The organism is Azospirillum sp. INR13, from assembly GCF_015390205.1.
Classification (GTDB): domain Bacteria; phylum Pseudomonadota; class Alphaproteobacteria; order Azospirillales; family Azospirillaceae; genus Azospirillum.
The window spans coordinates 57,462-112,345 of sequence record NZ_VUOI01000013.1; the positions used below are offsets into that span (position 1 = coordinate 57,462).

The window sequence follows — 54,884 nt, forward strand, 5'->3', positions numbered from 1 at the left end:
CCGGCACCGCGCTGGAGGTGGAGTCGGTGACGCTGGAGGCGGTCGGCCTGACGGATGTTCTGGAGGATCCGGAGCTTCCCGCCACCACCGCGGTGCTGCCGCGCCGTCTCGCCACCGTCGCCATCCATATCGGTGGCCAGCGCCGCGAGGCACCGCTCTACGACCGCCGCCAGCTTCAGCCCGGCAACCGGGTGGTCGGCCCGGCGATCCTGGCCGAAGCCGTCTCCACCACCGTGGTCGAGCCCGGCTGGATGGCGGAGGTCACCCGCAAGAACCATCTGGTGCTGACCCGGCTGGAGCCTGCGACCCAGCGTCAGGCCGCCGGCATCAAGGGCGGGGCGAAGGTCGACCCGGTGATGCTGGAGGTCTTCAACAACCTGTTCATGTCCATCGCCGAACGCATGGGCGTGACGCTGGAGAAGACCGCCCGCTCGGTGAACATCAAGGAACGGCTGGATTTCTCCTGCGCCCTGTTCGACCGCGACGGCGGGCTGATCGCCAACGCCCCGCACATGCCGGTGCATCTGGGATCGATGGGCGAGAGCGTGCGCGCCGTCATCCAGCGCCGCGGCGGCACCTTCACCGCGGGCGAGTGCTTCGCGCTGAACGATCCCTATCACGGCGGCACGCATCTGCCGGACATCACCGTCGTCTCGCCGGTGTTCGACGAGGCGGGCAAGGAGTTGCTGTTCTTCGTCGCCTCACGCGGGCATCACGCCGATGTCGGCGGCATTACCCCCGGCTCCATGCCGCCCGACAGCAAGACCATCGCCGACGAAGGCGTGCTGATGGACTGCGTGCCGCTGGTGGAGAACGGCCAGTTCCGCGAGGAGGCCCTGTTGGAGCTTCTGCGCTCCGGCCCGCACCCCGCGCGCAACCCGGCGCAGAACATCGGCGACCTCAAGGCGCAGGTCGCGGCCAACGAGCAGGGCACCCGCGAACTGCACCGCGTCGTCCGCCTGCACGGCCTGTCCACCGTCATCGCCTATATGCGCCACGTCCAGGACAACGCCGAGGAGCAGGTCCGCCGCGCCATCGGCGTGCTGAGCGACGGCGATTTCGCGGTGACGCTGGACAACGGGGCGGTGATCAAGCTGCGGGTGTCGATCGACCATGCCGCGCGTTCGGCGATCGTCGACTTCTCCGGGACCAGCACGCAGCTGACCAACAACTTCAACGCCCCCTCGGCGGTCTGCCGGGCGGCGGTGCTCTATGTCTTCCGCTGTCTGGTGGATGACGAGATCCCGATGAACGAGGGCTGCCTGCGCCCCATCGAGATCATCATTCCGCCCGGCTCCATGCTGTCGCCCAACCCGCCGGCCGCGGTGGTCGCCGGCAATGTGGAGACCAGCCAGTGCATCGTCGACGCGCTGTTCGGCGCGCTGGGGGTGATGGCGTCGGCCCAGGGCACGATGAACAACACCACCTTCGGCAACGAGTGGCACCAGTATTACGAGACGGTCTGCGGCGGGTCGGGTGCCGGCAACGGTTTCGACGGCACGGACGCGGTGCAGACCCACATGACCAATTCGCGCCTGACCGATCCGGAGGTGCTGGAATGGCGCTTCCCGGTGCTGGTGGAGGGCTTCCGCATCCGCCGCGGCTCCGGCGGGGCAGGGCGCTGGCGTGGCGGAGACGGCGTGATCCGCCGCCTGCGTTTCCTGGAGCCGATGACCGCCGCCATCCTCGCCAACCACCGCAAGATCGCCCCCTTCGGCCTGAAGGGCGGCGCGGACGGTGCGCTCGGCCGCAGCTGGGTCCAGCGCACCGACGGCAGCGTGCAGGAACTGGCCTCCCAGGACAGCACCGCGATGCGGCCGGGCGACGCCCTGGTGGTGGAGACGCCGGGCGGCGGCGGGTTCGGGGCTGTGGTGTAGGGGGAAGTTCTGGGGCGATTGCCCCCACCCCAACCCTCCGCCGCTCTCAGCGGACCTATGGTCCGCCTGTCGCGTCAGCACAAAGCTCTGCTTTGTGCGAGAGCTGGGCGGGGGAGGGGGATTAGGCGCTTTTTCAGGAGAGTGGCGGCAGTCCCTCCCCCGCCCAGCGGGGGAGGTTAGGTGGGGGCAATCATTGCAGCACCCCCCTCACTCCGCCCGATGCGGCGCCACAATGCCGAAGCGGTGCATCTGCCGGTGGATGGTCGAACGGTCGACCCCCATCGCCCGCGCCGTCGCCGACACGTTCCAGTGATGCCGCCGCAGCGTCTCGCGCAGCCGGGCCGCGGGATCCTCCTCTGCCACCACCGTTTCCGCCGCCTCCGCCGGCCAGGCCTGGAACAGGCCGCTGTGCTGCACCGGCTCCGGAATGTCGGCGAGGTCGATCAGCCCGCCGTCGCTGACCGCGCAGGCATAATCCAGCGCATTCACCAGTTCCCGCACATTGCCCGGCCAACCATGGCCGCGCAGGGCTGCCAGCGCCGCCGGGGTCAGGCGGTAAGCGACGCCGTCACGCTCCGCCCGCTCGGCCAGCAGCCGTTCGATCAACCACTCCAGGTCGCCGCGCTGGCGCAGCGGCGGCACGGTGAACACCGCGCCGTTGAGACGAAAGTACAAGTCGTCGCGGAAGCGGCCGGCCTTGACCAGTTCCACAAGATCACGGTGGGTGGCGCCGATGACGCGGACATCCACCGAAACCGCCTTGGTACGGCCGATCGGCGTCACCTCCCGCTCGGCAAGCACGCGCAGCAGGCGGGTCTGTGACGACAGCGGCATGTCGCCGATCTCGTCCAGGAACAGGGTTCCGCCATCGGCCTCCAGGATCAGCCCCTTCTTGCCGCGCGCCGTCGCCCCGGTGAAGGAGCCGGGCTCGTAGCCGAACAGCTCGCTCTCGATCAGGTTTTCCGGCAAGGCGGCGCAGTTGACGGCGACGAAGGGCTTGTTGCGGCGGATGCTGGACTTGTGCAGCGCCTTCGCCAGATGCTCCTTGCCCGTGCCGGTCTCGCCATGGATCAGCAGGCTCATGCGGGTGTTGACCAGCTTCGCCGCCCGCGTCAGCACCGCCTTCAGCGCCGGGTCGCCGCCGGACACCACGCGCAGCGGCTCCGGCAGCGGGTCGTGCCCCTGGTCGTGGGGGTGGTTGCGGGGCAGGGACACCGCAGGCGGCGGCATCGCCTGGGCGAACAGCGGCAGGCCGGTGCGGCGCAGGCGCAGCGTGCGCTGTTCGGTCGGGAGCGCGCGGACGAAGCGGACCAGATCGTCCACCTCGCAGTCGAACAGTTCGGCGAAGGTGCGGCCGAGCGGCGACACACCGTCCTCTGCCAGCAGGTCATGGGCCTTGTGGTTGAAGCCGACCACCCGCCCGCCGCCGTCGAGAGCGAGGACAAAGTCGGGATCGACCTCCGCGAACTCCTGCGACGCCGACAGCTTCACCACCCAGTCGCGGCGGAAGTTGTTGTAGAGGTTGGCGGTTTCGATCTTGTGGACATAGGCCTTCACCATCTGCAGCGCCAGATACTGGCTGATCTTCGGTTCCGGCGAATGCAGGGCGGAGATGTCGAGGACCGCCGCCAGTTCTCCCCCGCTTTCGAAGACGGGGGCGGCGGTGCAGGTCAGCGGAATGTGGGTGGTGTCGAAATGGTCGGTCTGGTGCACGGTCAGCGCCTGGGCCGTGGCGATGCAGGTGCCGACGGCGCAGGTGCCGGCATGCCCCTCGTTCCAGTCGGACCCCAGATACAGCCCGGCCCGGCGTAGATGGTTGTCGAAGGTCGGGTCGCCGATGAAGTCCACCGTGACGCCGTTGCTGTCGGTCAACAGCAGGACATAGCCCATGCCGGCGACCTGACGGTACAGCGCCTCCAGCCCGAAGCGGGCCATGCGCAGGAATTCGTCCATCGCGTCGCGGTGCTCGCGCAGCCGTTCCTGCGGCAGGATGTGGGCCTCGCGCCCGATGGTGGGGTCCAGCTTGTGGTCGGCGACGCAGCGGCGCCAGGAGCTTTCGATGATCGCATCGCGGGCTGACGGCACACCGGCGGAGACACGGACGAGTTCATCGATGTGGGCCGCGCGCGCGCTGTCCATGGTCGTGCCTCCCGCAATATCGTCCGCTTGTCCTGCGAACAAATTTGAATGAAACATTAGCAACCTGACGCCCCGCTAGGCAACATGTGCAAAAGCATCAGACAGCCCCACCGGCCGATCGCGGACAGGCCCGCCGCCATACCTGCGTATGACCCCCCGCTTTTCGTTATCGTTCTGCGACATGACGTTAAGGACATTTGCACAAGTCGGGTCTCATGCTCCATAAACGGGCAGGGATCGCCGGGAGCTTTCGATTTGCGGATTCTGATCGTCGACGATTCACCGCGTCACCTCACCATGATGGTGTATGAGCTGACGAAGCTGGGCTACGCGACCAGCGTGGTCGAGACCGGCGCCGCCGCCATCGAGGCGGTGGCGAACGAACGCTTCGACGTGGTGATGGCCGACATCCGTCTTGCCGACATGACGGGGATCGAGCTGTGCTGGCATCTGCGCACCGCCCAGGGGCTGCGCCACCTCTACCTGATCCTGATGATCCCCGGCAGCATGACCGACCAGTTCCACGAGTTGGTGGAGGCTGGCGCCGACGAGTTCCTGCGCAAGCCGCTGGATTGGAAATGGACGGCGGCACGCCTGCTGGCCGCTTCGCGCGTCGTGGCGATGCAGCGCGACCTGGAGCGGCTGGCGACCACCGACGCCCTGACCGGTGCCCTGAACCGCCGCCGTTTCCTGGAACGAGGGGACGAGGAGTTCAACCGCTCGCGACGCTACGGGCGTCCGCTGTCGGTGGTGATGCTGGACATCGACCATTTCAAGCGGGTCAACGACACCTATGGCCATGCCACCGGCGACGAGGCGATCCGCAGCACCGTGCGCGCCTGCAAGGAGAGCTTGCGAACCAGTGACGTCATCGGCCCGCCTGGGTGGCGAGGAATTCGCCGTCGTGATGCCGGAAACCCCGCCGGTCAACGCCTTCGCCGTCGCCCAGCGCCTGCGCCAGGCCGTCGCCGCCATGCCGGTCCGGCTGGAGACCGGAGGCGAGATGTCGGTGACCGTCAGCCTGGGGCTGAGCTGGCTGAACGCGACCGACGCCGGCATCGAACCCCTGCTGGCCCGCGCTGACGCCGCCCTCTACCGCGCCAAGCACGCCGGCCGAAACCGGTCGAGGTGGAGCCGCGGATCGCGCTGCCGAAGTCGATGATGGGGTAGGGGAGACCGGCATTCCGCATTGGTCGAACTGCAATCGACGCCGCGTCAACCCGATGATGCGCAAAGAAAAACCCCCTGACTTCCGTCTGGAAATCAGGGGGTTCTCTATGATGGTAGCAGCGGAGGGGATTTGAACCCCCGACCAAGGGATTATGATTCCCCTGCTCTACCACTGAGCTACGCTGCCATCGTGAGCGCCTTTGTTGGCGTTTCCGCCGCCGTTGGCTACCATCGTGTCCCGTCGTTGCCGCCGGGAGCCGCTATATAGGATAGGGCGGCTTGGCCTGTCAACGCGGAATTTTCGGGGGGTGCGATTTTTTTCGGCCGGTCGGCGGAAAACCGCTTAACCCCCTGATTCAAGCCGCCGTTTCACTCACCGCCGCCCCGCGTCCACAGCCCCGGCGGTACCGGAAATCCAGCCGCCGCCGAGCACGCGGTCGCCCTGGTAGACGACGCAGGCCTGACCGGGGGCGATGCCGTGCTGGGCCTCAATCAACTCCACCCGCGCGCTGCCGTCCGGCCCGGCGCGCCAGATCGCGGGGGCGGCGGGCTGGGCGGAACGGAGCTTCACCGACACCTCGATGCCGGCGCCATCCGCCAGATCGGGACCCAGCCAGTTCACGTCGCGCACCATCACCAGCGAGCGGGCGAGGTCGCGGCGCGGGCCGACGACGACGCGGCGGCGAGCGGGCTCCAGGCGGACGACGTAGAGCGCCTCCTCCTCCTGGCCGCGGATGCCGCCGATGCCCAGCCCCTTGCGCTGGCCCACCGTGTAGTGGACGACGCCCTTGTGGCGGCCCAGCACCCGGCCATCGACATGGACGATGTCGCCGGGCTCGACCGAACCGGGGCGCAGCTTCGCCACCACCTCGGCATAATTGCCGTTGGGGACGAAGCAGATGTCCTGGCTGTCCGGCTTGGCAGCGACCTCCAACCCATGGCGCTCGGCCAGCGCACGGGTTTCCGGCTTGGTAAGGCCGCCCAGCGGGAAGCGCAGGAACTCCAGCTGTTCGCGCGTGGTGGCGAACAGGAAATAGCTCTGGTCCTTGGCGGGATCGACGGCGCGGTGCAGCTCGGCGCCCTGCGGGCCGGCGATGCGGCGGACGTAATGGCCGGTGGCGAGCGCGTCGGCGCCGAGGTCACGCGCGGTGTTCAGCAGGTCGCGGAACTTGACGCGCTGGTTGCAGCGCACGCAGGGGATCGGCGTCTCGCCGCGCAGATAGCTGTCGGCGAAATCGTCCATCACGTCCTGGCTGAAGCGGCCCTCGTAATCCAGGACGTAATGCGGGATGCCGATGCGGTCGGCGACCTGACGGGCGTCGTAGATGTCCTGGCCGGCGCAGCAGGCGCCCGGCTTCTGCAAGGCAAGGCCGTGGTCGTAAAGCTGCAGCGTGATGCCGACGACGTCATACCCCTCCTCCCGCAGCACGGCGGCGGTGACGGAGGAATCCACCCCGCCGGACATCGCGACGACGACGCGGGTGTCCTGGGGGCGCTTTGAAAGACCGAGGGAGTTCATGGCGCCCTATATGGTACGGGCAGGCGCCCGGGAAAGTAGGAAATCGGAACAGGGGAAGGTGAGGGGGAAAGAGGCCGCCGGGTTTTGCGTCGCGTGACGCTCGTCCGGCGGCCGGAACAGGTTCCCCGCGCCGTTACTTCATCGCGTTGTTGCTGCCGCCCGGCAGGCGGACGACCAGACCGTCCAGCTCTTCGGTCATGATGATCTGGCAGCCGAGGCGCGAGGTCTTGGTCAGGCCGAAGGCGAGGTCCAGCATGTCCTCCTCGTCCTCCTGCGCGTCCGGCAGTACGTCGAACCATTCCGGCTCGATCACGACATGGCAGGTGGAGCAGGCCAGCGAGCCCTCGCAGGCGCCTTCCAGGTCCAGGCTGTTCTTGTGCGCGATCTCCAGCACGGACAGGCCGAGCGGGGCGTCCACCTCGCGGCGGCTGCCATCGGGCTCGATGAAGGTCATCTTGGGCATGGGGTCCTCGTTCTTGTAAGGTTGCCTAGCGATTGAAAGGGCGGGTTTTGGTAACGGGTTGGCCGGATCAGGGCCGCGGCGGCGTCCGGGCGGCGCGGCGGTCACGGACGTCGGCGGCCAGCGCCTCCAGCCGTTCCAGCCGGGCCAGGATGCGCGCTGCACCGTCCGTGGCCGGCGGGCTGTCCGGGCCGGAGGCCGTCTGCGCCTTGCGGAAGGCGGGGGCGAGATACTTGATGCAGGCCTCGATCCGCTGGCCGAGGTCCAGGCCGATGCGGTCCAACTCCAGCGCGTTGTCGGCACGGGTCAGCCGGGAGGCGAGATCGGCGATCTCCTCGTCTCCATTCTCGGGCCCATTTTCAGCCCCATCGCTCGCGGTCGGCGCGCCGCCCAGCAGGGACAGCAGCGCCCGGGCGCGGCGGATGGGGTCGCGCAGCACCTCGTACGCCTCGCGCAGGGCGTCGACCTGGGCCTTGGCGTTGGCCTGCTGGCGCGGGCCGCGGGCGGCGAAGCGTTCCGGGTCCATGGCGCGGGTGAAGCCGGCATGCTGCTTCGACAATTGCTCAAGATCGATGTCGAAGCGCCGTTCCAGCCCCAGCCGGGTGAAGGGGTCGAGGGCGCGCGGGGGCTGCGCCGCACCGCAGGCGTGGCAAAACAGGGCACGCGGCGCTACCGAGCGGCCACAGGCGCCGCAGGGCTCCAGATCGCCGGCGATGGCGCCGGAAATTCCGCCGCTGTTGTTGCCGGGCGGGCCGGATTTGGAACGGGTCATGCGCGCTGTCCGTCAAAACGCCGAAAGGCTCGGCCGATAGGATGGTGTACCCGACATCATGCCTCCGCCGCCATCCGGCCCGACATCATAGGGGCCTTCCGCGGCGTCATACCCAGAAGCCGCATCCGGCGCAATGCGCGAATGCAGGCTTTCCGGATGGGAGACAGATGGTCGCGCAGCCATGCCGGCTGTAGGAGGGCACTCAGCCATCCGCAGGCGCGCTTCGCCGCGCCATCGCGGTCCAGGCCGTCAGGAAGCGGTCCACCGCCTCGTCGTCGCTGGTCCAGCCCAGGCTGACACGGATGGCGCTGGCGGCGGCTTGGTCGTCCTCGCCCATTGCCGCCAGCACATGGGACGGCTTCACCTTGCCGCTGGAACAGGCCGAACCGGCGCTGACCGCCACCCCGGCGAGGTCGAGCGTCATCACCTGGGTCTCTCCGGGCAGGCCGGGCAGCATCAGGCAGCAGGTGTTGGCAACGCGCGCCGCACCGGCGCCCATCACGCGAGCGCGCGGCATGGCGGCCAGCGCCTCGCGTTCCAGCCGGTCGCGCAGAGCCGCGAGGTCGGCGGCCTCCGCCAGCCCGTCCAGCGCCAGACGCGCCGCGGCGCCGAAGCCGACGATGCCCAGCAGGTTCTCGGTGCCGGCGCGCTTGCGCCGCTCCTGTCCGCCGCCGCGGATCAGCGCGTCGGGTTCCAGACCCTCGGCCAGGATCAGGGCGCCGACGCCGGTCGGACCACCCAGCTTGTGGGCCGACAGCGTCATCAGGTCGGCGCCGAGGGCGGACAGCGACAGGGGCAGCCGCCCGGCCGCCTGCACCGCATCGCAATGGACCAGCGCACCATGGGCGTGCGCGATCCGGGCGGACTCCGCCACCGGCTGGATCACCCCGGTCTCGTTGTTGACGAGCATCAGCGAGACCAGCGCCGGTTCGTCCCCACAGGCCAGACGGCGCGCCAGATCCTCCAGGTCGGCGACGCCGTCGCGGGTCACGCCGAAGCGCTCCGCGTCGGGCCGGGCGGCCAGCACCGACTCATGCTCGATGGCCGAGGTCACCACCCGGCGGCCGGCGAAGCCGCGCAGCGCGAAGTTGTTGGCCTCCGTCCCGCTGCCGGTGAACAGCACCTGGGCCGGCTTGACCCCGGCGAGCGCGGCCACGGCGGCGCGCGCCTCCTCGACCGCGCGCCGGGCGCTGCGGCCGAAGGCATGCACGGAGGACGGGTTGCCGACCAGATCCATCGCCTGACCCATCGCCGCCTTCACCTCCGGCTTCAGCGGGGCGGTGGCGTTGTGGTCGAGATAGACTCCGGTCCGCCGGAACGGGCTGACGGGCAGAATGGTCACTTTTCAGGCGTGCTCGCGTCCGGAAAGGGTCGTCTTCACTCGGCGGCGGCGACCGCGGTGCTGTCGGCGGCCGGAGCCGGGCGCAGCAGATTCAGGCCGCTGGTGCCGATGATCCGCCGCTCCACCACGTCGGCCACGGTGACCGAGCTGAGATACATGTGGATCTGGTTGCCCAGCTCCTCCCACAGGTCGTGGGTCAGGCAGCGCGAGCGGTTGGTGCGGCAACCCTGCGGCGTGCCGTTGGCGCAGCGGGTGGTGCGGATCGGCTCGTCCACCGCCAGGATGATGTCGGACACCCGGGTCGCGTCGGCCGGGTGGGCGAGCAGATAGCCGCCGCCGGGACCGCGCACGCTCTTGACCAGCCCGCCCTTGCGCAGCTTGGCGAACAGCTGCTCCAGGTAGGACAGCGAGATCTCCTGCCGTTCCGCGATGTCCGCCAGCGCGACCGGGCTGCCTTGGCTGGTGGCGGCCAGATCGACCATCGCCATCACGGCATAGCGTCCCTTGGTGCTGAGTCTCATCGCGGATCTCCTTGGGCTTCGTGCATCCCGACATGGTGGGACGCCACCGCTTCCAGCGGTGTGGGTGTTGAACGGGGAAGTACGGTTGCAGCCGATGGCGGGTTCGCCGCCTCCAGCTCGCCGACGCGGGCCTGCAGCGCCGTAACCTGATCGAGCAGGCCGGACAGCGCGCGGGCCACCGGATCCGGGATCTCGCCGCAGGGAGTGCCGTAGGGCATGAATTTGCGCGTTTCCGCCCGGTCGCGCGGGGCGACGGGCTTGGCCGGAATGCCGACGACCGCGGTGTCGGCCGGCACATCGGCCACCACGACGGCGTTGGCGCCGATGCGCGCGCCGCGCCCGATGGTGATGGCGCCCAGGATCTTGGCGCCGGCGCCGACGATCACGCCGTCGCCCAGCGTCGGATGGCGCTTGCCGGGATCGAGCGAGGTGCCGCCCAGCGTCACCCCATGATAGAGCATGACGTCGTCGCCGATCTCCGCCGTTTCGCCGATCACGACGCCCATGCCGTGGTCGATGAAGAAGCGGCGGCCGATGGTGGCGCCGGGATGGATTTCGATGCCCGTCAGCGAGCGGGCGATCTGCGAGACGAGGCGGGCGGTCAGGTGCCAGCCGGCGTCGCGGGCACGCCGGGCAAGGCGGTGGAGCACGATCGCATGAAACCCGGGGTAGCAGATCGCCACCTCCAGCCGGGACCGCGCCGCCGGGTCGCGCGCCATGATCCCGTCGATCTCTTCGCGAAGATGCTTGAACACGCCATCACCCGCCGTGGTATTAGGTCCGCCGCTCTCATCGGCCGCCCGCGCCCGGCTTAGGCCTGTCGGAACCTTGCGGTTCAGGACCTTCCGGTCCGGAACCCTGCGGATCCGGCCGGCATGGACCCGGTCTTTCGGCCGGTCCCGCTAGCGCTGGGCCGATCGGGCGGGTCAGGCGGGTTGCCCCGGAGGACGTTACGACGCATATATGATGACCAAGCAAAACGGTCAAGAATTGTGTGCGAAAAACCCCACTCCAATGCGGGAAAATCCGTGACGGGCTCGTAAGGCCCCGTGTGTCGGGGCGGCAGGCCGGATCATCTCCGGCCGGTCGCCTTGGCGGTCCCAACAACCCTTTGTCCGCGTCAGGAACGTCGTTCCCATGCCTGAAGTGCTCTTCAACGGTCCCGCCGGTCGCCTGGAAGGCCGTTACAACCCACGGCAAGCAGCCGAACGCCCCGGTCGCGCTGCTGTTGCACCCGCACCCGCAGCACAATGGGACGATGAACAACAAGGTGGTCTTCACCCTGTTCCAGTCCTTCACCAAGCGCGGCTATTCGGCGCTCCGCTTCAATTTCCGCGGTGTCGGGCGCAGCCAGGGCACCTACGACAAGGGGGAGGGGGAACTGGCCGACGCCGCGGCGGCGCTGGATTGGCTGCAGACCTACAACCCGAATGCCGCCGGTCTGCTGGATCGGTGGCGTGTCCTTCGGTGCCTGGATCGGCATGCAGCTGCTGATGCGCCGACCGGAGATCGACGGCTTCGTCTCGGTCTCGCCGCCGCCAACCTGTTCGACTTCTCCTTCCTGGCGCCGTGCCCGTCCTCGGGCCTGATCATTCATGGCGACAAGGACGAGGTGGTGCCCCAGGCCGCGGTGACCAAGCTGGTGACCAAGCTGTCGCACCAGAAGGACATCCGCATCGACCACCGCGTGGTGCCCGGCGCCAGCCACTTCTTCGTCAACCGCACCGACGATCTGGCGACGCAGGTCGACGACTATCTGGACAAGGCGCTGGGCAATCCCATCGCGGCGGTGGCGGAGTAGGTTAACCCCCCACCTAACCTCCCCCGCTGGGCGGGGGAGGGACTGCCGCCATTCTTGAAACAGCACTGATCTCCTCCCCCGCCCAGCTCTCGCACAAAGCTCCGCTTTGTGCTGACGCGGCAGGCGGACCATAGGTCCGCTGAGAGCGGGGGAGGATTAAGGCGGGGGCAAAACTTCCCCAAACGCCCTCACTGCTCGCAGCCCAGAACCCACACGTCGTAGATCGGGTTCTCCATCGCCGACAGGGCGGGGCTGGAGGCGAACATCCAGCCGCTGAAGACCTGTTCCGCCTGCTCGCCGGGCTTGATCTCCGTTACCTCAAGGAAGGCAGCGGACTCCGGTGTTTCGATCGGCGGGTTCTCGCGGCAGGCGCGCAGGGTGATGCGCAGGCTGCTCATCGCCTTGGTCTCTCCCACCTTCATGGTGAAGGTGGAGGTGCGGGCAGTCACCTTGTCCAGCCATTGAAGCTTTGCCGCCGGCCGCTCCATCATCTGGCTCGGGACCGGGGCGGCCTGGATGGCCAGCGGGACCAGCACCGCAGCGGCACCCATCAGCCGGGCGGCCGGCCGGAAACATCTTGAGAGTCGCGTCACGTCGGATCGCTTCCGTTATTGCGGACGGCGCCCTTGCGGCCGGGACCTGCCTGTCGGTATGGGCTCTGCCGGGGGCGCTTTGCCTTCTAGCCCGGAAGCGGGGGCAGCGTCCAGTGGCGGGGACGCCGGGATGGGTTGTCCGTGACGGATGGTTCAGCGCCGGATGGTTCAGCGCGTGACGCTGCTGCGCGACGCAGGGGCGCTGTAGGTGGAGCCGCTGCCAGTCTGCGCTTCGCTTCGGTCTTCGATCTTCTGGGTCGCCGCCCCTGCTCCGGCGCCGACCCCGGCGCCGACGACCGCACCCACCGGTCCGCCGACCACGGCACCCGCGGCAGCACCGCCAAGTCCGCCGCTGGCAGACTTCTCTTCCATGTTGGCGCCGCAGGCTGCGGTCGCCAGGGCCAGACCCAACACGGCCAAGTGGGAGAGACGCATCGCACTTCCTCCTGCTTCGTGATCCGGCAGCGCCTGTCTGATGGCCGCCATCCGGATACGGGAGGAACGCTTGAGCGTGGCCGCTGGTTCCGGCCGGGTCTCTGCTTCCAGAGCCTGATATCAGAGCTTCGGCGGCTGGGCCGGCGCCTGTGAGGACTGTCCGTTCGACGAATCGCCCGGCTTGTTCATGCTCTGAAGCGAGAAGATGACCTGACCCAGCAATTGCTCCAGGCCCGGCGTGCTCTGCGTGAACTCGATCTTGCCGTTCGGCTTGATCATGTCGGGATCGCCGCCTGGCTCCAGCGACAGGAACTTGCCGCCCAGCAGGCTTTCCGACGCGATGACCGCCGCGGTGTCCTTCGGCAGCTTCACCGAATTGTCGACCGACAGGTGGACCACCGCCTGATAGCTGGTGGGGTCGAGAGACAGCCCGGTGACCGTGCCGACCTTCACGCCGCTGATGCGGACGTCGGCGCCGCCCTGCAGGCCGGTGATGCTGGTGAAATTGGCGGTGATGTCATAGCCCTGCACCTTGCGCAGATCGGCGCTTTTGTAGGCGAAGGCAAGGAACACGGCGGCCACGGCGAGCACGACGCCGCCCAGCACGGTTTCGATCACATTCCGGCGCATAGAGCTATCCTGCTGCGAGTTCCAGAAACGAAACCCGGCCCGAAAGGGGCCGGGCTTTCCGCTCTGACGTGAGGGTCAGTCCTTGGCAGGGATCAGCTCGGAGTCCAGGGCTCGTAGTCGCCGGTGGCCGGCACGCGCTTGCCGCCGGCCAGCGCATGGCCGGGCGGACGATAGGCCTGGACCGAACCCGACATGTTGGGCAGATGTTCCTTCTGCCAGGGCTTGTGGAAGGCGCTCGACCCTTCGGGCAGCGGCTCCTTGGTGGTGTAGTGCAGCCAGCCGTGCCATTCCGGCGGGATTTTGGACGCGTCGGGCTCACCGGCATACAGGACCCAGCGGCGCTCGCGCGTGCCGGCCTTGGTGTCCTTGCTGCGGTAATAGACGTTGCCGAAGCGGTCGCTGCCGACCTTGGCGCCCCGACGCCACGTGACGTAACGGATGTGGATGTTCGCCAGTTTGGTGAACAGGGAGATCGGCTCGCTCATCGTCGCTCACGAATTCCGGAGTCTGGCCCCGCGGACACGGGGCTGGTCGAATGCGGGCCGCACTATGACACCCCAAGGGACGCGCGTCCACCGTTGGTGAGGCCCAAGCTGCTCCGCAGGGTGGAAAGAGGCGCCTATTGCAGGCGGGTCGCGGCGATCTTGGCGGTATCGACCGGGGTTGCGGTGCAGCCGCCCAGCGTCGGCCCGACCGGAAGCTCCCCGAAGGCGCCGAGCGCGCCCTCCGCCTTCAGCCGGCCGACGAATCCGGGCTCCGTCCCGCGGGCGACCCAGGCGAATCCAAGCCAGGTGGAGCGCACCGGCTCGCCCCCCGCCCGCACCATCGCCGCCATGGCCTCGGCGTCGCTGGTGCCGGGGGAGAAGACCGCCAGCATCATGCCGTCGGTCGCATCCGGCAAGGCGGCGCGTTGCAGCGACAGCCCCATCAGCGCCGCCCACACCAGCAGAACGCCGCCGAACAGCGCCGCGGCAAGGCCGTGGCCGATCGGGAGTCCGGAAGTGGAGGGGGTGGGGCTGTCGCTCATGGTGCTCACCTTACGCCTTCGCCTCGGCCGCCGCCAGCGACGGGGCGGGCTTCTCGGCGATCGGCCAGTGGACGATGGTCGCGAACATGGCCAGTGCCACGCCCAGCCACCAGACGACGTCGTAGGACCCCGTGCGCTCGTACAGAACGCCGCCCAGCCAGACGCCCAGGAAGCCGCCGACCTGATGGCTGAAGAAGGCGAAGCCGTACAGCGTGCCCATGTAGCGGGTGCCGAACATCAGCGCGACGAGGCCGGAGGTCGGCGGCACGGTGGACAGCCACAGCAGGCCCATCACCGCGGCGTAGACGATCACCGTCACCGACGAGATCGGCAGCAGGATGAAGATCGCCGTGGCGATGCCGCGCGAGAAATAGTTGGCGCACAGCAGGTAGCGCTTGCTGACCTTGCCCGCCAGCACGCCGGACGCGTAGGAGCCGATGACGTTGAACAGGCCGATCAGCGCCAGCGCCCAGGCGGCGAGCGACGCGCTGATGCCGGCCTCGGTCAGGTAGGGCGGCAGGTGGGTGGTGATGAAGGCCAGCTGGAAGCCGCAGACGAAGAAGCCGGCGACCAGCAGCACATAGCTGCGGTGCTGGAAGGCCTGCCGCACCGCGGCGATGTAGCCGATGTTGGCGCCGGTCACCGCCGGGGTACCGCTCGCCGTCATGCCCTTCGGGCCGGGGAAGACGCCGGCCAGCAGCGGCACCGCGATCATCGATGCCGCCAGCAGGAGCAGGGCGGTCTGCCAGCCGAAGCCGGCGATGAAGGCCTGACCCAGCGGCGCGAACAGGAACTGGCCCATCGATCCGGCGGCGGTGGCGATGCCGACCGACCAGCTGCGCTGTTCCGGCGGCAGCAGCCGGGTGAAGCCGGCGATGATGATTCCGAAGGAGGCGCCGGACAGCCCCAGCCCGATCAGCACGCCGGCCGTCAGGTACAGCTCGACGCTGGTCGTCGCATAAGGCATCAGTGCCAGCCCGGCGGCATAGAGCAGCCCGCCGCCGGCCAGCACCGGAGCGGGGCCGTAGCGGTCGGTCAACGCCCCGGCGAAGGGGCCGCCGGCCCCCCACAGGATGTTCTGGATCGCCATCGCCAGCGCGAAGACGTCGCGGCCCCAGCCGCGGGTTTCCGAAAGCGGCCCGATGAACAGGCCCATGCTGGACCGCGGTCCGAAGGCCAGCATCGAGATCAGGCAGCCGCAGACGACGACGAGTGCTGGCGTCCTCCAGGAGGGCGCCGGTGCGGGGGTGGGGGTGGTCAAGGCGTCCTCCCGGAAGGGGCCGGCGTCGCGCGCCGGTGTTGCGGAACCGCGTGCCGCGGGATTGCGCATCGTGGTGTCGAGTTGTCACCGACGATAGGCAGGCATCAACAGTTCGGCAAATTCATAATCGGCAACCGGGTCATTCCGCGGCGGAATGCAGAATCGCGAATCGTTCTGCTGCCGGACTCACCTGCCGGCCGGCGGCCAACTCGCGCCGCAGCGCCTCCTCCAGCCGGTCGAACACCGGGGCGATGCGTCCGGTCGTCCGCGATTGGATCAGCCAGATGGTCACCGACATCCGGAAACCGGGCAGATCGACCGGCCGCACCATGGCGGCACCGGGGATCGGTGCGATCAGACCCATCGGCGCCAGCCCGAATCCGACACCGCGCGCCACCAGCGACACCAGCAGGCTCTGGTCGTAGGCCTCCACCGTCACATTGGGCTGCAGTCCCAGCGGCGCCAGCGCCTGGTGGAGCGCCTCGCGGTACCGGCAGCCGTTGGGCTGCAGCACCCATCCATGTTCGTTCATCGATGCCAGATCGGCGCCGACCGACCGGTCGGGGGAGGCGACGATGCTGACATCCTCGGTCCCGATCCGGCGGGCGGGCAGGTCGTCGGGCGGCGTCTGCTCCTCGCACATCAGGATCAGCCCGCCGTCGAGCGTACCGGCGCGGACCTGCTCGATCAGCGGGTTGCTCCAGTCGGAATGCAGCCGCAGCGTCAGCCCCGCAAAGCCGGCGCGCAGGTCGTCCAGCGGCCGTCCGGCGGCGAGCGCGGTCAGCACATGCGCCACGCCCAGCCGCAGCAGCCCGCGCGGTTCGGCGGACCCGGCGAACGCGTCGGCGAAGTCGCTGGCCGCTGCCAGGATGCGCCGCGCATGGGCAAGCGCCAGCTCCCCGTCGCGGGTCAGCGCCAACGGCTTGGTCTGGCGGTCGAACAGCACGACGCCCAGTTCCGCCTCCAGCCGCTGGATCAGCCGCGACACCGCCGACTGCGTCAGCCCCAGCCGGTTGCCGGCCTCCTGCACCGACTGCGCATCGGCCACGGCGATGAAGGTGCGGATTTCGTTGAGCTTCATGGGGCCTCGAACGGGTTCAGCAGCGGAATGCCGAAGGCTTGGAAATCGCGTGTGTTGCGTGTGGCGACTGTCAGCCCGTGCGCCTGGGCGGTGGCTGCGATCAGGGCGTCCACCGGATCGCAGTTCCGATGTGCATCGCGAAGATGTCCCCAGATGGTCGCCACCGTCAGCGAAACCGGCAGTATGCGGTCCGACCAGGCTTCCACACCCATTATCCAGGTTTCAAGCTGCTCCGCCTTGGCGGCATCGCTGCGGCGGATGTTGGCGATCCCGCGATGGATCTCTCCGATGCTGACGACGCTGACAAAGGCCTCTGATGGCGGAAGCTGCTCCAGCCAGCCGATCACCTGCGGACTGGGCCTTGGCCGACGTGGTTCGGACAGGATGTTGGTGTCCAGCAGGTATGCCATCAGATCGCATCTGCACCGAAATCCACCGGCTTGCGGGTTTCCGGCCCATGGCGTCCGCCGATCGCATCATCGAGGTCGATATCCGCCGCGTCGACAGGGCGCAGCAATGCCTCGATCAAATTTCTGGGCGTTGGCGAGGACGGTACGGCAAGCTCCCCGCGCAGCCGTTCGTAGTCGGCGGCGGACAGCATCACCATCGACGGCTTGCCGGGGCGCACAATGGTCAAAGGCCCTTCGGCAAGGGCACGCTCGATGGCTGCATCCAGACCGGGATCGTCGGCCTTCGAGTATAGAACGCCCATCGCCTGCCCTCCGCACTCCGTCACCATATCGGTGATTCTCGGGACGGGGTGACATGCTGTCAAGCGGTGCGCTAGGCTGTGGCTCATGACCGCATCATCTGATCCGACCGCCACCCAGCCCGACCGTTCCAGCCGCGAATATCCCGACCGTCCCTGGGTGGGGGTGGGGGTCGTCGTCTGGCGTGGGGACCGGGTCCTGCTGATCCGGCGGGGCAAGGCGCCGCGGTTGGGGCAATGGAGCCTGCCGGGCGGGGCGCAGTCGGTGGGCGAGACCGTGTTCGAGACGGCGATCCGCGAGGTGCGGGAGGAAACCGGACTGGAGGTGGTGCCGACCGGCATCGTCACCGTGGTGGACGCCATCACCCCCGATGCCGAGGGCCGCGTCCATTACCACTACACGCTGGTGGAGGTGGCGGCGGACAGTGCGGAGGGCGATCCGATCTGCGCCGACGATGCGCTGGAAGCCTGCTGGGCCACCGCCGATGAGGCCGGCGACCTCACGGAGTGGGACGAGACCCGGCGGGTCATCCTGATGTCGGCGGAACAGCGGAAGGCCCGCCCGGCTTCAGGCCGATGACGACGCTGCGTTCGGCCAGGAATTCCGCCACGCCATCGGCGGTCAGCGGGCGCGACAGCCAATAGCCCTGCAGGGTGTCGCAGCGGTAGGCCTGGAGGTACAGGCGCTGTTCGGCCGTCTCCACCCCCTCCGCCACCACGCCGAGGTCGAGGGCATGGGCGAGCGCCACCACCGCCTGGACGATGGCGGCGGCGTCGCGGTCCTCCACCATCGCCTGGACGAACTGCTTGTCGATCTTCAGCGCTTCCACCGGCACCCGCCGCAGGGTGGCGAGCGACGACCAGCCCGTGCCGAAGTCGTCCAGCACCATCCGGATTCCGGCGCCGCGCAGCTGCAGCAGGGCCTCCCGCGCGTCGGCGGTCTGGCTGAACATCGCGGTTTCGGTCAATTCCAGCTTCAGGTTTGCGGCGGGCAGGCCGGTTTCGCCCAGGATCCCCAGCACCTTCAGCACCAGACCCGGATCGTCGAGCTGACGGGCCGACAGGTTCACCGACACCGGAACGTCGACGATGCCGGCGCGAAGCCAGCCGGCCGCCGCGGTGCAGGCGGCACGCAGGGTCCATTCGCCCAGCAGGTGGATCGCCTCGCCCTGTTCGGCCATCGGCACGAAGACATCGGGGGGCAGCATGGTGCCGTCGGACAGGCGCCAGCGTGACAGTGCCTCGAACCCGGTCAGGCGGTTGGTGAAGACGTCGGCCTGCGGCTGGAAGACCAGCGACAGCTCCTGCCGGTCGATGGCGTCGCGGACCCGCTCGACGAATCCGGCGTCGGATGTCCCCGGCGTTTCGGGCCCGTTCGACGTCGCGTGCGTGTTCGCCACCGTCCGCTCCATTCCGCCAACCTTTGCCGGTCGCTGCCCGGCTCTCCCTGGCATAACAACCACAGCAATGGTTTGTTAACCATGTCGCGAAAGAGCTTGACGAATTTTATATGGTTACGAAAGAGTTAACGTGGCTGGGCTGGTGACAAGAAAAGGGCGAAGCGTAGGCATTGCCGCACCCCATCCTTGGGTCGGTACCTCACCCACGGGTTGCCCCATGCTTGAGCCGGCTGGGCAGCAGCTCCCCCGATTGATCGAGCACCGGGTAGGCGGCGGCGACCAGATGGGCGTTGATGCGGCGCAGGTCGCGCAGGATGTCCAGATGCAGGGCGCTTGTCTCGACGCTTTCGGTCCGTCCGGCACGCAGGCGGGCGAAATGCGCTTCGGTGGCACTGGTCTCCAGGTCGCGGATCACTTCCTTCTCGCGCATCAGCGCGCGGGCGGAGCGGATGTCGCCGGACACGAAGACGGCGGCGGCCAGCCGCTGGGTTTCGCTCAGCCGTTCCAGCATGCCGGCGATCTCGGCAGCCCCTTCGGTGGAAAAGCGTAGCTTGCGCCGGATCTTCTTCGACGCGGCCTCCATCAGGTTGCGGTCGACGATGTCGCCGACATGTTCGAGGTTGATGGTGAAGGTCAGCACGTCCGATACCCGGCGCGCGTCCTGCTCGTCGAGGTCCTCGACGTTGATCTGGGTGAGATGGCGCTTGATGGCGTCATGCAGCCGGTCCAGCACGTCGTCCATCCGGCGGATTTCCTGCACCCGCTTGCGGTCGTCGGTCTGGATCACGTCCAGCGCGCCGCGCAGCATGCTGTCCACCGTGTCGGCCATCCGCAGCGCCTCGCGCGAGGCGTTGGCGATGGCGAGATGGGGAATGCGCAGGGCGCTGCGGTCGAGATAGAGCGGCATCGCCGGGTCGGCGACAGCCACCCGTTCCGGGAACAACCGGGTCAGGACCCGTGCGAACCAGGGCAGCGGGCCGATGAACAGCGCGGCCATCGCCAAATTGAAGGCAAGGTGGAAGTTGGCGGCCAGCCGCGTCGCATCCGGCGACACCGCCTGCAGCCCGGCGGTGATCGGGCCCAGCAGCGGTACGACGATCAGGCATCCGGCGATGCGGTTGACCAGGTTGCCCACCGGTAGCCGCCGGGCCGCCGGATTGTGGCCGTCGCCGCCCGGTCCCTCGATGACCGGGTTGACGGCGCTGCCCAGGTTGGCGCCGGCCACCATGGCGACCGCGGCCTCCGGCCCGATCACGCCGCCGCCGGCCAGCGAGGCGATCAGCAGGATCGCGGCGACGCTGGAATGTGCGGCCCAGGACAGGATGGCGGCCAGCAGCACCGCCACCACCGGATCGGCGGTGAGCATGCCCAGCATCCTCTGTAGCATGGGGGCGTTCTCCGCCGGGGCGATGGTCGCCACCAGCAGGTGCAGCGACAGCAGCATCAGCCCCAGCCCGATGGCGACCCGGCCCAGGTCGCGGCTGCGCGTCCGGCTGCCGCGGCGGAAGGCGAGGAAGCCGCCCAGCAGCAGCACCGGCGCCACATGGGCGACGTCGAAGGCGAGAACCTGGACGATCAGGGTGGAGCCGACATTGGCACCCAGCATCACCGCCAGCGCCGGCATCAGCGACACCAGCCCGTTGGCGGTGAAGCCGGTCGCCATCAGGCCGGTGGCGGTGCTGCTCTGCAGCAGCATGGTGATGCCCATCCCGGACAGGAAGGCGGTCCAGCGGTTGCGCAGCCCGGCGCCCAGGATACGGCGCAGGTCGCCACCCAGCGCTCGGGTCAGCCCGCTCTGCACCATGTGCAGCCCCCACAGGAGCAGCACGACATTCCCGGCCAGTTCCAGCAGCACCCGCGTCGCTTGCATCGCACCCCCTCTGTCGGATCGGGGGCGGTCAGGACGCACCCCCAACTGAAGGGTGGGGTGTGCAGATTGTTACGACAATATGACAGTTGGGTGACAGCGGAGGTAAGGACGGAACAGATTTACGCCCCTAAGCGGCGAATGCCCCCTCTCCCCTTGCGGGAGAGGGTTGGGGGGAGGGGGCGCAAATCTGGAGTTCTCGTCGGCCTTCGGCCGCCCCCTCATCCCAACCCTTCTCCCGCAAGGGGAGAAGGGCTTTTAGCATCAGACGTTGAAGCGGAAGTGGAAGATGTCGCCGTCCTGGACGACGTATTCCTTGCCTTCCTGGCGCATCTTGCCGGCGTCCTTCGCCCCCTGCTCGCCGCCCAACGTGACGTAGCTGGTGTAGTCGATGGTTTCGGCGCGGATGAAGCCGCGCTCGAAGTCGGTGTGGATGACGCCCGCCGCTTCCGGCGCCTTGGCGTTGCGGCGCACGGTCCAGGCGCGGGTCTCCTTGGGGCCGACGGTGAAGAAGGTGATCAGGTCCAGCAGCTTGAAGCCGGCACGGATCAGCTTGTTCAGGCCGGTTTCCTCCAGCCCCATCGACTCCAGGAACTCCGCCTTCTCGGCCGGGTCGGAAAGCTGGGCGACCTCGGACTCGATGGCGGCGGAGATGACGACGACCTCGGCATTCTCGGCCTTGGCCTTCTCGGCGACCTTGGCGGAGAAGGCGTTTCCGGTCGCGGCGGATGCCTCCTCCACGTTGCAGACATAGAGGACCGGCTTGTCGGTCAGCAGCATGAACTGCTTGAACACCGGCCGCTCCTCGTCCGACACCTCGACCACGCGGGCGGGTTTGCCGTCCTGGAGCACCTTGAGGGCACGCTCCATCAGGTCGGCCTTGATCTTGCTGTCCTTGTCGCCGCCCTTGGCCTTCTTCTGCAGGCTGGTGAGCTGGCGCTCCAGGCTTTCCATGTCGGCGAGCATCAGCTCGGTCTCGACCACCTCGGCGTCGCGCAGCGGGTCGACGCTGCCCTCGACGTGGGTGATGTCGTCGTCCTCGAAGCAGCGCAGCACATGGACGATGGCGTCGACTTCGCGGATGTTGGCGAGGAACTGGTTGCCCAGCCCTTCACCCTTCGACGCGCCGCGGATCAGGCCTGCGATGTCCACGAACTCCAGCTGGGTCGGGACGACCTTCTGCGACTTGGCGATTTCCGCCAGCTTGTCCTGCCGCGGGTCGGGCACGCTGACGCGGCCGACGTTCGGCTCCTTGGTGCAGAAGGGGAAATTCGCCGCCTCGGCCGCCTGGGTGGCGGTCAGCGCGTTGAAAAGGGTCGACTTGCCGACGTTCGGCAGGCCGACGATGCCGCAATTGAAGCCCATGGGTGGGTGCTCGCCGTCGGAAATGCTGGAATTGACGCGCTTTATCCTACGATGGGGACCAAAGCGCAAACGCGAAGTGGGGGAGGGCGGTTATGTCAGCGTCGCCATACGGTCAATGCGCAGATAATACGGTTTGCAAGCGTTCGCAGAGGCGCCGGAAAGAGTGATTGGCATTGGCTTGCTCAAGATCGAAAATACGCGCCATCTGGTATTGGTGGGTGACTGGATCATAGCCGCCGCTCATCCGTGAACCGAGCCACTCCTTCGCTCCGCGTCGGCTTTCGGGGTTGGCAGGAGGAAGCAGATCAGCGGAAAATCCAAAATGACCGCGCAGTGATACTGCTGCGGTCATGAACCAAGTTTCGAATTCCCGTGAAGCCAGCGCAACTAAATAAGGAACGTCGCCGCGCACGGCTTTTGCTCGATCCAGAATACGCGGACCCAACCGAGCGGGGCAGTCATCCTCACAATCCAGCAGGATCAAAACAGTTCCGTCTCTTCCTTTTGCTTTAGCGGCGGCTAGAGCGACATGCCGCGAGAAATACTCATCAAATTTTAAGAAAGCAGTAGCCGTCACTCTGATCGGTGGATTGACAATGAGCGGCTTATGATACCCTTCCCCAGGCTGTGCGAAGTGCTTCGCAATCCTATGGAGAAGAATTGGCACAGCTTCGCCTTCTCCCTGGCCTTCAACGATTGGAGCTATAAAGGTCATGGCTCAGCGACCGGAAATATCAAACATTTTCAACTGCCGCTCATCACTGATGTCTTCAAGAGCTTCCGGGTCTGGTGACAGTTGTCGTTGGCGCAACAATTCACCAGGAGTGAACAGGCGGTCACGGAGCATTTGCTTGCTGGCTTCGTCAATAGGTCCAATGCAAGTCAATCCTTCGTGGTTCTCGACAGCAAGCAACGAGTCTATCGGAATGTCCGGATTGTCAAGCAAGTCCGGGCTGTGGCTGGTGACAATTGTCTGGCAGTGACGAGCACCTTCTCGAAGCGCAGACAAAAGCACTCCGGCAGCTGCCGGATGCAGGGCGACTTCCGGTTCTTCAAGGCCGATCAGTAATGGCGGGTTATTGCCGGCTCTTGATGACGCGGCCTGAAACACAGCAAGCAGGATACCAAAGGCACGCAGTGTTCCGTCCGACATGGCTCCTGCAAGGAAGCGCCATGGATGTGGCTGCCCACGTACAACTTGACGGAATTCTATTGTTTCCTGTGAACCCAGCGTCTTTGCTTCAGCGTCCGCTATTCCGGGTACAATCCGCGACAAATTATCCCTAATGGTTTTTCGGACATCGGGAGAAAGCTGATGTAGAACACTTGCAGCATTGCTGCCGTCCCGTCTCAGCAGGTCACCTGGATCAGGCCTCTGCATCGCCGCAATCTCACGCGGATTGAGATTGTATATCTCAATGCTCGACAAGGCATCGTAGATAGGGCGGAATTCAGGAATTCCTGACGCCGACACAAGGAAGAGGCGGTCGGCGATCACAGCAGGCATCGGCGCTACCGAGCTTTCGATCAGCTTGCCGACTGCACTCGGAAATAGTGAGTGGGGCCTAGGGCTCCAGCCGCATGGATGAAGCACTCCTCATCCTGAACCTCGTAAGCTCCTGCAGGCTTTGCTCCCACACGGAAAGCATAATGGCCTGTCTGCCCACTCGGAAGTTCGAATCCGAAGCGCAATGCAAAGTGATTTGGATGACCGCCTGATCGCCGCCGAACCTCTTTGATGGTTCCACGATCTCTTAGCGCATGATCGAGAGAACTGCGCAATGCGTCAGCTACGAATCGGAGAGCATCGAGAAAGTTGCTTTTCCCTGCGCCATTGGGGCCGACCAGAAAAGTCAGAGGGCCCAGGTTCAGGCGACATGCGGCAATGCTTTTGTAGTTGCGGATAGCCACATGGCGGATGAAAGGGGACATCATGAGCGTTCCAGCGGCCTCATTGTGGAAGAGTGTGTCGCGACTGGGATATAGGCAGCAACCCTCTCACATACTACAACGCTACAGCTTAGCCGTCACCGCGCCTGCGTCGCCACCGTCACCTTGTTCATGAACAGCTCCGGCTGGCCTTCCACCATCAGGGGGAGGTTGTCGGAGACGGCGTCGAGCAGCGGGTCGATCCATCCCTGGTCGGCCTTGGCGAAGTCGTGCAGGACATAGCCGCTGACCAGATCCTTGTTGCCGGGATGGCCGATGCCCAGCCGGATGCGCCAGTATTCCTTGCCGATATGCGCGTCGATGGAGCGCAGGCCGTTGTGCCCGCCATGGCCGCCGCCCTTCTTCACCCGGATCCTGCCGGGGGGCAGGTCCAGCTCGTCATGGATGACGACGACGTTCTCGGGCTTCAGCTTGTAGAACTGCAGGGCCGCCACCACCGACTGGCCGGACAGGTTCATGAAGGTGGCGGGTTCGAGCGCCAGCACCTTGTCGCCGGCGACGGTGCCCTCGGCGGTCTGGCCCTGGAAGCGCTTCTTCCACGGGGTGAAGCGATGGCGTTGGGCGATGGTCTCCACCGCCATGAAACCGATGTTGTGGCGGTTGCGGGCATACTCGTTGCCGGGGTTGCCCAGTCCGACCAGAAGCAGCATGTCCCTCACCCTTCGGAAAGCACTCTCCACAAACGAAGCGGGGGGCCGAAGCCCCCCACCGTAACCATCTTCGAAGAACGAACGCTCCTTATCAGGAAGCGGCGCCCTCTTCCGACTTCAGGCCCGACGGCGCAACGATGGTCGCGATGGTGAAATCGCGGTCGGTGATCGTCGAGGTCACACCTTCCGGCAGCTTGACCGAGGAGATGTGGATCGAGTCGCCGACGTCGAAGCCCTCGCAAGAGATCGTGATGCTCTCGGGGATGCTGTCGGCCGGGCAGCTCAGCTCCAGCTCGTGACGGACGATGTTCAGCACACCGCCGCGCTTCAGGCCGACCGACTTGTCCTGGTCGACGAACTCGACCGGAACCTGCACGTTGGTGCGGGTGTCGGCCGAAACGCGCAGGAAGTCGACATGCAGCGGGACGTCGGTCACCGGGTGGAACTGCACGTCGCGCGGCAGGACGCGATGGGCGGCGCCGTCGACGGTCACTTCGAACAGGTGGGTGAAGAAGCCCGGCTGATGCAGGACGCGGGTGAACTCGAACTTCTCGAGCGAAATGGTCAGGGGAGCCTGCTTGCCACCGTAGATGACGGCCGGAATGCGGCCGTCACGGCGGGTCTGGCGGGCGGTCCCCTTGCCGGCCCGTTCGCGCGTCTCAGCGCCGAGCGGAATGATCTTGGTCATGACGATGCTCCAAAACGAAAAGGGCGCCGGCCTCCAGGGGTGCCGACGCGTGCGCGGCGTGCTTACGGCAATCGGGCCGGCGCGTCAAGGGGCGTGGCGGGATTTCGTGGCGGCCGGCGCCGGATGGAACGTTTGGAACAGCATGAAACGGTTTTGGCACCCCTGTTCAGTGTTCACTCGGCATATCCCGCCGCATGGCCGTGACAGACCTGCCCTTGACCCGTCCATTCTGCCACGGTCGGCGGGGCGGCTTAAGCACCCGCTGCAAAAACGGCGCTCAATGCCGCCGCAAGCCGCGGTAGGCGGCAAAGGCGACGGCTGCGGCGCCGGCCATCAGCACCGGCGAAACCCAGGCGGGCGGCGGGGTGTAGAAGCCCCCCGTGATGTCCCGGCCCCTTTCCACCGGCTGGAACAGGTTGCCGTCACTGTGCGGCGCCGGGGGCTGGCGGTCGAAATGGCGATGGGCGCCATAGCCCGCCACCTTCTCCACCAGACGCGGCGCCACGGCGTGGCCCAGCCGGGCCAGCGGCGTCAGCGCCCCGACCATCGCCTTGGCGCGCGGACGGCGGGCGACCGCCACCATCGTCGCCGCCACGTCCTCGGGATCGTCGTAGATCGGTCCTTCCGGCGACAGCTCGTGCCCGGTGTAGTTGGCGCCGTGCATCATGCCGGGCGTGTCGGTGAAGGCGGGATAGACGCCGCAGACATGCAGGTCCGGGCTGTCGACCAGCTCCGCCCGCAGGCTCTCCAGCATCCCGTCCAGACCGTATTTGCTCGCCGCATAGGCCGCGGCATAGGGAGCGGGCGCGAAGGCGCCGACCGAAACGGTTGCGATGAAGGTGCCGTGGCCCTGGCGGCGGAAGAGCGGCAGCACCGCATGGGCGCCGTGAAGCGGTCCCAGCAGGTTGGTCTCGATCACCCGGCGATGCGCCTCGACCGGGGTATCCTCGAAGCGGCCGACCGCTCCGACGCCGGCATTGGCGATCCAGATGTCGATGGAGCCGAACTCCTCCATCGTCCGCTCGGCGAGGCGCTTCACAGCGTCGGCATCGGTGACGTCGGTGGGGATGACGACGGCGCTGGCGCCCAGGCCGCGGCACTCCTCCGCCACCTCCTCCAGCAGTTCCTCCCGGCGGGCGGCCAGCGCCAGCCGGGCGCCCTCGCGGGCGAAGGCCAGCGCGGTGGCCCGCCCGATTCCGCTCGATGCTCCGGCCACCACGACGGCGGCGCCTTGCAGATCCCGCATCCTTCTCCCCTCCGGCTTGCGCTGTATCGACAGCCTCAACAGGAGAGGACGGCTGTCGTCGCGACCCTTACAGACCGGCGGGCGCCGGGCGGGTGTCGGCGGTGCGGGTGGCGACCTGGTCGACCAGGGGCTGCAGCGCAGGAGCGAGGCTCTTCAACAGCTGGGCCGGCAGGGCGCTGGTGAAGCGGTAGTCGTCGGCCTCCGGCCCCTGGACGAAGGCAGTCATGGTGCCGAAGAATCGGTCGCCGATGTAGAAGACGAAGGTTGCCGTGCGGGCCACCGCCTTCGATTCCAGCAGCACGCCGCCCGGACCCCAGCGCTCCAACCGGTGGTCGCCGGTGCCGGTCTTGCCGCCCATCGGGACCACGGCGCCGGAGGGATCCTTGAAGGAGCCCCAGACCCGCTTGGCGGTGCCGTTCTGCGCCACGTCCATCAAGGCGCGGCGCAGGGTGGCGCAGACCTCCGGATGCAGCACGCGCTCGCCCTTCAGCGGACCAAGCCCCAGCTTCGTCTCGTATGGCGTGCCGGCGGCGAAATGCAGCGAGCGGATGCGCACGGTGGGCTGGCGCACCCCATCGTTCAGGATCAGGCCCATCAGCTCCGCCAGCGCCGCCGGACGGTCGGCGGAACTGCCGATGGAGGTCGCCAGCGACGGCACCAGCGTGTCGAAGGGATAGCCGACGCTGCGCCACTGGGCGGTGATGCGCTTGAACGCCTCCTCCTCCAGCCCGATGCGGATGCGGGTGTTCTGGGCCGCCATGCCCTTCTTGAACAGCCAGCGGTAGCTTTCCTGGCGTTGATCGGCGCTGGCGGCCAGAATCTCGGCCCGCGTCGCGTTGGGATTGTTCTGGAGATGGGCGACCAGCCACAGCTCCAGCGGATGGACGCGGGCGAGATAGCCGAGGTCGTTCAGCGGGAAGCGGTCCGGCCCGTATTTGGCGTAGAGCGCCGACAGCTCGCCATCGGACAGCGTCTTGTCCGGCAGCCGGGCGCGCAGGAAGGCGGAGAACTCGGCAAGCCCGGCCTTGGGCCGCACGGTGCGGAAGACCACCGCCAGCCGGTAGGGCACCGGTCGCGAGCGGGTCGCCAGCCGGGCCAGCGCCTCGTCGGGCGAGCGCTTGCGGTAGTCGTTGTAGAAGCGGTTGAGGAAGTCCGAGCCTTCGCGGTCGGCGAAGCGGGCCAGATAGGCCTGACGGGCGGGGTGATCGGGCGTGCGCAGGATCTCGGCGCCGTCGTCGGCCCCCTCGTCCATGTAGAACTGGACGATGTCGCGCATCAGCCGGATGAAGGGCAGGTTGACGCTGCTCCGCAGGGCTTCCTGTATGGTCAGGATGCGGCCGTTGTCGTCCTTGTTGAAGTTCACGAAGGTATGCTGGCCGCCGCCGGTGAAGAACACCTCGCCCGGGCTGGCGGAATAGCGCCGCTCCATCGCCGCATCCAGCATGGCCGGCAGGCGCCGGTCCGGCGCGGTCTGCAGCCAGGAGGCCGCCCAGCGCGTCAGGTTGTCCGACGCCTCGTCCTGGACGTCGGCCAGGAAATCCTTCGGCAGATGGGCGTAGCGGCTGTGCAGCTCCGCCACGATCTGCAGATATGTCACCAGCGTGCGCAGTTTGGCGGTGGAACCGAGGTCGAGCTTGGCGCCTTCGTTGATGTCCAGCGGCTGGTCGAGGTTGTCGGCCTGGACGCGCAGATAGTTGGCCTCGGGGCCGCGCTCGTAGAGGGTGATCGAATAGACCAGCTTCGACAGATCGTTGTTGCGGGCGTCCAGCAGCCGTTCGCCGGTCAGCCCCAGCGTGCGGGCATAATCGGGATCGTTCAGCCTGCCCAGCACCTCGACCACGCGGGCCTGCGTTTCCGCATCCAGGGTCGATTGCGCCGTCAGGTCGAGCCGGTCGAGCTGGTAAAGGCTCTGCACCCCCAGCATGCCGAGCAGCCGGGCGCGGACGGCGTTGGTCGCCTTCTGCTCGATGAAGGAGGTGGCGGGGGGCGACGGCGCCTCCTCGCGGAAGGCCAGCCGGATGGCAAGCGCGGCGTCGCGCAGAGCCGGGTCGATCACGCCGGCCTGGGCAAGCGCCCGCAGATGGGCGTCGGCCAGCCGGTCGAGCGCCGCGCGGTCCTGGATCAGGTAGTAGGACGGCCGCCGCTGGGCCAGCAGCAGCGCCAGCACCTGCTTGTAGGCCAGCGCCTTCAGCCGCAGGGCGCGCGGATCGGTCGCCGGTTCGGCCAGCACGCGCTTGGCGATCGACAGGTCGGTGCCGAACCAGGCCCACAGCCCGTCGCCCAGCCCGTTCACCTCGCCGAAGCCCTGCCGCGCGGTCAGCGGCGTGGAGTTCAGGTAATCGACCAGCACGCGCCGGCGCGCCTCGGTGGTGTCCTCGCCGTCGCGATAGGCGCGGATGCTGGCCGACGCCATCTGGCGCAGCTTCTCCACGCTGCCGGTGGTCTGGCCATCCGGCGAATGACGGTACTTCTCGATCTGGGTGGCGAGCGTCGAGCCGCCGGGGGAGCGCTGGCCCGGCCGGATCATCTGGAGCGGCAGCATCGCCACGGCGGCACCGAAGCGGTCCCACTCCACCGCCGGGTTGCGGCGCGGCTCGTCCTCGTTCAGAAGCTCGCGGTTCTCGATGAACAGCAGGGTGTCGGCGACCAGCGCCGGCACATCCTCGAAGCCCTCGAACACCCGCTCGGGGAAGCGCGCGGCGTACATCGGCACGCCGTTGCGGTCGAGCAGGGTCAGCCCGGCCTGCGTCTTCTCGTGATAGATCGGAAAGCCGCCGCCGGCCATGAAACGGTCGAGCGCCGGGGACAGCACCGCCTGCTGCTCGACCGCATAGAGGTCGCGGGTCAGCGTGTCGAGATAGCCGGGCAGGGCGGTATAGCCGAGGCGTTCGTTGTAGGGGCCGTGGGCGGGATGGCGCGCCGCCGGGTTGGGGCCTTCGCGCAGGGACACGGTCATCGACTGGGCGACGCCGGACAGCAGCCGCGCCTGGAGCCGCGACGTTTCCATCTCGCGCCATCCGGCATAGCCGGCCGCGGCCACGGTGGTCGTCAATGCGACCCCGATCACCACCCGCCGCGCCCAGCGCCCCGCCTGCACCCACGCTTTTGCCATACCGGATGCGTGTCCCCTGCCGCCCGACCCACATGATCGGTGTAGTCCGGAACGGTAGGGGATTCATGGTTAACGGGGGGTTTAAAGGGGTGCCTCTCACCCCTCCAGCAGCGCCTTCGCCCGCGCGGCCAGTTCCGCCAGCGGGACCTCGACCTGTTCGCCCTTGACCAGATGCTTCAGGGTCGCGGTGCCGCGGGCCTTCTCGTCGGAGCCCATCAGCAGGACGACGGGGATACCGGCGCGGTCGGCGTATTTCATCTGCTTGGCGATCTTGCCGCCGTCCAGCTGGATTTCCGTGTTGATGCCGGCGGCGCGCAGCTCGCTCGCCATGCGGAAATAATCGGCGGACAGGGCCGGGTCCATCTGCGTCACCAGCACCTGGGCGGTGGGGGCGGCGTCCTTGATCAGGCCGGCTTCCATCAGCTGGTAGAACAGGCGGGTGGCGCCGATGGAGATGCCGACGCCCGGCAGCTTCGACTTGGTGTAGTGGCTGGCGAGATTCTCGTAGCGCCCGCCGGAGCAGACCGAACCGATGCCGGGATGGTCGTTCAGGAAGGTCTCGTAGACGGTGCCGGTGTAGTAATCGAGGCCCCGCGCGATGGCGAGGTTGATGCGCACCGTCCCCTCCGGCACCTGGAAGGCGTTCAGCCCCTCGATGACGGTGGTCAGTTCGCCGACGCCCTCGCGGAAGATGGCGTTCTCGATGTCGAGGGCGCCCAGCGCCGCCAGAGTCTCGGCATTGGTGCCCTTCATGCCGATCAGCGACAGGATGGTGTCGGCGGCATGTTCGGTCACGCCGAGGCCGAGCAGGTTCTCGCGCACCTTGTCGCGGCCGATCTTGTCCAGCTTGTCGATCTCGCGCAGCACCAGCACGCGGGTGTCGGCGTCGGCGACGCCCAGACCGTCGAGCAGGCCCAGCAGGATCTTGCGGTTGTTCACGTTGATGGTGAAGCCGCCGAAATTCAGCTCGGTGAAGACACGGTGGATCACCGCCGGGATCTCGGCGTCGTAATGAGCGGACAGGCTGTCCTTGCCGATCACGTCGATGTCGCACTGGTAGAACTCGCGGAAGCGCCCGCGCTGCGCCCGCTCGCCGCGGTAGACCCGCTGGATCTTGGTAGCGGCGGAAGGGGAAGGCGAGGTCGCGCTCATGCTCCGCCACGTAGCGGGCGAGCGGCACCGTCAGGTCGAAGCGCAGCGCCAGCTCCGGCTTGTTGCCCTGCTGGATGGCGCCGGTGGACTGGACGAAATAGACCTGCTTCTCCGTCTCGCCGCCCGACTTGGTCAGCAGCGTGTCCACCGTCTCGAACACCGGGGTTTCGACGGGGACGAAGCCGAACCGCTCATAGCCGCGGCGGATGGTGTCCAGCATGCGCTGGAAGGCCACCTGCTGGCGCGGCAGCAGCTCCATCGTTCCGGGCGGGGTGCGGGGCGTGATCAGGCTCATCGGAGAAGGTCCGCGCTTGGAATAGGAAAAGCGTGCGTTTTCTAGACCCTTTCGCCGGCCCCGTCACCTGCGCCCGGAAACGCGGCCCGAAATTTTTCCGTCTCCGCCGCCTCTGTTGAGTAGCGGCGGCGATGGCGATAGAACGTCGTCCAATCCTTCACCGCCCCCTCGACACCAGCGCCGGGACCTTTGCCATGCCGAACGACCGTCTTGTCATCCGCCGTCCCGACGACTGGCATGTCCATCTGCGCGACGGCGCCATGCTGAAGGCGGTGCTGCCCTTCACCGCCCGCCAGTTCGGCCGCGCCATCGTGATGCCGAACCTGAAGCCGCCGGTGGCGACGGCTGCGGATGCGGTGGCCTACCGCGAGCGCATCCTGGCGGCGCTGCCGGACGGCGTGGACTTCACCCCGCTGATGACCGCCTACCTGACCGACGGCACCGACGCCGCGGATCTGGCGCAGGGCTTCAAGGACGGGGTGTTCGCCGCCGCCAAGCTCTATCCCGCCAACGCCACCACCAACAGCGCCCATGGCGTCACCGACATCGCCCGCATCGCCCCGGTGCTGGAGCGGATGGCGGAAAATCGGCATGCCTCTGCTGATCCACGGCGAGGTGACCGACCAGTCCGTCGACATCTTCGACCGCGAGGCGGTGTTCATCGATACCATCCTGGCCCCGCTGGTGGAGCGTCACCCGACCCTGCGGGTGGTGCTGGAGCATGTGACGACGGCGGATGCCGTGCAGTTCGTGCGGGCCCATGCGTCGAGCGGCCGGATCGGCGCCACCATCACCGCGCACCATCTGCTGATCAACCGCAGCCACATCTTCCAGGGCGGCATCCGCCCGCACCTGTACTGCCTGCCGATCGCCAAGCGCGAAACGCACCGGGTCGCCCTGGTCGAGGCGGCGATTTCCGGCGAGGGGCCGTTTTTCCTGGGCACCGACACCGCGCCGCACACCGTCACCGCCAAGGAGGCCGCCTGCGGCTGCGCCGGCTGCTTCACCGCCGCCAACGCGCTGGAACTCTATGCCGAGGCCTTCGACGAAGCCGGGGCGCTCGACAAGCTGGAAGCCTTCGCCAGCATCAACGGCCCGCGTTTCTACAACATGCCGGTCAGCGAGGAGCGCGTGGCACTGGAGCGCCGCCCATCGGTCGCCCCCGACCTGATCCTGGTCAGCGAGGGCGATGCCGTCCTGCCCTTCCGCAGCGGCGAGACCCTGCGCTGGAGCTTCGCCGGGCCGGTGTGAGGCAAGGCCGCACTGGTCTTTGCCGCCCCTTCAGGCCGGTGGCCGGTTGCGGGCTTCGGCCTGCCGCTCCATCGCCGCCCGCAGCAGGGCGGCGACCCGGAACGGCGCGTGCAGGAACTTGCCGTAGGGCAGCGTCGCGAACAGGCCGAGCACGATACCGAGATGGACCAGCAGCGCCGGTCCCATCGCCGCCGTATCGCGCAAGCCCAGCAGGGCGAAGCCGCTCGCCGCCGTCAGGAACAGCAGCACCAACAGGGCATAGTCGGCACCGGTGACACTCGCCGCCACCGGTCCGGGATCGGCCCGGCGCTTCAGCAGGGCGAGCCCGGTGGTTCCGGCAATCATTCCGGCGCCACCCAGGCTGCCCAGCAGGACCGGCAGGCTGAAAAGCGGATAGGGCGCCTGCCAGCCCAGCAGATGGTCGTACAGCGTGGCGACGCCGGTCGCGGCGAAGCAGAGCGCCACGCCGTAGAACAGCGCATGGTGGCAGCGCCGCCGCGCCTGGGACAGACCGCCGTCCCTGCCGTCGCATCCCGCTCCGCCGCCGCCGAGGTTGCGCAGAGTGGCGGCATCGCGCAGCGTCTCCCGCAACACCGGCAGCAGTGGGACGCCTGAGGGCGCCGGCCCCATGCTGCGCCAGAAGGCGGCGACGCTGAAGCCGATGGCGAGCAGGGACCACAGCATCACGACCCCGGCCAGCCCGACCATGATCTCCCATGGGACCACCCGGTAGAAGGCACCGGGGCCGGAATGGCGTCCGAACAGTGTCTCCGGCGGAACCGCCCAGGCCGCGAACAGCAGCAGGGCTGCAACCGCCAGCAGGGCGGCGAGAATGACCGACTTGCCCGTGTAGCGCAGCCGTCCCCGCAGAACGGGCGGCCAAACGTGGTCGCGGTAGGAGTCCTGCCGGACCAGGCTGAGGCTCTTCGGCAGGTTGACGGCGAAGGCGTGCGGCGGGGCGTATTGGCAGGCGTGATAGCAGGAGCGGCAGTTGTGGCAGAGATTCGCCAGGAAGACCATGTCGGCCGTGCCCACCTGCCGCCGCGATTTCAGCGCCCGGAACACTGCGCAATAGCCGTTGCAGTATTGGCAGGCGTTGCAGATCTCCAGCGCCCGCCGCGCCTCCGCCGCGATCCGCACCGGGCGGTTTTCACTGCCGGGCATAGGCTGCGGCCTCCCGGCCGGCGATGCGCCCGAACACCGCGCCGATGGACATGGCGCTCCCCGCCAGATAGCCGCGGCCGAGGATGTTGGGCGCCATGATGACGCCTGCGGCGAAGACTCCGTCGATGGCTTGTCCCTCCTCCCGCAGGACCCGCGCCTGTCCGTCGACCCGCACGCCGAGACAGGTGGAGGTGACGCCGGCCCGCATCGGGTAGGCGCCGAAGGGCGGAACCAGGATCGGCGCGGCCAGCCGCGTCTTCGGCGGTTGGATGGCCATGGCGGAGCCGTCGCCGGCGATCGCGGCGTTGAAGACGGTCACCGTGGCTTCCAGCACTTCCGGATCGATGCCCAGCTTCACCGCCAACTCGCCGATGCCGTCCGCCCGGACCGCCGGGAAGATGGACGGGCGGAAGCGCGGCTCGATCTCCGCATCGAAGATCGAGAAGGCGACGGCGCCCGGACAGCGCGCCACGCGCTCCCCCCACACCGAGAAGCGCGTCGGCCCGGTGTGGGATCCCTCGTCGGCGAAGCGGCGCCCGTCGCGGTCCACCACGATGCCGTGCGCGATCCCGTCCAGTCGCGTGACGATGCCGGCGTCGAAGCCGGGCGAGCGGCTGTCCACCGCGACCATGTGGCAATGGCCGGCGGCACCCACCGGCTGCGCCCCGTCCTCCAGCAAGGCCTTCAGCATGGCGCCGGTCGCATGGGGGGTCCCACGGATCACGAATCCTTCGGCCGCTTCGCCCCACTGGTCGCGCAGCCAGTCACGGTCGGCCTGGAAGCCGCCGGAGGCGACGACGATCGCCCGCGCCCGGATCACCCGCATGGCCTTTGGATGGCGGACGGTGACGGAGGGCAGCCCGTCCTTCGCATGAAGCGTGCAGGCCTCGCTGTCGTAATGGATGGTGATGCCCAGCGCTTCGGCTGTGGCGTAGAGCGCATTCACCAGCGCCTTGCCGCCGCCGAGAAAGAAGGCGGTCTTGCGGGAATAGGGCAGGGCATCGTCGGCACCGCTCTGGAACCGCACGCCGTTTTTGCCCATCCAGTCGACGATCCCGGCGGACTCGGCGATCAGCAGGCGCGCCAAGGTTTCGTCGGACGCGCCGTCCGTCACCGCGTCCAGGTCGGACCAGTAATCCTGCGCGGGGTAACGGCCCTGCAGCCAGGGTGTCGGCCGGTCATGCATGACGCGGAAATTGCGGGAATGGCGGGCGTTCCCGCCGCGCAACGCCCTGGGCGCGCTTTCCAGCAGGGTGACGGCGGCACCGGAGCGGCGGGCGGAAATGGCGGCGCAGAGCCCTGCGTTCCCGCCCCCGATCACCAGGACGTCGCAGTCGCGCGGGGCAGAGGTCATGAATCGGCCATCGGAGGGCGGCTCGCTCCGGGTGTCCGGAGCGGGCCTGTGAAGCCGATGGCTTTAGTCCCGGCGGATGCCGCCTGGGAAGGGGCGCCACCTCCGACGCCCTGCGACAGATGGCAGCGGTCGGCAGGGCAGCGGCCGACAGGGCGATGCCGTCAGAACAGCGTGCCCTGCACCGGAGCAACCCGCGGCTTGGCCTTCTTCTCCGGCTTCGGTGCGGGCTCGGGCTTGGGCTCGGCCTTGACCTCTGGCTTCGCCTCCGCCTTCGGCGCGCCGCCGTCGATGGTTGCGGCAACTTTGGCGTCATCGGCGAAGACGATGTTGACGGCCAGACCCGGCGTCGCCTGATCGGCGCGGGTGACGGGACGGCCGTCGCGGTCCTCCACCAGGGCGAAGCCGCGGGCCAGCACGCCCTTGTAGCTGTAGCTTTCCAGCAGTTGCCCCAGCGACGCCAGCTTGGCCGCCTTGTCGGCGACGCCCTTGGCATAGCTGCGGTCGAGGCGCGGCGTCAGGTCGGCGACGCGGCGGGTGCCCTCGTCCAGCTTCACCCGTGCCGGGGTCAGCGACAGCCGGCCGGCGACCCGGTCGAACCGCCCGCCGGCGGTGGTCAGGGCATGGCGCAGTCCTGAGTCGAGCGCCCGGCTCTCCGACGCCAGCTTTTGCCCGGCCTGGGCCAGCTTCTCGCGCGGGTGGCGCAGCTTGGCGGCCAGTTCGCCGACGCGGGTGCGGCGCCGCTCCAGCAGGGCGGCGGCGGCGAGGTTCAGGCGTTCGGCGCGGTCGTCCAGCCGCTGGGCGTGGCCTTCCAGCAGGGCGCGGGGATCGCCGAGGCCGCGGGCCAGCCCCTCCACCCGGTTGCGGCGGTCCTCCACCGCGCGCGTTGCGCAGGCCAGCAGACGGCGTTCGTCGTCCAGGATCTGGGCCAGCAGCTCGCCGCGCACCGGCACCGCCATCTCGGCGGCGGCGGTCGGGGTGGGGGCGCGCAGGTCCGACGCGAAGTCGATCAGGGTGGTGTCGGTCTCGTGCCCGACGGCGGAGATCAGCGGGATGGCACTGGCCGCCGCCGCGCGGACGACGTTCTCCTCGTTGAAGGCCATCAGGTCCTCCAGCGAGCCGCCGCCGCGCGCGACGATGATCAGGTCGGGGCGCGGAATGTGCCCCCCCGGCTGGATGCGGTTGAAGCCCTCGATCGCCGCCGTCACCTCGGCCGCCGCGCGCTCGCCCTGCACCGCGACCGGCCACAGCAGGACATGACGGGGAAAGCGGTCGTTCAGCCGGTGCAGGATGTCGCGGATGACCGCCCCGGTGGGGGAGGTGACGACGCCGATCACGTCGGGCAGGAAGGGGATGCGCTTCTTGCGGGCGGGGTCGAACAGCCCCTCCGCCGCCAGCCGCCGCTTGCGCTCCTCCAGCATCTTCAGCAGCGCGCCCTCGCCGGCCAGCTCCATCGACTCGACGATCAGCTGGTATTGCGAGCGGCCGGGGTAGGTCGTCATGCGACCGGTGACGATGACCTCAAGCCCTTCCTCCGGCCGCACCGCCAGCTTCGCCATGGTGCCGCGCCAGCACACCGCCTCGATCACCGCGGTGTCGTCCTTGAGACGCATGTAGCAGTGGCCGGAACTGTGCTTCTTCGGCTGGCTGATCTCGCCGCGGACGCGGACGAAGCCGAATTCCTCCTCGATGCTGCGCTTCAGCCGGCGGGCGAGGTCGCCGACGGTGAATTCCGGAAGGTTGGAGCCGGGGCGCGGTTCCGGGGCGATCAGGGGTGCGTTTTCGGACGTCATGGCGCTCTTGAGTTGGGGCGCCGCCATGATACAAGGCGCGCAGTTCGCAACAAGGCGGAAGGAGCGCCACCCCATGAAAGTCCTCGTCGTCGGATCGGGCGGTCGTGAGCACGCGCTCTGCTGGGCCATTTCCAACTCGCCGCTGTGCGACGCGCTCTATTGCGCGCCGGGCAATGCCGGCATCGCCGACGTCGCCACACTGGTTCCCATCGGGTCGGAGGATGTCGACGCGCTGGTGCGCTTCGTCCAGGACAACGCCATCGACTTCGTCGTCGTCGGTCCGGAAGGTCCGCTGGTGCTGGGGCTGGTGGACAAGCTGACCGCGCTGGGCGTCAAGGCCTTCGGGCCGAGCGCGGCGGCGGCGGAGCTTGAGGGCTCCAAGGGCTTCATGAAGGACATCCTGGCGAAATACGGGGTGCCCACCGCCTTCTACGAGCGCTTCAAGGATCCGGAAGCGGCCAAGGCCTATGTCCGCAAGCATGGCGCGCCCATCGTGGTGAAGGCCGACGGTCTGGCCGCGGGCAAGGGCGTCACCGTCGCCCGCACCGAGCAGGAGGCGTTCGAGGCCATCGACGATGCACTCGTCGGCGGCCGCTTCGGCGCCGCCGGGGCCGAGGTGGTGGTGGAAGAGTTCCTGGACGGCGAGGAGGTCAGCTTCTTCGCGCTGTGCGACGGCGAGAACGCGCTGCCGCTGGCCTCCGCCCAAGACCACAAGGCGGTCGGCGACGGCGACACCGGCCCCAACACCGGCGGCATGGGCGCCTATTCCCCGGCCCCGGTGCTGACCCCCGACCTGCAGGACCGCGTGATGCGCGAGATCATCCTGCCGACGGTCAAGGGCATGGCGGCGGAAGGCAAGCCCTTCAAGGGCGTTCTGTTCGCCGGCCTGATGATCATGCAGACGCCGGACGGCCCGGTGCCGAAGACGCTGGAGTTCAACGTCCGCTTCGGCGATCCGGAATGCCAGACGCTGATGATGCGCCTGAAGTCCGACGCGCTGGCGGCGCTGGTGGCGGCGGCCGATGGCGTGCTGGACAGCATCGACCTGCGCTGGCACGACCGGACCGCGCTGTGCGTGGTGATGGCGGCCAACGGCTATCCGGGCGATTACGCCAAGAACACCGAGATCCGCGGGCTGGACAAGGCCGGGGCGGTGGACGGGGTGACCGTGTTCCATGCCGGCACAAAGCGGTCCGAGGACGGACGGGTTCTGTCGGTCGGCGGCCGGGTGCTGGGCGTGACCGCGCTGGCCCCCACGGTGGCGGAGGCGCAGGCGGCGGCCTACAAGGCGGTCGACGCGCTGGACTGGCCGGACGGCTTCTGCCGCCGCGACATCGGTTGGCGGGCGGTGGGGCGGTAAAGGCAGCTACAAAAATAGTCCTGAAAGGACTATTTTCGGATTCGGTCCCAACAGTTGCCGTTTGTCTCCGGTATGGACACAGCCCCCCAGACCCGTGCGGCCATTGCCGCATTCCGCCACGGAGCCGAAGCCGTCTTCGGCTCCCGGTTGGAGTCCATTCTGCTGTTCGGGTCGCGCTCTCGTGACGACTACACTGACGAGTCCGATCTGGACTTGGCGGTTATCCTGAAGGACGAGCCGGCGGATCCGCTGGAGGCGGTGGACCGCATCATGGACATTGCCTTCGTGCCGACGATGGAGGCGGGCAGGATCGTCCAACCCTTCGTCTGGTCGGCGCGGACATTGCACACTTCTCAGCACCCGTTGATCCGGACCGTGCGGGAACAGGGAGTTCCGGTGTGAACGGAACCGTCGACCCGCTGGCACGCCTGGGCCGGGCCGAAGAGGCCCTCAGTGCGGCAAGACTGCTTTATTCAGGCGGTTTCCCGCGTGACAGTGTCAATCGTGCCCATCTGGCGATGGAATTGGCGGCCCTGGCGATCCTAACCCGGCATGGCTTCGGTTCGAAATCGCACCGGGGCGTCCAAGCTCTTTTCTTCGAGCATGTTGCAAAGCCCGGCTTGATGCCGATGGAGCATGCCCAGGCACTGGCCGCGGCATTGCGTGATCGCCTGCTGACGGACTACGAGGAACCTGCGGCCGATGTAACGCGTGAACGTGCGGCCAAGCATCTTTCCAACGCCGAACGTTTTCTCGCTGATGTCCGCTCTCTACTGACCGCTGCTCCCTGACGCGTCCCGCGGTATGATGCTTCGACCGGAAGAAGGGGGCGCATCGCTGCGCCCCCTTCTTCATGTCCGCATCACGCCCGCAGACGTTCCGATGCGGTGGCGATGTTCTGCGACACCACCTCGATATCGCGGACCACGCGGGTGACGCTGTGGGCGATCTCCTTGGTCGCCGACTCCTGCTGTGACACGGCGGCGGCGATGGTGGTGGAGATCTGCTGGACGTCGGAGACGATGGCGCCGATCCGGCGGATGGCATCCACCGCGTGCAGGGCCTCCTGCTGGACCGAGGCGATCTGCGCCGCGATGTCGTCGGCGGCGCTGCCGCTCTGCTGGGCCAGCGACTTCACCTCGTTCGCCACGACGGCGAAGCCGCGGCCCGCCTCGCCGGCGCGGGCGGCTTCGATGGTGGCGTTCAGCGCCAGCAGGTTGGTCTGCGAGGCGATGCTGTTGATCAGCTTGGTGATGGCGCCGATGCGCTCGGCCGAGGTGACGAGCGCCTCGACCGCGGCGTTGGTGCGGCTCGCCTCCTCCGAGGCCTTCAGCGAGGCGCCAGACGCCTCGTTGGCGCGGGTGCTGATGTCGGAGATCGAGGCCGACAACTCCTCCGTCGCGGCGGCGACGGTCTGAGCGTTGGCGGTGGCGCGGTCGGCGGCGGTCCCCACTTCGCTGTCCAGGGTTTCGGCAAGGGTAGTGACGCTGCGGCGGCGCTCGCCGTCCATCTCCACCTGCCGCAGTTCGGCCAGCTTTTCCGCGTCGATGTCGATCAGCGACCCGCAGGCGCGCAGCGCCAGACCGTTGCCGTCGCGGGCGACGCCGCCAATGGCGCGGAACCAGCGATAGCTGCCGTCCTTCAGCTTCAGGCGGTAATCGACGTCGTAGCCGGTGCGGCCGCTGCGGTCGTTCAGGCAGGCCATGAAGGCGTCGAAGGTGCGCTTGGCGTCGTCCGGATGCAGCCGGTCGGCCCAGGACCCGACCTTGTCGGGGAAGCCGGCCCTGTCGTCGCGGTCGAAGCCGGCGAGACGGCGGAACTCCGGCGACCAGTGCCAGCGGCTCTGTGCGTGCATCGGGTCGGCGTTGTGGAAGATTGCGTCCCACAGCCCGACGCCGGCATGACGGTCGAGCAGCTTGGCCCGCTCCAGTTCGTTGCGCTCGGCGTCGATGTCGATCAGGGAGCCGCAGGCGCGCAGGGCAAGGCCGCTGCCGTCGCGGGCGACGCCGCCGATGGCGCGGAACCAGCGATAGCTGCCGTCCTTCACCTTCAGCCGGTAGTTCACGTCATAGCCGGTGCGGCCGCTGCGGTCGTTCAGGCAGGCCATGAAGGCGTCGAAAGTCGGCTTGGCATCGTCGGGATGCAGCCGGTCGGCCCAGGAGCCGACCTTGTCGGGGAAGCCGGCCTTGTCGTCATGACCGAAGCCGACGAGGCGGCGGAATTCCGGCGACCAGTGCCACTGGCTTTGCGCGTGCATCGGATCGCCCTTGTGGATCACCGCATCCCACAGCCCGACGCCCGCATGGCGGCCCAGCAGGGCCAACTCTTCGGCCGCCTGATTGTCCTGCGGCTTGCGGAACGACAACATTCGTAACTCCTGATGGCTGGAAGCGGTCAGCCCATCATGCGCATATATTCGCTAAACAAACACTTAACAGAATATATCGTTTTTACACGAACAGCGGCGCCGGTTGCTGAGGCCGGAAGAACTTCGCCCGGCTTTCTTGCGACGTGGATTTGGACGTGTGAAGTTGATTTGGAGCAATTCTATTGCCGGGTTTCGATAACAATAATGCGCGTCGCGCCCGTCGAATCCTGGTGACCGCTTACCGCCGCTGCCTGAAGAAGTCCCGCAGCAGCGCGCCCGCCCGCGTCTCGCCGATACCGCTGTAGACCTCCGGCACGTGGTGGCAGGTGGATTGGGTGAAAAACCGCGGGCCGTGATCCACGGCGCCGCCCTTCGGATCGTAGGCGCCGTAATAGACCCGCCGGATGCGGGCGAAGCTGATCGCGGCGGCGCACAGCGCGCAGGGCTCCAGCGTCACGTACAGGTCGCAGCCGGGCAGGCGGGGCTGGCCGCGCCGTGCGCAGGCTTCGCGGATCACCAGCAGTTCGGCATGGGCCGACGGGTCGCACAGCTCCTCCGTCCGGTTGCCGGCGGAGGCGAGGACGGCGCCCGTCGCGGGATCGACGACGACGGCGCCGACCGGCACCTCGCAGCGCGCGGCGGCGGCCTCGGCGGCGGCGAAGGCGAGGTCCATATAGCGGGGAAACGACATGGCCGGGCAGGGTGCCAACCGCCCGCCGGGCGCGTCAACCGAATTCCGGTGTCCGGGCGTGGGACTCGTGTTGCGGGCGGCGCGTCCAGGCCCTATGGTCCGGCCATGGACCGCTCCGATACTGCCAAGAAATCCGATTCCGCCACCAATGGCGGTGAACGCATCGCCAAGCGACTGGCGCGCGCCGGGCTCTGCTCGCGCCGCGACGCCGAACGCTGGATCACCGAGGGCCGCGTCGCGGTCAACAGCCGCGTGCTCGACAGCCCCGCCTGCGTCGTGCGCCCCGGCGACATCGTCCAGGTCGACGGCAAGGTCATTCCGGAGCCGGAACCCGCCCGCCTGTGGCGCTACCACAAGCCGTCGGGGCTGGTCACCACCGCCCGCGACGAGAAGGGTCGCGAAACCGTCTTCGACCGGCTGCCGGCCGACCTGCCGCGCGTGGTCTCCATCGGCCGTCTCGACCTGACGACCGAAGGCCTGCTTCTGCTGACCAACGACGGTGAGCTGGCGCGCTTCCTGGAGCTGCCGGCCACCGGCTGGACCCGCCGCTACCGCGTGCGCGTCTTCGGCGAGGTGGACGAGCGGCACCTGGCGGCGCTGGAGAAGGGACCGACCATCGAAGGCGTGAAGTACGGCCCGATCGAGGCCGTGCTGGACCGCGTCCAGGGCCGCAACGCCTGGCTGACGGTCAGCCTGAAGGAAGGCAAGAACCGCGAGATCCGCAAGGTGATGGAGTCGCTCGGGCTCCAGGTGAACCGGCTGATCCGCGTCGCCTATGGTCCCTTCCAGCTCGGCAAGCTGGAGGAGGGCGCCGTCGAGGAGGTGCCGAAGCGCGTCGTCCGCGAACAGATCGCCCCCTTCTTCGGCACCCCCGAAGGGGCGGAGCCCTCCGAGTCCGGCACCAAGCAGCGCGCCAAGGCCCGTGCCGAGGCGGCGGGGAAGGCCGCTCCGAAGACGGATGCCAAGGCTGCGCCGACGCGCGCGCCGCGCTCCGCCACCAAGCGGCACGAAGCCGAAGCCGCCCGCACCGAAGAGGCCAAGCCGGCCCGGCGCGGGACCTCGCCGCGCGGCACGCTGTCGCTGGGTGGGGCGGGGGCCAAATCCGGCCGTCCCGGCAAGCCCGAAGGCCGCGACGCCGCCAAGCCGGCCGGTGCGGGCGGTCCGCGGGGGCCGAAGCCCGGCGGGTTCAAGGCGGGTGCCGCGAAGTCGGAAGGCCCGCGTTCCGAGGGCGCCCGTTCCGAGGCAGCAAGGTCCCGGGATGCCAAGCCCAGGGATGCGAAGCTTAGGGACGACAAGCCGAGGGACACCAAGTTTGCCGGTCCGAAATCGGCTGGCTCCAGGTCCGCGGGTCCGAAGGGCGCCGGTCCGGCGCCGAAGGGTGGGCCGAAGTCCGGCGGCGCCGGCGACAGGTCGGGCGGCGGCGCCGGCGGACGGACGGAGCGCCCGCGTGCGGATCGTCGGCGGTAAGCACCGCGGCCGCAGTCTGGTGGCGCCGGGCGGGCGTGACACCCGCCCCACCACCGATCGCACCCGGCAAGCCATCTTCAACATTCTGGCCCATGCCGACTGGGCGCCCGAGTTCGAGGGCGCCGCGGTCGTAGATGCCTTTTGCGGAACCGGAGCGCTGGGGCTGGAGGCCTTGTCGCGCGGGCCGCCTGGTGCGGTTTCCTCGACATGGGCCGGCCGGCGCTGGACGCCGTGCGTGCCAATGTCGATGCCCTGCGCGAAACCGACAATGCGTGGATCCTGCGCGCCGACGCCACCAAGCCGCCGCCGGCCCCGCGGGCCTGCATGCTAGCCTTTCTCGATCCGCCCTATGGCCAGGATCTGGCGCCGCGTGCGCTGGACGGGCTGCTGAAGGCCGGCTGGCTCGCCGACGGTGCTCTCGCCGTGGTCGAGGTGGCCGGCCGCGATCCCCTGCCTCTGCCCGACGGCTTCACCGCCGTCGATGAACGCCGCTACGGCGACACCCGCGTCGCTTTCCTGACGGTCCGCCGCCCGGACTGACCCGCGCGAGTGCGCGGGTTTTCCTTCGGTCTCCGGCCGCCTGCATCACCGTTCCCAACCTGAGTTTCATTTTTCGCGCCCGCGGCCTATGGCCGGGCCAGGCGAACGCCGCGCGTTCCAAGGCGGTCCCCGGTGTTTTTCCATCATACGGAAAGCCCGAATGGACTGTTGAGTTCCAAAACAATCCGAGTAAAAGATTATGTGTCGCCGATGCGGTTCCTCTATGGAAACGGCGGCATCTATCTATCTCCTAAGACTGCACACCCTCGTTCGAGGGGGCCGTGCAGGTACCGGCACGGCTTCTTTTTACAGGATGTGCGTCGTACCGAGTGATCGGACACAAGAACCGATGTGGACCGGACATTCTGTGCGACACGAGGCGTAAGTTTTACTTGGTCAGTACGTGTGCATACGGCGTCGGACCGTCCGTCCGGGTCTTTCTGTCCCCGGTTTTGGTATACCAGATTACATATCTGGCATGCCAAAAACCGGGACAATCGAACTCCGAGCGATTGTCGGCATCCGCGCCGAGTTCCGGAATGGAACCGTCAGCAAGAGCGGTCCGTCGGGTCATTCCGCAATCGTGATTGGTGTGCCGGTCCCCGGGAGAGGGGCCGCCCCACCGGCTCAGGCAAGATCATTGGGAGGCACGATGGCTCATATGAATTCACAACCGGCGGCGGCTCAGGCGCCGGTGTCCGATACAGTCCGCTGGATGCAGATCATCGTCGGCATCGTCTGCATGGTGGCCGCGGCCAACATTCAGTACGCCTGGACGCTGTTCGTCCCGGAAATTCAGGCAACCCATGGCTGGACGCGCGCTTCGATCCAGACCGCCTTCACCATCTTCGTCGTCGTGCAGACCTGGCTGACGCCGATCGAGGGTTACTTCATCGACAAGTACGGCCCCCGCGTCATCGTCGGCGCCGGCGGCTTCTTCACCGGCCTGTCCTGGGTCATCGACAGCTATGCCGGCTCGCTCAGCATGCTGTATGTCGGCTCGGCCATCGGCGGCATCGGCGTCGGCTGCGTCTATGCGACCTGCGTCAACAACGCGCTGAAGTGGTTCCCGGAAAAGCGCGGTCTGGCGGTCGGCCTGACGGCTGGCGGCTACGGCGCCGGCTCGGCCCTCACCATCCTGCCGATTTCCGCGATGATCCACAGCAGCGGCTATCAGACCACCTTCTTCTGGTTCGGCCTGCTGCAGGGCGCCATCATCATCGCCGCCGCGTTCTTCCTGCGCATGCCCCAGAAGGAGCACGTCAAGGCCTCCACCAAGGTCGCCCAGACCCGTCGCGACTACACGCTGAGTGAAGCCCTCCGCACCCCGGTGTTCTGGGTGATGTGGGCGATGTTCATCGGCACCGTCACCGGCGGCCTGATGGCGGTGGCCCAGCTGGGCGTCATCGCCCACGATCTGGGCGTGAAGGAAGCGCCGGTCAGCGTGCTGGGCATCACCATGGCGGCTCTGCCCTTCGCCCTGATGCTGGACCGCGTGATGAACGGCATCTCCCGTCCGCTGTTCGGCTTCATCTCGGACCACATCGGCCGTGAGGCGACCATGTTCGTCGCCTTCACCCTGGAAGGCGTCGGCATCATCATGCTGAGCCGCTTCGGTCACGACCCCATGATGTTCCTGATCCTCAGCGGCATGGTCTTCCTGGCCTGGGGTGAAGTGTACAGCCTGTTCAGCGCCACTCGGCCGACACCTTCGGCACCAAGCATGCCGGCAAGATCTACGGCGTCCTGTACTGCGCCAAGGGTGTCGCCGCCCTGCTGGTCCCGCTGGGCAACCTGCTGATGGAAGCCACCGGCACCTGGGCGACCGTGCTGTACGTCACCGCCACCATGGACCTCACCGCTGCGGCCTGTGCGCTGCTGGTCCTCAAGCCGATGCTGGCCCGCCACCATGCCCGCAACGAGGAACTGGCACGCCGTGCGGAACAGGGCGATGCCACCCGCGGGGTCCCTGTCGGGGCGGCAACGGGTACCGCCAACGGCTGAAGGGCCGCCGACTGAAGGGCCAATGACCAGGAGCACAAGCGTAAGGGATCGGCCCGAGGGGTCGACTTAGAAGAAAAGACAGGCGACGGGCCGGGGACGCGACGAGCGGTCCCGGTCCGTCCGTCATTCAAGCCAGAAGGGACGATCCTCGCCCTTTTCGGTCCCGGGCTTCTTCTGCGGCGTCTGCTGGAACCGGTCGGAGGTGAACAGGATGGTGTCCTCCTCCGTCTCTTCCTTTTCCGGCTCGATCACGGTGAAGCCGCCCCGGCCGCTGGCAGCCATGTAGACGGCGTGGCCGATCATGCCGGTCAGCGCAAGGAACAGAAGGGCCTGGGTCTCGATCATGGCGGGGCATCCTTATCGTAAGCGAGGGGCCAAGGGAGGGCCAAGGGAGAGGGGTTCGACAGGGACAACAGCGCATGACGCCGAAAAGCATCGGTCGCGGACGATGGGGGCCAGCGGTCAAGCCAGGGCCATGCTGTAACGCAACATAAGCAAACTGGCATACCTTCGCAAAAAGTTTTGCATGCCAGATACCGGGGGCCTGACCTGCAACTTTGCTGCAGTGCTACCGCTCCAAATGATCAGTCTCTTCCGCAACATTGCCCCGCAACCAAAGCGCCCTTGCCGCTGTTGCCCGCCTGTCGATCCCGCATTGGGACGGCGATCGCCACCGGAAAGACGCGGGACGGAACGGCCATGATCGGGGACCTCTGGTACAAGAATGCGGTGATCTACAATCTGGCGCTGTCGACCTTCATGGACGCCAGCGGCGACGGCATCGGCGATTTCCAGGGGCTGCTGCGCCGGCTGGATTACCTGCACGGGCTGGGCGTGACCTGCATTTGGCTGGGGCCATTCCAGACATCGCCGATGAAGGACGACGGCTATGACGTCGCCGACTACTACAATGTCGATCCGCGATACGGCACGCTGGGCGACTTCGTGGAATTCACCCATGCCTGCGAACAGCGCGGCATCCGGGTGATCATCGATCTGGTGATCAACCACACCTCCGACCAGCATCCCTGGTTCAAGGCGGCCCGCAGCGATCCCGACAGCAAGTATCGCAACTGGTACGTCTGGTCGGACAGGAAGCCGGCGAATGCCGACACCGGCATGGTCTTTCCCGGCGTGCAGGAATCGACCTGGACCTACGACCGCGAGGCGAAGGCCTGGTACTTCCACCGCTTCTACAAATTCCAGCCCGACCTGAACACCTCCCACCCGGAGGTGCATGCCGAGCTGCTGAAGATCATGGGCTTCTGGATTCAGTTGGGCGTCGCCGGATTCCGCATGGACGCCGTTCCCTTCATCATCGCGGAGAAGGGAGCGGACGTGACCAAGCCGAAGGAGCAGTTCGGCATGCTGCGCAGCTTCCGCGAATATGTGCAATGGCGCCGCGGCGATGCCGTCCTGCTGGCGGAGGCCAACATCCTGCCGGAGGACGACCTGCATTATTTCGGCGACGACGGCGACCGCTGCCACATGATGTTCAATTTCCAGGTCAACCAGAACCTGTTCTATGCGCTGGCCACCGCCGACACGGCTCCGCTGGTGACGGCGTTGAAGGTGACGAAGCCGCGCCCGGCCACCGCCCAATGGGGCTGCTTCCTGCGCAACCACGACGAACTCGATCTCGGCCGCCTGACGGAGGAGCAGCGCCAGGCCGTCTTCGCCGCCTTCGGGCCGGAGAAATGCATGCAGCTCTACGACCGCGGCATCCGGCGGCGGCTGGCGCCGATGCTGCACGACGACCGGCGGCGGATCGAGCTGGCCTACAGCCTGATGTTCACCCTGCCGGGGACGCCTGTCATCCGCTATGGCGACGAGATCGGCATGGGCGACGACCTGTCGCTGCCGGAGCGCAACTGCGCCCGCACGCCGATGCAATGGTCGGACGAGCCGCATGGCGGCTTCACCAAGTCGGACGAGCCGGAAATCCCGGTGATCAGCGGCGGGGTCTTCGGCTATGAGCGGATCAACGCCGCGGTGCAGCGCCGCGACCCCGAATCGCTGCTGAACTGGACCGAGCGCATCATCCGCATGCGCAAGGAATGCCCGGAGATCGGCTGGGGCGACTTCCAAATCCTGAAGACCGGCCGGCCGGAGGTGCTGGCTCTGCGCTATGACTGGCGCAACAACGGAGTTGTCGTCCTGCACAATCTGGCGGACATGCCCTGCGAGATCGTGCTGGACGTGGAGGGGCACGGCGAAACCTGCCGGCTGGTCAACCTGCTGTCGGAGGACCACAGCGAACCGGACGCCGAGGGGCGCCATCATCTGGTGCTGGAGGCCTACGGCTATCGCTGGTTCCGCGTCGGCGGTCTGGATTACCTGCTGCGCCGGACGGAGGCGGAGGAAAGCCGAGAAGTGACAGGCGCCCGAGCCGGGTGACAGGAGTTCAGGCGACCGCATTTCAGGCGACATCGAGCCGGGCCGGGGCGTCGCTCTCGTCCCCGTCATAGGCGGCGCGCGACTCCAGCACCTGGGCGATGTGGGTCTCCGCCCACACCCGCAGCGGCACCAGCGTTTCGGCCAGCGTGGCGCCCAGCGGGGTGATGGCGTATTCGACGGTGACCGGCACGGTGGCGAACACCTTGCGGCTGACCAGCCCGTCGCGCTCCAGGCTTTTCAGGGTCTGCGACAGCATCTTCTGCGAGATGCCCTCGATCTCGCGGCGTAGCCGGTTGAAGCGCATCGGGCCGCCTTCCAGCAACCCCAGGATCAGCACCGTCCATTTGTCGGCGATGCGGTCGAGCGCCTGCCGTGTCGGACAGCCGGAGGCATAGGCGTTGCCATCCTGATCGGTTGCGCATTGGTGCATGGGACATCCCCGGCAGAAGGCCGACCGCGGTTACGCGCAGGTGACCATGTAACGAAAAGGTGCCTTCTTTACACCAGATTTCCAAACCGGCATCAAGTCACCATCGGAAACCTAGTCAGAGGACACCTGCCATGAACGTCGCCATCATCGGTGCCGCCGGCCGCGCCGGCGGCCGCATCCAGGCCGAACTGCTCCGCCGCGGCCACAGCGTCACCGCCATCGTCCCGCGATCCCGCCAAGGTCGCCGCCGCCCCCGGCCTGACCGTGAAGACCGGCGACGCCAACGACGCCGGGACGCTGGCCTCGCTGCTGGCCGGCCATGATGCGGTGGTCAGCGCCGTGATGTTCCTGATGGGCGATGCCGACAGCCTGATCGGCGCAGTGAAGGCGTCGGGCGTGGCGCGCTATCTGGTGGTCGGCGGCGCCGGCAGCCTGGAGGTGGCGCCGGGCGTGCGCGTGCTCGACCTGCCGGAATTCCCCGAGGCCTACCGCGCCGAAGCGACCAAGGGCGCCGAGTTCCTCGACCGCCTGAAGGCCGAACCCGAGCTGAACTGGACCTTCCTGTCGCCGTCGGCAGAGTTCGTTCTGGGCGAGCGCACGGGCATTTTCCGGCTGGGCGACGACACGCTACTGGCGGATGCGAACGGCCGCAGCTGGATCAGCTACGAGGATTTCGCCGTGGCGCTGGTCGACGAGATCGAGACGCCGAAGCACGAGCGCAAGCGCTTTACGGTGGGGTACTGAGGGCAGGCGTCAGAGGCGGAGCGACAGCAGGGGCGCCAATTTGGCAAGCACCTGCTGGAGCACCGCCTCGGGCACCGAGCCGACCGGGTCGAGTTGGCGGACGCGGCGGTCGAGGCTTTTCACCTGATCCGCCAGCACGACTCCGCCGACCGCGAGCCCCGGCGGCAACGCGACTTCGAACGGATAGCCCTTCACCTTGCTGGTGATCGGGCAGACCACGACGAAGGGAGTGCGATTGTGATAGGCGTGGGGCGACAGCACCAATCCGGGGCGCCGTCCCGCTTGCTCATGTCCTGCCTGCGGCGTGAAGTCGATCCACACCAGATCGCCGCGATCCGGCAACATCACAGCAATTCCTGCCCACGCGGTTCATCGTCGAAGGACTCGTCCGGCAGATTGTCCGCCGTGATGCCGGCGAGCAGATCGTCCAGGGCGTAGCGCGGCATGGCCGGACGAATGACGATGCGTCCTTCCTCGACCTCTATTTCCACCGGCGTGCCTTCGGCGAAACCGGTCTGATCGGCAATCGGTCGCGGCAGGCGAAGGGCAAGGCTGTTGCCCCAACGGGCGACTTCGGTGCGCATGGTGGACTCCCGTCGTAGATACGGGGACTATACGGGCTATTAGGAACGGTGTCGATGGGGTGGGGCTTGCATAGTTACATGTTTTTGTGAACAGCTCCGGTAAGCACAAGGCTGTTCATGTGAAAATTGCTTTATTATTCTTATGATCCAAAGAAAAAATCATCTATTCTGCGGACCTGCGATTAGTTATTGGGGAAAGCTGAGAAATCCATAAATAATTATAATAGCCCTGTGCCGTTAATTCGCTTTGCGATAGCGCTTATGAAAACATTGCGAGGTTGCTCAATATTTTCCCCATGCGATATCATCATTGCAGCGATGTCATCGACTAGATCAGTTCCGCTCGTTTTGGGGAATTGAAGCCGCATACCATTCGCACGGATATCGCCTTCGGCAATACGCTGAATAGACTTCACGTCTAGCGGTTCAATCTCACGACGCAGGATACGCAGCTTTTCAGCTGCCGGAAAATCAACCACATCCGTGTATCCCGTCGGCAACCCTAGCGCGGCCTCCACGTCGCGCCAGTCGTAGCCCAGCGCCACCATACCTTCTTCAGTAAACGCGCGACTAGGACAGGAATGGAAAGGGAAGTCCTGAACGCATTCAGCAAGCAGGGTTCCCAGCTTTGTCAGATGAGCCGCGCAACATGCGATAACATCACGGCCTTTCAGTTCAGTGGGTACTGCATGCGGCCGACCAACGAACCGATAGGTCCAACGACCGTCAGGAAGGGAGCCGCCCACAAAAGATATCGGACCTTGCTTCTGGGAAATATTCCGCAACTCTAAGAAAAAGCGCATTGCGGGATCGGCCTTCATATGTGCCTGTTGTTCTGCGTACCAAAAGGTGAAGCCAGGTACGTCTGAGAAGGATTTCTGAAGAACGAAGCTCACGCTACGACTGGCGGATAAGAAGGCGTTTATTTCGAACTGAAATACCAAACCATTCGAATTGATCATGCGCGCGAGAAAGTGCTCCGCCTCAAGTAATTTTTCGACAGGGTGACGAAGAGTGGTGAAAGTGTGCGGCATGTATTTAACCATATCAGCTAAGCGTTGAGAGAAACGAATTTCATTTTCAGGAATGGGGCATCCATTTACGCCACTCCTTCAAACTGCTCTCGGCGAAGATCTTTAATGCAGACACCCTCATTTCCTTACCTCCGCCCGAACAGCCTCTCGATATCCGCCAGCTTCAGTTCCACATAAGTCGGCCGCCCGTGGTTGCACTGGCCGCTATGCGGAGTCGCCTCCATCTGGCGCAGCAGCGCGTTCATCTCGTCCACGCTCAGCGTGCGGCCGGCGCGGACGGACCCGTGGCAGGCCATGGTCGCGCAGACCTCCTCAAGGCGTTCCTTCAGCGACAGGGCGTCGCCTAGTTCGGACAGTTCCTCGGCGAGGTCGCGGATCAGGTTCTTCACGTCGGACTGGCCGAGCAGGGCCGGAACCTCGCGCACCATCACGCAGCCATGGCCGAAGCCCTCGATCACCAGACCCAGTTCGGCCAGCTCGGCGCTGCGGGCCAGCAGGCGGTTGGCGGAGGGCTCGTCCAGCTCGATCAACTCGGGGATCAGCAGGGCTTGGCGCTTCACCCCGCCTTCCAGCAGGGCGGTCTTCATCCGCTCATAGACCAGCCGTTCATGGGCGGCGTGCTGGTCGACGATGACGATGCCCTCGCGGGTCTGCGCCACGATGTAGGTGGTGTGGACCTGCGCCCGCGCCGCGCCGAGCGGGTGGCTGTCGGGCGGCGGCTCGGGTCTCTGCGCGGACGGGTCGGGGGGCGCGGTATTCCGGCGGGCGGGCCGAGGGGGCGAAGCCGTTGCCGAAGCCGCTGAGACGGCCCTGCAGCGGGCGGCAATCCCGCCTGGGCCGGCGCCTGGAAGGCGGCGGAGCGCTCCGCCAGACCGCGCGGCACTGCGGCCGGCGTGTAGGAACCACCCCAGCCCGCGCCCGATCCGCCGCCGGAGCGGCCGTAGGGCAGGGGGGAGGGGGTGAAGCCGCTGTCGGTATCGCCGGACTGCTCGGGCCGCAGGGCGCCCAGCGTGGCGAGGCCGATGGTGGTGGAGGCGCGGTGGCCGGCCTCGGCCAGCGCGTGCTTCAGCGATCCGACAATCAGGCCGCGCACCAGACCCTGGTCGCGGAACCGCACCTCGGCCTTGGCCGGGTGGACGTTCACGGTCGACCTCCTGCGGGTCGATGTCGAGGAACAGCGCCAGCATCGGGTGGCGGTCGCGCGGCAGGAAATCGGCATAGGCGGCGCGCACGGCGCCAACCATCAGCTTGTCGCGCACCGGGCGGCCGTTGACGAACAGGTGCTGGTGCTTGGCGGTCGGGCGGTGCAGGGTGGGCAGGCCGATCCAGCCGGCCAGCGTCACACCCTCGCGCGCCCGCCGTCACCGGGACGGCGTTCTCCTGGAAATCGCGGCCCATCAGCGCGCCAAGCCGGGTCAGCCGGGCGTCCAGCAGGTCGCCCTGCGCCGCGCTCAGCCGCAGGCCGCCGCGCCCGCCGTCGGACAGCGTGAAGGCGACGCCGGGATGGGCCATCGCCAGACGTTCCAGGCAATCGGCGATGTGGTCGTATTCGGTGCGCGACGCCTTCAGGAACTTCAGCCGGGCCGGCACGGCGGCGAACAGGTCGCGCACCTCGATCCGCGTGCCCTGGGCCAGCGCCGCCGGCTGCGGCGTCCCCTTGGCGCCGGCATCGACCGTCAGGCTCCAGGCGCTGTCGGCGTCGCGGGCGCGGCTGGTGATGGTCAGGCAGCTGACGGCGCCGATGGACGGCAGCGCCTCCCCTCGGAAACCGAGGGAGCGGATGTCGAGCAGGTCGTCGCCCGGCAGCTTGGAGGTGGCATGGCGTTCGACCGCCAGGACCAGCTCGTCCGCGGTCATGCCGCAGCCGTCGTCGGTGACGGCGATCAGCGACTTGCCGCCGTCCGCGCGCGACCACGTCGATGCGGGTGGCGCCGGCATCGATGGCGTTCTCCACCAGCTCCTTCACGGCGGCGGCGGGACGTTCGACCACCTCGCCGGCGGCGATGCGGTTGACGAGCGTTTCAGGGAGAAGACGGATCGGCATGCCCATAGATATAGTGGCAGCCGGCGCCCGGCACCACCATCTTCGGGCGGGATTGCGCGCTTACAGGCCCTTCAGGGCCTTCATGTACTCGATCAGCTTGCGTTCGTAGAAGGGCTGGGGCGACTGGTAGCGGGCGACGAGGCCGGCCTCCTCCGTCATCTTCACCACCATGCCGATGCAGGAGACGTCCACCGGATCGCCGCCAAGGTCGAACTGCAGGCGGAAATCGAACTTCTGCTTGGCGATCAGGTCGCCGTCATAGGGGGCGGATGCGGAAGGAGCCGAGGACGAATTCCTCCGGCACATAGTCGTGGTGATCGATGACGATCGTCGGCGGGGCGGAGGGACGCTCCCTCTGCGGCCCGGCGCTGGGTTTCGCGTCGCCGGACGCCTTGTTGCCCCCGGAAAAGATCGACAGCCAAGACATGAAGAGCGATGTCCCCTCGTTCCGGAAGCCTGAAACCATGCCGACATATTCCGACAGTTTCGGGGGCATACCTTTAGTAATGGTTAATGACCAGGCATCGGTTACGGGGGCGTAACTTTGTCGCCGCCAAGACGACCGCACTGCAATGGAATGCGGGAACGCCAGGGGGCGTCCTGCGGCGACGGCCGCCCCCTGGCGATCGACGAACCGTCAGATCCGGCCCGGCATGCGGCGGCGGTCGGCATCGTCGGCCGGCACGATTTCGGTCCCGACCGGCCAGAGCGCCAGCAGGGCCAGCTTCAGATGCGCCCAGGCGAAGGGCAGGCCGATGATGGTGATGGCGAGCCCCACCGCGGCGATCAGATGGCCGGCGGCCAGCCACCAGCCGGCCAGCACGAACCACACCACGTTGCCGATGAAGCCCAGGGCGCCGGTGCCCATGTCCTCGCGCCCGCGGAACTCATCCCGGCGTACGGCGGTTTGTCCAAAGGGAAGCAAGGTGTAATAGGCGATGGTCAGGGCGGACCGGGGCCCAGGGCAGGCCGATGATGGACAGGGCCATCAGGACCGCAGCCAGGAGCCAGCCGAGCGCCATCCAGATGCCGCCCGTGATCAACCACAGCGCATTGAGGAGAAGACTGGAGCAGAGGCATGACACGAACCCTCCCTTTCGCCGCAGATGTGGGGACGGTCCCGGCCGTGGACCAGAGGGGCGGCTTTCGATTGCGGGACCAGCCGCAACGATGGGGCACCCCGTCCGGCGGCGCGAAAGAGGGGGAGGTTCATCCAATCCATGCCTTGAACCGGATCCGCAGGGTCCACAGATCCGGTAGAGGCATCATGACGACGCGTCCGGACGGGTCCTCCGCCGACAGCACCGCCGGCGGGCCGCCCGTTTCCGGACCATACGGATCGGAGGCCGCATGAACGAGGCTTTGAATACCGACCCCGGCGCCGATGCGCCGAACATGCCGCGCGAGGGCGAATCGCTGTCGCCGGTGGTCGCCGCCATCCTCGCACCGCCGTCGCGGCGGCAACCAAGCGCGGCAGCGGCGGCGACGTCGTCCGCGGGCTGATCGCCGGCCTGCGCGTCCTGCGCGCCACCGTCGAGGAAGAGGCCGGCTACACCATGGCCGCCGCGGTCGACAATGCCATCCGCACCCGCCTGCTGGCCGACAACCTGTCGCGCCTGCGCGTCAGCGGGGAAAAGCCGACGGCCATCCCGCTGCCCGATCCCGGGCCGGGCACCAGCGCCGCCGCCGCCATCTTCGAAAGCGCGGCCGAGTCCTGCCTGACCGTCAACGCCCACGCCGAGGACAACGGGCCGCTGGAGCATGCCGTCTTCGCCTTCACCGCGCAGTTGCTGCAACAGCTGGGCGGGGCGCCGGAATGGCGGAGCCTGGCGGGCGAACTGCGCCGCCCGATGGCGGTGGCGCCGGACGGCGAGGAGATGGAGGTGACGCTGCATTGAGCAGCGTTCGACGGCGCCGGCCAATAAAGCAGCACCGGCAAGTAATGGAATTTGGTTTGTTTTTGAGCCGTTTCGGCGGCGGCTGAAACCTTTTGCGGGCAAGGCGGCTCTTGGGGCCGCGTTAAGGGTTTTGCCCGATTTATCGTACGGGACGACTTGGGTTCGGCTTCGCTAGGGTTGGCTTCGGCGGTGGGAACGTCCCATCGCGGAACGCCAGCACCGGGGAACCCGAACGTGTTCTTTCACACCCAGCCCTCCACCGTCCGCACCGGACGGGCAGAGTCCGTCCGCTTCGCGGTGAACGGCCCGACGTCGGACCGGATGGATGCCGGCATCGGTGTTGGCACGGCCGGCGACCGCACGGCGGACCGGGCGGGCGATCCGTTGGGCCGGCGGGTGATCTTCCTTCATCCCGGCAAGGGTGCCTGGTGGCGCCTGCTCGACCATGTCCCGTCGGGCCAGGAATGGCTGACCTTGCCCGCCTCCGCCGCGGCGCGGCTGTCGTCGATGCTGGTGGAGCGGGGCGGCCGGCGGGCCGGTGCTGGTGGCGAGCGCGGTGACGGCGCCGCTCGCCATCGTGGCGGCGCTGGATTTTCCGGATCAGGTCGGCGGCGTGATGATCGTCGACGATGTCGGGGCCGATTCGCCGTTGCGGCGGCGCTGGAACGCCCTGTCCGCCTGCTTCGGCCGGCCGCGGCCCGT

General features: G+C 67.6%; 55 protein-coding genes, 1 tRNA gene and 6 pseudogenes (2 of these 62 cut by a window edge). 18 read left to right on the plus strand and 44 right to left on the minus strand.

From position 1 onward, the window contains the following. Positions 1-1,877 carry the 3' portion of a hydantoinase B/oxoprolinase family protein gene (locus F1643_RS11955; RefSeq protein WP_194913403.1) on the plus strand. Its footprint begins 1,792 nt before the window's first position, so the window shows 1,877 of its 3,669 coding nt (coding positions 1,793-3,669); its start codon lies off the left edge, out of view; its stop codon occupies positions 1,875-1,877. A 207-nt stretch (positions 1,878-2,084) separates the two neighbouring features. On the opposite strand, the gene F1643_RS11960 is transcribed toward F1643_RS11955, so the two are convergent. Next, the gene (locus F1643_RS11960; protein WP_194913404.1) at positions 2,085-4,016 is read right to left on the minus strand and encodes a sigma-54-dependent Fis family transcriptional regulator; all 1,932 of its coding nucleotides are present in this window, start codon (positions 4,014-4,016) and stop codon (positions 2,085-2,087) included. Between the two features lie 300 nt (positions 4,017-4,316). Here F1643_RS11960 and F1643_RS23010 point away from each other — a divergent pair. After that, positions 4,317-4,829, plus strand: a pseudogene (locus F1643_RS23010) (GGDEF domain-containing protein); the annotation flags it as partial. A 94-nt stretch (positions 4,830-4,923) separates the two neighbouring features. Beyond that, positions 4,924-5,178, plus strand: a complete 255-nt coding sequence (locus F1643_RS23015; RefSeq protein ID WP_255542687.1) for a diguanylate cyclase — start codon at positions 4,924-4,926, stop codon at positions 5,176-5,178. Positions 5,179-5,297: 119 nt separating this feature from the next. Here F1643_RS23015 and F1643_RS11970 read toward each other — a convergent pair. The 7 genes from F1643_RS11970 to epsC all read right to left on the minus strand — a co-directional run bounded on the left by F1643_RS11970 (position 5,298) and on the right by epsC (position 10,555). Further along, positions 5,298-5,373 (minus strand) — tRNA-Met (locus tag F1643_RS11970). Positions 5,374-5,559: 186 nt separating this feature from the next. Continuing rightward, entirely contained in the window at positions 5,560-6,705 is a 1,146-nt protein-coding gene (gene mnmA / locus F1643_RS11975) for a tRNA 2-thiouridine(34) synthase MnmA (protein ID WP_194913405.1), read from the minus strand. A gap of 133 nt (positions 6,706-6,838) precedes the next feature. After that, positions 6,839-7,168, minus strand: a complete 330-nt coding sequence (locus F1643_RS11980) for a ferredoxin family 2Fe-2S iron-sulfur cluster binding protein (RefSeq protein ID WP_194913406.1) — start codon at positions 7,166-7,168, stop codon at positions 6,839-6,841. Positions 7,169-7,235: 67 nt separating this feature from the next. Next, entirely contained in the window at positions 7,236-7,937 is a 702-nt protein-coding gene (locus F1643_RS11985; protein WP_194913409.1) for a molecular chaperone DnaJ, read from the minus strand. Positions 7,938-8,139: 202 nt separating this feature from the next. After that, positions 8,140-9,279, minus strand: a complete 1,140-nt coding sequence (locus tag F1643_RS11990) for a cysteine desulfurase family protein (RefSeq protein WP_194913410.1) — start codon at positions 9,277-9,279, stop codon at positions 8,140-8,142. A 35-nt stretch (positions 9,280-9,314) separates the two neighbouring features. Continuing rightward, entirely contained in the window at positions 9,315-9,800 is a 486-nt protein-coding gene (locus tag F1643_RS11995) for an Rrf2 family transcriptional regulator (RefSeq protein ID WP_085089868.1), read from the minus strand. Continuing rightward, complete coding sequence (gene epsC, locus F1643_RS12000; protein ID WP_194913411.1) at positions 9,797-10,555, minus strand: serine O-acetyltransferase EpsC; 759 nt, start codon at positions 10,553-10,555, stop codon at positions 9,797-9,799. Before epsC ends, F1643_RS11995 begins: the two co-directional genes overlap by 4 nt. A 382-nt stretch (positions 10,556-10,937) precedes the next feature. Between epsC and F1643_RS12005 the strand changes: the two are divergent. Further along, a pseudogene (locus F1643_RS12005) lies at positions 10,938-11,601 on the plus strand (alpha/beta hydrolase). A gap of 188 nt (positions 11,602-11,789) precedes the next feature. Here F1643_RS12005 and F1643_RS12010 read toward each other — a convergent pair. The 9 genes from F1643_RS12010 to F1643_RS12050 form a co-directional block, all read right to left on the minus strand. Further along, positions 11,790-12,194, minus strand: a complete 405-nt coding sequence (locus F1643_RS12010) for a DUF2155 domain-containing protein (RefSeq protein WP_370540571.1) — start codon at positions 12,192-12,194, stop codon at positions 11,790-11,792. A 168-nt stretch (positions 12,195-12,362) separates the two neighbouring features. Further along, positions 12,363-12,629, minus strand: coding sequence for a hypothetical protein (locus F1643_RS12015; protein WP_149222033.1), 267 nt, complete (start codon positions 12,627-12,629; stop codon positions 12,363-12,365). A gap of 120 nt (positions 12,630-12,749) precedes the next feature. Further along, entirely contained in the window at positions 12,750-13,259 is a 510-nt protein-coding gene (gene mlaD / locus F1643_RS12020; protein WP_149222032.1) for an outer membrane lipid asymmetry maintenance protein MlaD, read from the minus strand. Positions 13,260-13,351: 92 nt separating this feature from the next. Next, on the minus strand, positions 13,352-13,744 hold the full coding sequence (locus F1643_RS12025) for an NADH:ubiquinone oxidoreductase subunit NDUFA12 (protein WP_194913412.1): 393 nt from the start codon (positions 13,742-13,744) through the stop codon (positions 13,352-13,354). A 134-nt stretch (positions 13,745-13,878) separates the two neighbouring features. Further along, positions 13,879-14,286 (minus strand): hypothetical protein, encoded by a 408-nt coding sequence (locus tag F1643_RS12030; RefSeq protein ID WP_194913413.1) that lies wholly within the window; start codon positions 14,284-14,286, stop codon positions 13,879-13,881. A gap of 10 nt (positions 14,287-14,296) precedes the next feature. Further along, positions 14,297-15,547, minus strand: coding sequence for an MFS transporter (locus F1643_RS12035; RefSeq protein ID WP_194913414.1), 1,251 nt, complete (start codon positions 15,545-15,547; stop codon positions 14,297-14,299). A gap of 139 nt (positions 15,548-15,686) precedes the next feature. Further along, positions 15,687-16,628 carry a LysR family transcriptional regulator gene (locus F1643_RS12040; RefSeq protein ID WP_194913415.1) on the minus strand — a complete coding sequence of 314 codons (942 nt, stop codon included), beginning with the start codon at positions 16,626-16,628 and terminating at the stop codon, positions 15,687-15,689. Further along, positions 16,625-17,038, minus strand: coding sequence for a type II toxin-antitoxin system VapC family toxin (locus F1643_RS12045; RefSeq protein WP_194913416.1), 414 nt, complete (start codon positions 17,036-17,038; stop codon positions 16,625-16,627). The genes F1643_RS12040 and F1643_RS12045 overlap by 4 nt, the downstream gene beginning before the upstream one ends. Next, entirely contained in the window at positions 17,038-17,340 is a 303-nt protein-coding gene (locus F1643_RS12050) for a type II toxin-antitoxin system prevent-host-death family antitoxin (protein ID WP_149222446.1), read from the minus strand. Before F1643_RS12050 ends, F1643_RS12045 begins: the two co-directional genes overlap by 1 nt. Positions 17,341-17,425: 85 nt before the next feature. Between F1643_RS12050 and F1643_RS12055 the strand changes: the two genes are divergently transcribed. After that, positions 17,426-17,917, plus strand: a complete 492-nt coding sequence (locus tag F1643_RS12055; RefSeq protein WP_194913417.1) for an NUDIX hydrolase — start codon at positions 17,426-17,428, stop codon at positions 17,915-17,917. On the opposite strand, the gene F1643_RS12060 is transcribed toward F1643_RS12055, so the two are convergent. The 13 genes and pseudogenes from F1643_RS12060 to F1643_RS24750 all read right to left on the minus strand — a co-directional run bounded on the left by F1643_RS12060 (position 17,865) and on the right by F1643_RS24750 (position 31,655). Continuing rightward, a complete protein-coding gene (locus F1643_RS12060; protein ID WP_370540572.1) occupies positions 17,865-18,737 on the minus strand; it encodes an EAL domain-containing protein in 873 nt (290 codons plus the stop codon). The genes F1643_RS12055 and F1643_RS12060 overlap by 53 nt on opposite strands. A gap of 199 nt (positions 18,738-18,936) precedes the next feature. Continuing rightward, a complete protein-coding gene (locus F1643_RS12065) occupies positions 18,937-20,607 on the minus strand; it encodes a Na/Pi cotransporter family protein (RefSeq protein ID WP_194913420.1) in 1,671 nt (556 codons plus the stop codon). 261 nt (positions 20,608-20,868) lie between these two features. After that, on the minus strand, positions 20,869-21,969 hold the full coding sequence (gene ychF / locus F1643_RS12070; protein ID WP_194913421.1) for a redox-regulated ATPase YchF: 1,101 nt from the start codon (positions 21,967-21,969) through the stop codon (positions 20,869-20,871). 112 nt (positions 21,970-22,081) lie between these two features. Next, entirely contained in the window at positions 22,082-22,684 is a 603-nt protein-coding gene (locus tag F1643_RS12075; RefSeq protein ID WP_194913423.1) for a DUF4276 family protein, read from the minus strand. A 3-nt stretch (positions 22,685-22,687) separates the two neighbouring features. Next, a complete protein-coding gene (locus tag F1643_RS21690; protein ID WP_206692459.1) occupies positions 22,688-23,476 on the minus strand; it encodes an AAA family ATPase in 789 nt (262 codons plus the stop codon). Between the two features lie 20 nt (positions 23,477-23,496). Continuing rightward, positions 23,497-23,904, minus strand: a complete 408-nt coding sequence (locus tag F1643_RS24745; protein WP_206692460.1) for an AAA family ATPase — start codon at positions 23,902-23,904, stop codon at positions 23,497-23,499. Positions 23,905-23,996: 92 nt separating this feature from the next. Further along, the gene (gene pth, locus F1643_RS12085; protein WP_194913424.1) at positions 23,997-24,569 is read right to left on the minus strand and encodes an aminoacyl-tRNA hydrolase; all 573 of its coding nucleotides are present in this window, start codon (positions 24,567-24,569) and stop codon (positions 23,997-23,999) included. A gap of 91 nt (positions 24,570-24,660) precedes the next feature. Next, complete coding sequence (locus F1643_RS12090) at positions 24,661-25,257, minus strand: 50S ribosomal protein L25/general stress protein Ctc (protein WP_194913425.1); 597 nt, start codon at positions 25,255-25,257, stop codon at positions 24,661-24,663. A 277-nt stretch (positions 25,258-25,534) separates the two neighbouring features. Then, entirely contained in the window at positions 25,535-26,503 is a 969-nt protein-coding gene (locus F1643_RS12095; protein WP_194913426.1) for an SDR family oxidoreductase, read from the minus strand. A 67-nt stretch (positions 26,504-26,570) separates the two neighbouring features. Then, positions 26,571-29,615, minus strand: a complete 3,045-nt coding sequence (locus F1643_RS12100; protein ID WP_194913427.1) for a transglycosylase domain-containing protein — start codon at positions 29,613-29,615, stop codon at positions 26,571-26,573. Positions 29,616-29,711: 96 nt separating this feature from the next. Then, entirely contained in the window at positions 29,712-30,767 is a 1,056-nt protein-coding gene (hisS, locus tag F1643_RS12105; RefSeq protein WP_255542688.1) for a histidine--tRNA ligase, read from the minus strand. 55 nt (positions 30,768-30,822) lie between these two features. Then, positions 30,823-31,062 (minus strand): annotated as a pseudogene (locus F1643_RS23020) (histidine--tRNA ligase); the annotation flags it as partial. Between the two features lie 41 nt (positions 31,063-31,103). After that, positions 31,104-31,655 (minus strand): hypothetical protein, encoded by a 552-nt coding sequence (locus tag F1643_RS24750; RefSeq protein WP_370540573.1) that lies wholly within the window; start codon positions 31,653-31,655, stop codon positions 31,104-31,106. On the opposite strand from F1643_RS24750, the gene F1643_RS23030 reads away from it, so the two are divergent. After that, positions 31,654-32,313 (plus strand): hypothetical protein, encoded by a 660-nt coding sequence (locus F1643_RS23030; RefSeq protein WP_255542689.1) that lies wholly within the window; start codon positions 31,654-31,656, stop codon positions 32,311-32,313. The two genes, F1643_RS24750 and F1643_RS23030, sit on opposite strands and share 2 nt — an antisense overlap. A gap of 30 nt (positions 32,314-32,343) precedes the next feature. Here F1643_RS23030 and tcuB read toward each other — a convergent pair whose 3' ends face one another. The 3 genes from tcuB to xseA all read right to left on the minus strand — a co-directional run bounded on the left by tcuB (position 32,344) and on the right by xseA (position 36,621). Beyond that, the gene (gene tcuB, locus F1643_RS12115; protein ID WP_194913428.1) at positions 32,344-33,477 is read right to left on the minus strand and encodes a tricarballylate utilization 4Fe-4S protein TcuB; all 1,134 of its coding nucleotides are present in this window, start codon (positions 33,475-33,477) and stop codon (positions 32,344-32,346) included. Further along, entirely contained in the window at positions 33,464-34,831 is a 1,368-nt protein-coding gene (tcuA, locus tag F1643_RS12120) for an FAD-dependent tricarballylate dehydrogenase TcuA (RefSeq protein WP_194913429.1), read from the minus strand. The genes tcuB and tcuA overlap by 14 nt, the downstream gene beginning before the upstream one ends. Positions 34,832-34,992: 161 nt before the next feature. After that, on the minus strand, positions 34,993-36,621 hold the full coding sequence (gene xseA / locus F1643_RS12125; RefSeq protein ID WP_194913431.1) for an exodeoxyribonuclease VII large subunit: 1,629 nt from the start codon (positions 36,619-36,621) through the stop codon (positions 34,993-34,995). A gap of 73 nt (positions 36,622-36,694) precedes the next feature. On the opposite strand from xseA, the gene purD reads away from it, so the two are divergent. The 3 genes from purD (at position 36,695) to F1643_RS12140 (ending at position 38,772) form a co-directional block, all read left to right on the plus strand. After that, complete coding sequence (gene purD, locus F1643_RS12130) at positions 36,695-37,981, plus strand: phosphoribosylamine--glycine ligase (RefSeq protein ID WP_194913432.1); 1,287 nt, start codon at positions 36,695-36,697, stop codon at positions 37,979-37,981. Positions 37,982-38,053: 72 nt separating this feature from the next. Beyond that, entirely contained in the window at positions 38,054-38,383 is a 330-nt protein-coding gene (locus tag F1643_RS12135; RefSeq protein WP_194913433.1) for a nucleotidyltransferase domain-containing protein, read from the plus strand. After that, entirely contained in the window at positions 38,380-38,772 is a 393-nt protein-coding gene (locus F1643_RS12140; protein WP_194913434.1) for a HEPN domain-containing protein, read from the plus strand. Before F1643_RS12135 ends, F1643_RS12140 begins: the two co-directional genes overlap by 4 nt. 71 nt (positions 38,773-38,843) lie before the next feature. On the opposite strand, the gene F1643_RS12145 is transcribed toward F1643_RS12140, so the two are convergent. After that, complete coding sequence (locus F1643_RS12145; protein WP_194913435.1) at positions 38,844-40,349, minus strand: PAS domain-containing methyl-accepting chemotaxis protein; 1,506 nt, start codon at positions 40,347-40,349, stop codon at positions 38,844-38,846. A gap of 238 nt (positions 40,350-40,587) precedes the next feature. Next, positions 40,588-41,040, minus strand: coding sequence for a nucleoside deaminase (locus F1643_RS12150; protein WP_194913436.1), 453 nt, complete (start codon positions 41,038-41,040; stop codon positions 40,588-40,590). Positions 41,041-41,145: 105 nt separating this feature from the next. On the opposite strand from F1643_RS12150, the gene F1643_RS24755 reads away from it, so the two are divergent. From F1643_RS24755 to F1643_RS24760, 4 genes and pseudogenes are all read left to right on the plus strand, one after another. Then, positions 41,146-42,507: a pseudouridine synthase gene (locus F1643_RS24755; protein ID WP_194913437.1), complete on the plus strand. Its 1,362-nt coding sequence runs from the start codon at positions 41,146-41,148 to the stop codon at positions 42,505-42,507. Continuing rightward, positions 42,488-43,047 (plus strand): annotated as a pseudogene (gene rsmD, locus F1643_RS12160) (16S rRNA (guanine(966)-N(2))-methyltransferase RsmD). The gene F1643_RS24755 and the pseudogene rsmD overlap by 20 nt, the downstream one beginning before the upstream one ends. Positions 43,048-43,741: 694 nt before the next feature. After that, positions 43,742-44,848 (plus strand): oxalate/formate MFS antiporter, encoded by a 1,107-nt coding sequence (gene oxlT, locus F1643_RS12165; RefSeq protein WP_370540574.1) that lies wholly within the window; start codon positions 43,742-43,744, stop codon positions 44,846-44,848. Then, the gene (locus F1643_RS24760) at positions 44,848-45,051 is read left to right on the plus strand and encodes a hypothetical protein (RefSeq protein WP_370540575.1); all 204 of its coding nucleotides are present in this window, start codon (positions 44,848-44,850) and stop codon (positions 45,049-45,051) included. Before oxlT ends, F1643_RS24760 begins: the two co-directional genes overlap by 1 nt. 123 nt (positions 45,052-45,174) lie before the next feature. Here F1643_RS24760 and F1643_RS12170 read toward each other — a convergent pair whose 3' ends face one another. Further along, positions 45,175-45,396 (minus strand): hypothetical protein, encoded by a 222-nt coding sequence (locus tag F1643_RS12170; RefSeq protein WP_194913438.1) that lies wholly within the window; start codon positions 45,394-45,396, stop codon positions 45,175-45,177. 354 nt (positions 45,397-45,750) lie between these two features. Here F1643_RS12170 and F1643_RS12175 point away from each other — a divergent pair, with 354 nt between their 5' ends. Further along, positions 45,751-47,448: an alpha-amylase family protein gene (locus F1643_RS12175; protein ID WP_194913439.1), complete on the plus strand. Its 1,698-nt coding sequence runs from the start codon at positions 45,751-45,753 to the stop codon at positions 47,446-47,448. 22 nt (positions 47,449-47,470) lie between these two features. Here the strand turns inward: F1643_RS12175 and F1643_RS12180 are convergent, their stop codons facing one another. Next, positions 47,471-47,878: a helix-turn-helix domain-containing protein gene (locus tag F1643_RS12180; RefSeq protein ID WP_194913440.1), complete on the minus strand. Its 408-nt coding sequence runs from the start codon at positions 47,876-47,878 to the stop codon at positions 47,471-47,473. Between the two features lie 150 nt (positions 47,879-48,028). Between F1643_RS12180 and F1643_RS12185 the strand changes: the two genes are divergently transcribed. After that, on the plus strand, positions 48,029-48,622 hold the full coding sequence (locus F1643_RS12185) for an NAD(P)-dependent oxidoreductase (protein ID WP_370540576.1): 594 nt from the start codon (positions 48,029-48,031) through the stop codon (positions 48,620-48,622). A gap of 9 nt (positions 48,623-48,631) precedes the next feature. Here the strand turns inward: F1643_RS12185 and mazF are convergent, their stop codons facing one another. The 7 genes and pseudogenes from mazF to F1643_RS12215 all read right to left on the minus strand — a co-directional run bounded on the left by mazF (position 48,632) and on the right by F1643_RS12215 (position 53,364). Beyond that, a complete protein-coding gene (mazF, locus tag F1643_RS12190; RefSeq protein WP_194913441.1) occupies positions 48,632-48,967 on the minus strand; it encodes an endoribonuclease MazF in 336 nt (111 codons plus the stop codon). Continuing rightward, positions 48,967-49,206 (minus strand): AbrB/MazE/SpoVT family DNA-binding domain-containing protein, encoded by a 240-nt coding sequence (locus F1643_RS12195; RefSeq protein ID WP_194913443.1) that lies wholly within the window; start codon positions 49,204-49,206, stop codon positions 48,967-48,969. The genes mazF and F1643_RS12195 overlap by 1 nt, the downstream gene beginning before the upstream one ends. Before the next feature lie 218 nt (positions 49,207-49,424). Further along, entirely contained in the window at positions 49,425-50,240 is an 816-nt protein-coding gene (locus tag F1643_RS12200) for a hypothetical protein (RefSeq protein ID WP_194913444.1), read from the minus strand. Between the two features lie 125 nt (positions 50,241-50,365). Next, positions 50,366-52,284, minus strand: a pseudogene (gene mutL / locus F1643_RS12205) (DNA mismatch repair endonuclease MutL). Positions 52,285-52,344: 60 nt separating this feature from the next. Further along, complete coding sequence (locus F1643_RS12210) at positions 52,345-52,590, minus strand: hypothetical protein (protein WP_255542690.1); 246 nt, start codon at positions 52,588-52,590, stop codon at positions 52,345-52,347. Beyond that, complete coding sequence (locus F1643_RS23040) at positions 52,541-52,711, minus strand: hypothetical protein (protein WP_255542691.1); 171 nt, start codon at positions 52,709-52,711, stop codon at positions 52,541-52,543. Before F1643_RS23040 ends, F1643_RS12210 begins: the two co-directional genes overlap by 50 nt. Before the next feature lie 210 nt (positions 52,712-52,921). Continuing rightward, positions 52,922-53,364: pseudogene (locus F1643_RS12215) on the minus strand (YccF domain-containing protein). 270 nt (positions 53,365-53,634) lie between these two features. Between F1643_RS12215 and F1643_RS23045 the strand changes: the two are divergent. From F1643_RS23045 to F1643_RS23055, 3 genes are all read left to right on the plus strand, one after another. Continuing rightward, entirely contained in the window at positions 53,635-53,787 is a 153-nt protein-coding gene (locus F1643_RS23045) for a hypothetical protein (protein WP_255542693.1), read from the plus strand. Between the two features lie 53 nt (positions 53,788-53,840). Further along, complete coding sequence (locus F1643_RS23050) at positions 53,841-54,182, plus strand: hypothetical protein (protein ID WP_255542694.1); 342 nt, start codon at positions 53,841-53,843, stop codon at positions 54,180-54,182. A 538-nt stretch (positions 54,183-54,720) separates the two neighbouring features. Next, a protein-coding gene (locus F1643_RS23055) for an alpha/beta fold hydrolase (RefSeq protein WP_255542695.1) crosses the window boundary here: on the plus strand, positions 54,721-54,884 show its 5' portion. Its footprint extends 247 nt past the window's final position; only the first 164 of its 411 coding nucleotides appear in the window; the start codon lies at positions 54,721-54,723; its stop codon lies beyond the right edge, outside the window.

Excerpts from the sequence above, each read along its gene's own strand:
- F1643_RS12025 (WP_194913412.1), bottom strand. The coding sequence starts at position 13,744 with ATGAGCGAGCCGATCTCCCTGTTCACCAAACTGGCGAACATCCACATC.
- F1643_RS12095 (WP_194913426.1), bottom strand. The coding sequence starts at position 26,503 with ATGCGGGATCTGCAAGGCGCCGCCGTCGTGGTGGCCGGAGCATCGAGC.
- F1643_RS12150 (WP_194913436.1), bottom strand. The coding sequence starts at position 41,040 with ATGTCGTTTCCCCGCTATATGGACCTCGCCTTCGCCGCCGCCGAGGCC.
- F1643_RS23040 (WP_255542691.1), bottom strand. The coding sequence starts at position 52,711 with ATGTCTTGGCTGTCGATCTTTTCCGGGGGCAACAAGGCGTCCGGCGAC.
- F1643_RS12210 (WP_255542690.1), bottom strand. The coding sequence starts at position 52,590 with ATGTGCCGGAGGAATTCGTCCTCGGCTCCTTCCGCATCCGCCCCCTAT.
- F1643_RS11995 (WP_085089868.1), bottom strand. The coding sequence starts at position 9,800 with ATGAGACTCAGCACCAAGGGACGCTATGCCGTGATGGCGATGGTCGAT.
- tcuB (WP_194913428.1), bottom strand. The coding sequence starts at position 33,477 with ATGCCCGGCAGTGAAAACCGCCCGGTGCGGATCGCGGCGGAGGCGCGG.
- F1643_RS12135 (WP_194913433.1), top strand. The coding sequence starts at position 38,054 with ATGGACACAGCCCCCCAGACCCGTGCGGCCATTGCCGCATTCCGCCAC.
- F1643_RS23015 (WP_255542687.1), top strand. The coding sequence starts at position 4,924 with ATGCCGGAAACCCCGCCGGTCAACGCCTTCGCCGTCGCCCAGCGCCTG.
- F1643_RS24750 (WP_370540573.1), bottom strand. The coding sequence starts at position 31,655 with ATGCCGATTTTCCGCCATCCGCTCCAGCACCGGGGCGATGCGGGCGAT.
- F1643_RS12090 (WP_194913425.1), bottom strand. The coding sequence starts at position 25,257 with ATGACCAAGATCATTCCGCTCGGCGCTGAGACGCGCGAACGGGCCGGC.
- F1643_RS23045 (WP_255542693.1), top strand. The coding sequence starts at position 53,635 with ATGAACGAGGCTTTGAATACCGACCCCGGCGCCGATGCGCCGAACATG.
- F1643_RS12200 (WP_194913444.1), bottom strand. The coding sequence starts at position 50,240 with ATGCCGCACACTTTCACCACTCTTCGTCACCCTGTCGAAAAATTACTT.
- pth (WP_194913424.1), bottom strand. The coding sequence starts at position 24,569 with ATGCTGCTTCTGGTCGGACTGGGCAACCCCGGCAACGAGTATGCCCGC.
- F1643_RS12075 (WP_194913423.1), bottom strand. The coding sequence starts at position 22,684 with ATGACCTTTATAGCTCCAATCGTTGAAGGCCAGGGAGAAGGCGAAGCT.
- F1643_RS12045 (WP_194913416.1), bottom strand. The coding sequence starts at position 17,038 with ATGGCATACCTGCTGGACACCAACATCCTGTCCGAACCACGTCGGCCA.
- purD (WP_194913432.1), top strand. The coding sequence starts at position 36,695 with ATGAAAGTCCTCGTCGTCGGATCGGGCGGTCGTGAGCACGCGCTCTGC.
- mnmA (WP_194913405.1), bottom strand. The coding sequence starts at position 6,705 with ATGAACTCCCTCGGTCTTTCAAAGCGCCCCCAGGACACCCGCGTCGTC.
- F1643_RS21690 (WP_206692459.1), bottom strand. The coding sequence starts at position 23,476 with ATGCCTGCTGTGATCGCCGACCGCCTCTTCCTTGTGTCGGCGTCAGGA.
- F1643_RS11980 (WP_194913406.1), bottom strand. The coding sequence starts at position 7,168 with ATGCCCAAGATGACCTTCATCGAGCCCGATGGCAGCCGCCGCGAGGTG.
- mlaD (WP_149222032.1), bottom strand. The coding sequence starts at position 13,259 with ATGCGCCGGAATGTGATCGAAACCGTGCTGGGCGGCGTCGTGCTCGCC.
- F1643_RS12055 (WP_194913417.1), top strand. The coding sequence starts at position 17,426 with ATGACCGCATCATCTGATCCGACCGCCACCCAGCCCGACCGTTCCAGC.
- xseA (WP_194913431.1), bottom strand. The coding sequence starts at position 36,621 with ATGACGTCCGAAAACGCACCCCTGATCGCCCCGGAACCGCGCCCCGGC.
- F1643_RS24755 (WP_194913437.1), top strand. The coding sequence starts at position 41,146 with ATGGACCGCTCCGATACTGCCAAGAAATCCGATTCCGCCACCAATGGC.
- F1643_RS11985 (WP_194913409.1), bottom strand. The coding sequence starts at position 7,937 with ATGACCCGTTCCAAATCCGGCCCGCCCGGCAACAACAGCGGCGGAATT.
- F1643_RS24745 (WP_206692460.1), bottom strand. The coding sequence starts at position 23,904 with ATGATGTCCCCTTTCATCCGCCATGTGGCTATCCGCAACTACAAAAGC.
- mazF (WP_194913441.1), bottom strand. The coding sequence starts at position 48,967 with ATGTTGCCGGATCGCGGCGATCTGGTGTGGATCGACTTCACGCCGCAG.
- F1643_RS12030 (WP_194913413.1), bottom strand. The coding sequence starts at position 14,286 with ATGAGCGACAGCCCCACCCCCTCCACTTCCGGACTCCCGATCGGCCAC.
- F1643_RS12050 (WP_149222446.1), bottom strand. The coding sequence starts at position 17,340 with ATGGGCGTTCTATACTCGAAGGCCGACGATCCCGGTCTGGATGCAGCC.
- F1643_RS12100 (WP_194913427.1), bottom strand. The coding sequence starts at position 29,615 with ATGGCAAAAGCGTGGGTGCAGGCGGGGCGCTGGGCGCGGCGGGTGGTG.
- F1643_RS12065 (WP_194913420.1), bottom strand. The coding sequence starts at position 20,607 with ATGCAAGCGACGCGGGTGCTGCTGGAACTGGCCGGGAATGTCGTGCTG.
- F1643_RS12175 (WP_194913439.1), top strand. The coding sequence starts at position 45,751 with ATGATCGGGGACCTCTGGTACAAGAATGCGGTGATCTACAATCTGGCG.
- F1643_RS23050 (WP_255542694.1), top strand. The coding sequence starts at position 53,841 with ATGGCCGCCGCGGTCGACAATGCCATCCGCACCCGCCTGCTGGCCGAC.
- F1643_RS12040 (WP_194913415.1), bottom strand. The coding sequence starts at position 16,628 with ATGAAGCTCAACGAAATCCGCACCTTCATCGCCGTGGCCGATGCGCAG.
- F1643_RS24760 (WP_370540575.1), top strand. The coding sequence starts at position 44,848 with ATGGAAGCCACCGGCACCTGGGCGACCGTGCTGTACGTCACCGCCACC.
- F1643_RS12180 (WP_194913440.1), bottom strand. The coding sequence starts at position 47,878 with ATGCACCAATGCGCAACCGATCAGGATGGCAACGCCTATGCCTCCGGC.
- F1643_RS11960 (WP_194913404.1), bottom strand. The coding sequence starts at position 4,016 with ATGGACAGCGCGCGCGCGGCCCACATCGATGAACTCGTCCGTGTCTCC.
- tcuA (WP_194913429.1), bottom strand. The coding sequence starts at position 34,831 with ATGACCTCTGCCCCGCGCGACTGCGACGTCCTGGTGATCGGGGGCGGG.
- F1643_RS12195 (WP_194913443.1), bottom strand. The coding sequence starts at position 49,206 with ATGCGCACCGAAGTCGCCCGTTGGGGCAACAGCCTTGCCCTTCGCCTG.
- hisS (WP_255542688.1), bottom strand. The coding sequence starts at position 30,767 with ATGAGCGCGACCTCGCCTTCCCCTTCCGCCGCTACCAAGATCCAGCGG.
- F1643_RS12015 (WP_149222033.1), bottom strand. The coding sequence starts at position 12,629 with ATGCGTCTCTCCCACTTGGCCGTGTTGGGTCTGGCCCTGGCGACCGCA.
- F1643_RS12145 (WP_194913435.1), bottom strand. The coding sequence starts at position 40,349 with ATGTTGTCGTTCCGCAAGCCGCAGGACAATCAGGCGGCCGAAGAGTTG.
- F1643_RS12170 (WP_194913438.1), bottom strand. The coding sequence starts at position 45,396 with ATGATCGAGACCCAGGCCCTTCTGTTCCTTGCGCTGACCGGCATGATC.
- F1643_RS23030 (WP_255542689.1), top strand. The coding sequence starts at position 31,654 with ATGCCTCTGCTGATCCACGGCGAGGTGACCGACCAGTCCGTCGACATC.
- ychF (WP_194913421.1), bottom strand. The coding sequence starts at position 21,969 with ATGGGCTTCAATTGCGGCATCGTCGGCCTGCCGAACGTCGGCAAGTCG.